43 protein-coding genes and 2 pseudogenes are annotated in these 48,636 nt (G+C 71.9%); 22 read left to right on the forward strand and 23 right to left on the reverse strand.

The annotated features are described in order from the left end of the window. Positions 1–406, reverse strand: a pseudogene (locus E1165_RS09725) (phospho-sugar mutase); the annotation flags it as partial. A 49-nt stretch (positions 407–455) separates the two neighbouring features. Then, a complete protein-coding gene (locus E1165_RS09730; protein ID WP_132389887.1) occupies positions 456–2,561 on the reverse strand; it encodes a serine/threonine-protein kinase in 2,106 nt (701 codons plus the stop codon). A 193-nt stretch (positions 2,562–2,754) separates the two neighbouring features. Between E1165_RS09730 and E1165_RS09735 the strand changes: the two genes are divergently transcribed. Together E1165_RS09735 and E1165_RS09740 are read left to right on the forward strand one after the other, a co-directional pair. Further along, positions 2,755–4,338 carry a methylmalonyl-CoA mutase gene (locus tag E1165_RS09735; protein ID WP_132389889.1) on the forward strand — a complete coding sequence of 528 codons (1,584 nt, stop codon included), beginning with the start codon at positions 2,755–2,757 and terminating at the stop codon, positions 4,336–4,338. Between the two features lie 528 nt (positions 4,339–4,866). Next, positions 4,867–6,129, forward strand: a complete 1,263-nt coding sequence (locus E1165_RS09740) for an amidohydrolase (protein WP_132389891.1) — start codon at positions 4,867–4,869, stop codon at positions 6,127–6,129. On the opposite strand, the gene E1165_RS09745 is transcribed toward E1165_RS09740, so the two are convergent. Beyond that, the gene (locus tag E1165_RS09745) at positions 6,083–7,069 is read right to left on the reverse strand and encodes a DUF4349 domain-containing protein (RefSeq protein WP_132389893.1); all 987 of its coding nucleotides are present in this window, start codon (positions 7,067–7,069) and stop codon (positions 6,083–6,085) included. The two genes, E1165_RS09740 and E1165_RS09745, sit on opposite strands and share 47 nt — an antisense overlap. 121 nt (positions 7,070–7,190) lie before the next feature. Between E1165_RS09745 and E1165_RS09750 the strand changes: the two genes are divergently transcribed. The 4 genes from E1165_RS09750 to E1165_RS09765 all read left to right on the forward strand — a co-directional run bounded on the left by E1165_RS09750 (position 7,191) and on the right by E1165_RS09765 (position 10,580). Further along, positions 7,191–7,823, forward strand: a complete 633-nt coding sequence (locus E1165_RS09750) for an MBL fold metallo-hydrolase (protein ID WP_132389895.1) — start codon at positions 7,191–7,193, stop codon at positions 7,821–7,823. A gap of 2 nt (positions 7,824–7,825) precedes the next feature. Continuing rightward, positions 7,826–8,749: a hypothetical protein gene (locus E1165_RS09755; protein WP_132389897.1), complete on the forward strand. Its 924-nt coding sequence runs from the start codon at positions 7,826–7,828 to the stop codon at positions 8,747–8,749. 31 nt (positions 8,750–8,780) lie between these two features. Continuing rightward, positions 8,781–9,527, forward strand: coding sequence for a hypothetical protein (locus E1165_RS09760; protein WP_132389899.1), 747 nt, complete (start codon positions 8,781–8,783; stop codon positions 9,525–9,527). Between the two features lie 90 nt (positions 9,528–9,617). Continuing rightward, entirely contained in the window at positions 9,618–10,580 is a 963-nt protein-coding gene (locus E1165_RS09765; protein ID WP_132389901.1) for a GNAT family N-acetyltransferase, read from the forward strand. Positions 10,581–10,652: 72 nt separating this feature from the next. On the opposite strand, the gene E1165_RS09770 is transcribed toward E1165_RS09765, so the two are convergent. Then, positions 10,653–11,108: a gamma-glutamylcyclotransferase gene (locus tag E1165_RS09770; RefSeq protein WP_132389903.1), complete on the reverse strand. Its 456-nt coding sequence runs from the start codon at positions 11,106–11,108 to the stop codon at positions 10,653–10,655. Between the two features lie 106 nt (positions 11,109–11,214). Between E1165_RS09770 and E1165_RS09775 the strand changes: the two genes are divergently transcribed. Next, on the forward strand, positions 11,215–12,618 hold the full coding sequence (locus tag E1165_RS09775) for an NAD(P)H-quinone dehydrogenase (RefSeq protein WP_132389905.1): 1,404 nt from the start codon (positions 11,215–11,217) through the stop codon (positions 12,616–12,618). Here the strand turns inward: E1165_RS09775 and E1165_RS09780 are convergent. After that, positions 12,552–13,265: a DUF998 domain-containing protein gene (locus tag E1165_RS09780; protein WP_132389907.1), complete on the reverse strand. Its 714-nt coding sequence runs from the start codon at positions 13,263–13,265 to the stop codon at positions 12,552–12,554. The genes E1165_RS09775 and E1165_RS09780 overlap by 67 nt on opposite strands. A 607-nt stretch (positions 13,266–13,872) precedes the next feature. Between E1165_RS09780 and thrS the strand changes: the two genes are divergently transcribed. Next, entirely contained in the window at positions 13,873–15,090 is a 1,218-nt protein-coding gene (thrS, locus tag E1165_RS09785; RefSeq protein WP_132389909.1) for a threonine--tRNA ligase, read from the forward strand. 98 nt (positions 15,091–15,188) lie between these two features. On the opposite strand, the gene E1165_RS09790 is transcribed toward thrS, so the two are convergent. The 3 genes from E1165_RS09790 to E1165_RS09800 all read right to left on the reverse strand — a co-directional run bounded on the left by E1165_RS09790 (position 15,189) and on the right by E1165_RS09800 (position 18,786). Beyond that, complete coding sequence (locus E1165_RS09790) at positions 15,189–15,584, reverse strand: VOC family protein (RefSeq protein ID WP_132389911.1); 396 nt, start codon at positions 15,582–15,584, stop codon at positions 15,189–15,191. Between the two features lie 74 nt (positions 15,585–15,658). Then, a complete protein-coding gene (locus E1165_RS30355) occupies positions 15,659–18,058 on the reverse strand; it encodes an ABC transporter permease (protein WP_256370651.1) in 2,400 nt (799 codons plus the stop codon). Continuing rightward, on the reverse strand, positions 18,052–18,786 hold the full coding sequence (locus tag E1165_RS09800) for an ABC transporter ATP-binding protein (RefSeq protein WP_132389913.1): 735 nt from the start codon (positions 18,784–18,786) through the stop codon (positions 18,052–18,054). Before E1165_RS09800 ends, E1165_RS30355 begins: the two co-directional genes overlap by 7 nt. 169 nt (positions 18,787–18,955) lie before the next feature. Here E1165_RS09800 and E1165_RS09805 point away from each other — a divergent pair, with 169 nt between their 5' ends. Beyond that, positions 18,956–20,122, forward strand: a complete 1,167-nt coding sequence (locus tag E1165_RS09805) for a sensor histidine kinase (protein ID WP_243704681.1) — start codon at positions 18,956–18,958, stop codon at positions 20,120–20,122. Continuing rightward, positions 20,119–20,832, forward strand: coding sequence for a response regulator transcription factor (locus tag E1165_RS09810; protein ID WP_132389917.1), 714 nt, complete (start codon positions 20,119–20,121; stop codon positions 20,830–20,832). The genes E1165_RS09805 and E1165_RS09810 overlap by 4 nt, the downstream gene beginning before the upstream one ends. On the opposite strand, the gene E1165_RS09815 is transcribed toward E1165_RS09810, so the two are convergent. The 5 genes from E1165_RS09815 to E1165_RS09835 all read right to left on the reverse strand — a co-directional run bounded on the left by E1165_RS09815 (position 20,741) and on the right by E1165_RS09835 (position 28,435). Further along, positions 20,741–22,795: an ABC transporter ATP-binding protein gene (locus E1165_RS09815; RefSeq protein WP_132389919.1), complete on the reverse strand. Its 2,055-nt coding sequence runs from the start codon at positions 22,793–22,795 to the stop codon at positions 20,741–20,743. The genes E1165_RS09810 and E1165_RS09815 overlap by 92 nt on opposite strands. Further along, positions 22,792–24,525, reverse strand: a complete 1,734-nt coding sequence (locus tag E1165_RS09820; RefSeq protein WP_132389921.1) for an ABC transporter ATP-binding protein — start codon at positions 24,523–24,525, stop codon at positions 22,792–22,794. The genes E1165_RS09815 and E1165_RS09820 overlap by 4 nt, the downstream gene beginning before the upstream one ends. Further along, on the reverse strand, positions 24,519–25,040 hold the full coding sequence (locus tag E1165_RS09825; RefSeq protein ID WP_132389965.1) for a MarR family winged helix-turn-helix transcriptional regulator: 522 nt from the start codon (positions 25,038–25,040) through the stop codon (positions 24,519–24,521). Before E1165_RS09825 ends, E1165_RS09820 begins: the two co-directional genes overlap by 7 nt. Before the next feature lie 111 nt (positions 25,041–25,151). Then, on the reverse strand, positions 25,152–26,591 hold the full coding sequence (locus E1165_RS09830) for a GuaB1 family IMP dehydrogenase-related protein (protein ID WP_132389923.1): 1,440 nt from the start codon (positions 26,589–26,591) through the stop codon (positions 25,152–25,154). A 92-nt stretch (positions 26,592–26,683) separates the two neighbouring features. After that, complete coding sequence (locus E1165_RS09835; RefSeq protein ID WP_132389925.1) at positions 26,684–28,435, reverse strand: biotin carboxylase N-terminal domain-containing protein; 1,752 nt, start codon at positions 28,433–28,435, stop codon at positions 26,684–26,686. 132 nt (positions 28,436–28,567) lie between these two features. Here E1165_RS09835 and E1165_RS09840 point away from each other — a divergent pair, with 132 nt between their 5' ends. From E1165_RS09840 to E1165_RS09850, 3 genes are all read left to right on the forward strand, one after another. Next, positions 28,568–29,191: a PadR family transcriptional regulator gene (locus E1165_RS09840; RefSeq protein ID WP_243704682.1), complete on the forward strand. Its 624-nt coding sequence runs from the start codon at positions 28,568–28,570 to the stop codon at positions 29,189–29,191. A gap of 127 nt (positions 29,192–29,318) precedes the next feature. Then, positions 29,319–30,278 (forward strand): ATP-binding cassette domain-containing protein, encoded by a 960-nt coding sequence (locus E1165_RS09845; protein ID WP_132389927.1) that lies wholly within the window; start codon positions 29,319–29,321, stop codon positions 30,276–30,278. Positions 30,279–30,296: 18 nt separating this feature from the next. Then, the gene (locus E1165_RS09850; RefSeq protein ID WP_132389929.1) at positions 30,297–31,052 is read left to right on the forward strand and encodes an ABC transporter permease; all 756 of its coding nucleotides are present in this window, start codon (positions 30,297–30,299) and stop codon (positions 31,050–31,052) included. A gap of 101 nt (positions 31,053–31,153) precedes the next feature. Here the strand turns inward: E1165_RS09850 and E1165_RS09855 are convergent, their stop codons facing one another. From E1165_RS09855 to E1165_RS09880, 6 genes are all read right to left on the reverse strand, one after another. After that, positions 31,154–31,807 (reverse strand): O-methyltransferase, encoded by a 654-nt coding sequence (locus E1165_RS09855; protein ID WP_132389931.1) that lies wholly within the window; start codon positions 31,805–31,807, stop codon positions 31,154–31,156. Positions 31,808–31,816: 9 nt separating this feature from the next. Continuing rightward, positions 31,817–32,473, reverse strand: coding sequence for a nucleoside triphosphate pyrophosphatase (locus E1165_RS09860; RefSeq protein WP_132389933.1), 657 nt, complete (start codon positions 32,471–32,473; stop codon positions 31,817–31,819). 10 nt (positions 32,474–32,483) lie between these two features. Then, positions 32,484–33,635 carry a S8 family serine peptidase gene (locus E1165_RS09865; RefSeq protein WP_371687320.1) on the reverse strand — a complete coding sequence of 384 codons (1,152 nt, stop codon included), beginning with the start codon at positions 33,633–33,635 and terminating at the stop codon, positions 32,484–32,486. Continuing rightward, the gene (locus tag E1165_RS09870) at positions 33,632–35,032 is read right to left on the reverse strand and encodes a hypothetical protein (protein ID WP_243704683.1); all 1,401 of its coding nucleotides are present in this window, start codon (positions 35,030–35,032) and stop codon (positions 33,632–33,634) included. The genes E1165_RS09865 and E1165_RS09870 overlap by 4 nt, the downstream gene beginning before the upstream one ends. After that, entirely contained in the window at positions 35,029–35,484 is a 456-nt protein-coding gene (locus E1165_RS09875; protein ID WP_132389935.1) for a hypothetical protein, read from the reverse strand. Before E1165_RS09875 ends, E1165_RS09870 begins: the two co-directional genes overlap by 4 nt. 111 nt (positions 35,485–35,595) lie before the next feature. Next, on the reverse strand, positions 35,596–35,808 hold the full coding sequence (locus E1165_RS09880) for an acyl-CoA carboxylase subunit epsilon (RefSeq protein ID WP_132389937.1): 213 nt from the start codon (positions 35,806–35,808) through the stop codon (positions 35,596–35,598). 91 nt (positions 35,809–35,899) lie between these two features. Here E1165_RS09880 and E1165_RS09885 point away from each other — a divergent pair, with 91 nt between their 5' ends. The 5 genes from E1165_RS09885 (at position 35,900) to E1165_RS09910 (ending at position 40,727) form a co-directional block, all read left to right on the forward strand. Next, positions 35,900–37,858 carry a serine/threonine-protein kinase gene (locus E1165_RS09885; RefSeq protein WP_132389939.1) on the forward strand — a complete coding sequence of 653 codons (1,959 nt, stop codon included), beginning with the start codon at positions 35,900–35,902 and terminating at the stop codon, positions 37,856–37,858. Positions 37,859–37,932: 74 nt separating this feature from the next. Beyond that, complete coding sequence (locus tag E1165_RS09890; protein ID WP_132389941.1) at positions 37,933–38,157, forward strand: hypothetical protein; 225 nt, start codon at positions 37,933–37,935, stop codon at positions 38,155–38,157. 357 nt (positions 38,158–38,514) lie between these two features. Beyond that, a complete protein-coding gene (locus E1165_RS09900; RefSeq protein WP_132389943.1) occupies positions 38,515–39,258 on the forward strand; it encodes a M50 family metallopeptidase in 744 nt (247 codons plus the stop codon). A gap of 105 nt (positions 39,259–39,363) precedes the next feature. Continuing rightward, positions 39,364–39,855 (forward strand): SigE family RNA polymerase sigma factor, encoded by a 492-nt coding sequence (locus E1165_RS09905; protein ID WP_132389945.1) that lies wholly within the window; start codon positions 39,364–39,366, stop codon positions 39,853–39,855. Beyond that, complete coding sequence (locus tag E1165_RS09910; protein WP_132389947.1) at positions 39,855–40,727, forward strand: hypothetical protein; 873 nt, start codon at positions 39,855–39,857, stop codon at positions 40,725–40,727. The genes E1165_RS09905 and E1165_RS09910 overlap by 1 nt, the downstream gene beginning before the upstream one ends. Positions 40,728–40,778: 51 nt before the next feature. On the opposite strand, the gene E1165_RS09915 is transcribed toward E1165_RS09910, so the two are convergent. After that, complete coding sequence (locus E1165_RS09915) at positions 40,779–42,362, reverse strand: acyl-CoA carboxylase subunit beta (RefSeq protein ID WP_132389949.1); 1,584 nt, start codon at positions 42,360–42,362, stop codon at positions 40,779–40,781. Positions 42,363–42,435: 73 nt separating this feature from the next. On the opposite strand from E1165_RS09915, the gene E1165_RS09920 reads away from it, so the two are divergent. After that, positions 42,436–43,311 (forward strand): biotin--[acetyl-CoA-carboxylase] ligase, encoded by an 876-nt coding sequence (locus tag E1165_RS09920; protein ID WP_132389951.1) that lies wholly within the window; start codon positions 42,436–42,438, stop codon positions 43,309–43,311. Between the two features lie 168 nt (positions 43,312–43,479). Continuing rightward, a complete protein-coding gene (locus tag E1165_RS09925) occupies positions 43,480–44,052 on the forward strand; it encodes a PH domain-containing protein (protein WP_132389953.1) in 573 nt (190 codons plus the stop codon). Positions 44,053–44,122: 70 nt separating this feature from the next. Here E1165_RS09925 and E1165_RS09930 read toward each other — a convergent pair whose 3' ends face one another. From E1165_RS09930 to E1165_RS30685, 3 genes and pseudogenes are all read right to left on the reverse strand, one after another. Beyond that, positions 44,123–44,836: a GtrA family protein gene (locus E1165_RS09930; RefSeq protein WP_132389955.1), complete on the reverse strand. Its 714-nt coding sequence runs from the start codon at positions 44,834–44,836 to the stop codon at positions 44,123–44,125. Between the two features lie 64 nt (positions 44,837–44,900). Further along, positions 44,901–45,491, reverse strand: a complete 591-nt coding sequence (locus tag E1165_RS09935) for a GtrA family protein (RefSeq protein ID WP_371687321.1) — start codon at positions 45,489–45,491, stop codon at positions 44,901–44,903. Between the two features lie 178 nt (positions 45,492–45,669). Further along, a pseudogene (locus E1165_RS30685) lies at positions 45,670–45,759 on the reverse strand (GtrA family protein); the annotation flags it as partial. A gap of 139 nt (positions 45,760–45,898) precedes the next feature. Here E1165_RS30685 and E1165_RS09945 point away from each other — a divergent pair. Further along, the gene (locus E1165_RS09945) at positions 45,899–47,743 is read left to right on the forward strand and encodes a phosphoenolpyruvate carboxykinase (GTP) (RefSeq protein WP_132389959.1); all 1,845 of its coding nucleotides are present in this window, start codon (positions 45,899–45,901) and stop codon (positions 47,741–47,743) included. A 37-nt stretch (positions 47,744–47,780) separates the two neighbouring features. After that, on the forward strand, positions 47,781–48,636 hold an 856-nt coding region (locus E1165_RS09950), incomplete at its 3' end, for a hypothetical protein (protein ID WP_132389961.1).

Genomic DNA, 48,636 nt, shown 5'->3' on the forward strand with positions numbered 1-48,636 from the left:
GCACCGGGGTGGGCAGGGGGCGGGGCAGCAGCAGCGCCGGCCGGCCCGCCCCGGTGGCCACCTGGGCGGTGCGCTCGGCGAACGCCCCGGAACCGTGCCGGGCGTCGTACCCGATCACCAGTGGACCCTCGCCGCCCTCGGCGGCGAGCCACGCCACCAGCCCGGCCGCGGCCCGGGTGACCACCGCGAGGTTCATGCCGTTGGGGCCGGCCCGCAGCGGACCGCGCAGGCCGGCGGTGCCGAAGGTCAGCGGGCCGGCGAACCGGTCGGCCAACTCCGGCGCGGTGCCCGGCAGCCCGTCGAGCACCGCCCGGAGCTCGTCCCGGCTGGCCGGGTCGGGGTCGTCGTCGAGCCAGCGCCGCGCCTGGTCGCGAAGGTCGTCGAGGTCAGTGGTTTCCGCCGCCATTGCCTCTTGATAGCACGGCGGCGGATCACCACGTCCCGGCGGCCTCGGCTCAGCCGGCCGCCGTGAGCTGGAACGACCGCACCATCTCGTCGAAGATCGGCTTGCTCTCGCCGAACTTCGCCTCCGTCGAGGTGAGGTAGAACGAGTAGACCTTGCCGTCGTGGACCACGCCGCGCCACACGCCGTGCCGCTTGCCGTCGCCCCTGCCGCAGGTGTACTCGAACTCCGCCGCCGGCTTGCCGGCCAGCTCCGGCGTGCTCGACGCCACCTGCGCGTAGGGCCTGGCGCACGATGTCTGCCGCTTCTTCAGCCCGTCCTCGGCGACCTCCGCCCACCGCACCGAGCTGCCGCCGAACCGCTCGGTCAGGATGCGGACCTTGCGCCCCTTGTCCTCGGGGTCGACGTAGTCGACGTACACCCCGCCGGTGGCCTTCTGCCAGCCCTTCGGGACCAGCACCCGGATGCCGGCCGCCGAGTGCTCCTGCATCTCGGGCAGGGGGTTGGCGGCCGGCGCGGCCGGCTGGTCCTGCTGCGGCGCGGCCGGCGGATCGTCCCCACCGGAGAGGCTCAGGACGCCGAGCAGCAGCACCACGGCCAGGCCACCGGCCGCCGCGAGCTGCGTCCTGCGGGACCAGCCCCTGACCGTGGTGGCGACGCGCCCACCGGCGGCCCTCACCCGGCCGAGAGCGCCGCCGTCGGCGGTGGGCGTAGCCGCCGGCGAGGTCCACGGCTGGCCGGTGCCGGGCACCGACCACTGGCCACCGCCGTACACCGGCTGGGTGGCGTCGGCCGAGCCGCTGCTCGCGTACACCCGCTGGGTGGTGTCGGCGCTCCCACCGCCGAGCCGCTGGGTGGCGTCCGGATGGCCGCCGCCGAGCCGCTGGGTGGCGTCGGCCGTGCCGGCGCCGATCCGCTGGGTGGCGTCGGGGCTGATCCGCTGGGTGGCCTCCGCAGCCCTGCCGTACGTGCCGCCCTTCGGGCGGGCCGGCGGGGACATCGCCCCGGTCGGCGTGTTCAGCGGGCCGGCCAGCGCGTCGGCGCTGGTGTCGTCGAGCCCGGCCGGCGGGGTGACCACGGCCGGCTTCGGCTTCTCGCCCCGGCGCAAAGCGGCCAGCCGGTCGGTCAGCGACTCGCCCGGCGCGAGCATCGCCCGTCCGCCGATCTGCCCGCTGGGCTTCGGCTCCGACTTCGGCTCGATCAGTGCGGGCGGCGTCGAGGGGCGCTGCACCGGCACCACCGCGTACGGGTCGGTGACCGAGTTCACCGCCGTCGCCGTGCTGGTCAGCGGCCCGGCCAGCAGCTCTCGGAGCATGGCTCGGGCGGTGTGCACGTCCAGCCGGCGGGCCGGGTCCTTCTCCAGCAGGCCCATCAGCACCCGGGTCAGCGGCCCGCTGCGCTGCGGTGTGGCCGGCGGGTCCTCGACCACGGCGTGCATGGTCTCGATCGGGTCGCCCTTGTCGAACGGCGGCCGGCCCTCGACCGCGGTGTAGAGCGTCACGCCGAGCGAGAACAGGTCGCTGGGCGGGCCGAAATCCTGCCCCATGGCCCGTTCGGGGGAGATGAAGTGCGGTGAGCCGAGCACCATGCCGGGGGTGGTGAGCTGGACGTCGGTGGGCATCCGGGCCACCCCGAAGTCGGTCAGCACGCAGCGGCCGTCGGTGCAGATCAGCACGTTGGCCGGCTTGACGTCGCGGTGCAGCACACCGTTGGCGTGCGCCACCTCCAGCGCGCCGAGCAGCGCGATGCCGATCTTGGCGACCGCCCGGGGGGCGACCGGCCCGTCCTCGATCACCATGTCGGCGAGGCTGCGCGCGTCCAGCAGCTCCATCACGATCCACGGGCGGCCACCCTCGGTGACCACGTCGTACACCTGGACCACGGCCGGGTGCTGGATGGCCGCGGCGGCCCGCGCCTCGCGCAGGGTCCGCTCGTACATCGCGTCGCGGTCGCTGGGGGCCAGCCCCGGCGGGAGGACGACCTCCTTGACCGCCACGTCACGTCGCAACAGCGTGTCGGTGGCACGCCACACCGTGCCCATGCCGCCGTTGCCCACCGCAGAGCGCAGCGAGTAGCGACCACCAATGGTGGTGCCGGGTGCCGCGCGTCCATCGGGGGGACTCACTGGTCCGCCGCTCCACGTCGGGATCTGAGTCACAGAAAAGCCACCGGGAAGTCGAGGGGGCTGGGACACAACCTCTCTATCTTGCTGGTTCCGACGCCCGATGCGAAACCCGACGCGGCGGTCGTTTGTCTACCGGACGGTACGTGCGCGGCACCTCACGACCTGTCCACCGAGGTGTGCGGTATCCCTCACCCGCCGCCCCGGCCCGCCGTCCTACCATCCGGTAATGAGCGAACGGCGGTCGAGCGAGTCCGGTTTCCCCATCAAGGGCGTCTACACGGCGGCCGACCTCCCGGCGGACCTGGAGACCCGGCTGGGCGCTCCGGGCGAGTACCCGTACACCCGCGGCGTCTACCCGACGATGTACACCTCCCGCCCGTGGACCATGCGGCAGTACGCCGGCTTCGGCACCGCCACCGAGTCCAACGCGCGCTACCACCAGCTGCTGCGGGCCGGCACGATGGGTCTCTCCGTCGCCTTCGACCTGCCCACCCAGATGGGCTACGACTCCGACGACCCGATCGCGCACGGCGAGGTCGGCAAGGTCGGCGTGGCCATCGACTCCATCGAGGACATGCGGCTGCTCTTCGACGGCATCCCGCTGGACAAGGTCTCCACCTCGATGACGATCAACGCGCCCGGCTCGGTGCTGCTCCTGCTCTACCAGCTCGTGGCCGAGGAGTCCGGGGTGCCCGGCTCGGCGCTCAACGGCACCATCCAGAACGACATCCTCAAGGAGTACATCGCCCGGGGGACGTACATCTTCCCGCCGAAGCCCTCGCTGCGGCTGGTCGCCGACACCTTCGGCTACTGCCGCGAGGAGGTGCCGAAGTGGAACACCATCTCCATCTCCGGCTACCACATGGCCGAGGCCGGCGCGTCGCCCGCCCAGGAGATCGCGTTCACCCTGGCCAACGGGGTGGAGTACGTCCGGGCCGCGCTCGCCGCCGGCCTGGCGGTGGACGACTTCGCGCCCCGGCTGTCGTTCTTCTTCGTCGCCCGGACCACCCTGCTCGAGGAGGTCGCCAAGTTCCGCGCCGCCCGGCGGATCTGGGCCCGGCTGATGCGCGACGACTTCGGCGCGCGGAACCCGAAGTCGCTGATGCTGCGGTTCCACACCCAGACCGCCGGCGTGCAGCTGACCGCCCAGCAGCCCGAGGTCAACCTGGTCCGGGTGGCGATCCAGGGGCTCGGCGCGGTGCTCGGCGGCACCCAGTCGCTGCACACCAACAGCTTCGACGAGGCGATCGCGCTGCCCACCGAGAAGGCGGCCCGGTTGGCGCTGCGTACCCAGCAGGTGCTCGCGTACGAGACGGACCTGACCGCCACCGTCGACCCGTTCGCCGGGTCGTACGTGGTGGAGGCGATGACCGCGGAGATCGAGGCCGCGACCACCGAGCTGATGGACCGGGTCTTCGACCACGGTTCGGCGGTGGACGCCATCGAGGCCGGCTTCCAGAAGCGGGAGATCGAGCAGTCCGCGTACCGGATCGCCCAGGAGATCGACTCGGGCGAGCGGGTGGTGGTCGGGCTCAACCGTTTCACCATCGACGACGACGAGCCGTACGAGCCGCTGCGGGTGGACCCGGCGATCGAGGCGACCCAGGCCGAGCGGCTGGCCAAGCTGCGCGCCGAGCGGGACACCGGCACCGTCGAGCGGGCCCTGGCCGAGCTGCGCGCCGCCGCCGAGGGGACCGCGAACGTGCTCTACCCGATGAGGGAGGCGCTGCGGGCGAAGGCGACCGTGGGAGAGGTCTGCGGGACCCTGCGGCGGGTCTGGGGGACGTACCGCCCGAGCGACCGCTTCTGACGTCGACCTACTGTCGGTGACGGTCCGGCGGCCGGTGTCGCGCGTCCGGCCGGTTCGGGCGCGGTCGCCGGCCGGGCGGCGGGTGGGCGCCCGGGCCGGGCGTGTGGCCGCCGGGTCGGGCGGGTAACCCGAACGGGTGAACCGGACGGACAGCGTGTCCGGTCGGGCACCGGAGGGACGTGTCACCGTCGGAAGTCGCCCGGCCGCTGTGGGTCGTCGGCTAATTGTCGGAGCGCCGGTCAATTCGGGCGACTAATGCGACAATTCGGTTACGGCCACGAATTCGGAGCCGATTTCGCGACCGCTAATAGTCGGTTACGCGTTGTAGGAGGTGGGGGGCAGATGACGGCGTTCGACCGCGATCTACCTGCTGTCCCGCAGATATTCGAGCCCTCCCACCAGGGCTTACGTGACGCTGTGCGGTCCGATCACTACCGTAACGAGGTTGCGCAGCGTCACCGTCGGAGGTCTAGGCTGTCTGCTGTCCTCCCCGATGATCCATCCATTCCTAGTGATCGAGAATTCGACGTGACGAGTGCGTTGACGCTGCCGAACGGCAGCCAGCTGGCGTCGTCCTGGCCGGAGGCGCCGTCCGGTTCCCAGCCCCTGCCCTTCGACCTGGATCATCTGCTCGCCCTGCGGGTACCCGGACTCATCGCCACCCGGCGCCACCTCCACTCCCACCCGGAGCTCTCCGGTGAGGAGTTCGAGACGGCGGCGCTGATCGCCCGGGAACTCACCCTGGCCGGGCTGCACCCGCGGCTGCTGCCGAAGGGCAACGGGGTCATCTGCGACATCGACGGCCGCCCGGACGGGCCGATCATCGCACTCCGCGCCGACATCGACGCGCTGCCGCTGACCGACGTCAAGGACGTGACGTACCGGTCCACGGTCGACGGGGTCTGCCACGCCTGCGGTCACGACGTGCACACCACGGTGATGCTCGGCGTCGGCATGCTGCTGGCCCAGCTCGCCGACGCCGGCCAGCTCGACGGCCGGGTGCGGCTGATCTTCCAGCCGGCGGAGGAGATCCTGCCGTGCGGCTCGCTGGAGGTCATCGAGGCCGGCGGCCTGGAGGACGTGGTCCAGATCTTCGCCGTCCACTGCGACCCGAACCTGCCGGTGGGCAAGGTCGGGCTGCGGGTCGGCCCGATCACCGCCGCCGCCGACAACGTCACCGTCCGACTCACCGGCCCCGGGGGCCACACCGCCCGCCCGCACCTGACCGTCGACCTCGTCGACGCGCTCGGCCGCCTGGTCACCGAGGTGCCGGCTCTGGTCAGCCGCCGGGTGCCGGCCAACAGCGGGCTGCTGCTGGTGTTCGGCCACGCCTCGGCCGGCACCCGCTACAACGTCATCCCGTCCGAGGCGTACGCGTCCGGCACGCTGCGCGTGATGGACCGCGACACCTGGGAGCAGGCCCCCAAGATCGTCGCTCAGGTCGTCCGGGACGTCATCGCGCCCACCGGCGCCACCGTCGACCTGGAATACCTGCGCGGCCGGCCGCCGGTCAGCAACGACTCCCGGGCCATCCAGATCCTCACCGCCGCCACGGCGGCGGCGCTCGGTCCCGAAGGGATCGCCGAGACGCCACAGAGCATGGGCGGCGAGGACTTCTCCTGGTACCTGGAGCACGTTCCCGGCGCGCTGGCCCGCCTCGGCGTCGGCCGGTCCGGGCCCAACGTGGACCTGCACCGGGCGTCGTTCGACGTCGACGAGCGGGCCATCCCCGCCGGGGTGCGGCTCATGGTGCAGACCGCGCTGAGGGCACTGGCGGCGGCGCGTCAGTAGCGGAGCCCGGCGGGCGCGGCCCGCCGGTCGGTGCCGACGGTGCGGTGTGCCGCCGACGCCACCGGCGGCGCACCACCAGGACCAGCGCCACGGGTACGCCGAGCGCCACCAGCCAGGGCAGCAGCGCCCCCAGCACGGTCAACAGAACCCCCACCGAGGCGACGAAGGCCTGCCAACCGGCGCGTAGCCCCACCAGGAAGCCGGTCCCGGTCGGCTCGCCGGCCGTGGAGGCGTCCCCACCGACGAACGTGACCGTGATGGTGGAGAGCGCGGTGAGGTCCGCCAGCCGCCGCTTCCGCGCCTCCAGCGAGGCGAGGTCGGCCTCCCGCCGGGCCACCTCGTTCTCCAGCGACACCAGATCGCCGATCGAGGTGGCCCGGGAAAGCAGCTTCCGGGCACTGTCCACCCGGGCCCGCTGGGTGGCGATCCGGGCGTCCAGGTCGACGGTCTCCTCGGTGACGTCCTGGGTCCGTACCTCCCGGTGCTGCTGCCGGCCGTAGCCGGCCAACTCGTCCACGAACGCGGTGAACCTCGCCGCCGGCACCCGCAACTCCAGTTCCGCCTCCGCGTCGGCGTCCACGCCGCGCCGCTGGTCCCCGCCGACGAAGCCGCCGGCCGCGGTCACCGCCGCCACCGCCCGGCGGGCCGCCGCGTCCACGCCCCTGCGGGCTGACCCGTCCACGCCGTCCACCTGCACCCGCAGGGCTCCGGTGTAGACGATCGCCCGCTGGTCGACCCGCAGGTCCGGTGCGCCGGCGCCGGCCGAGCCCGGCTCGGTGCCCCCACCCACCGCCGCCCGGCCGGCCGGGGCGTCGACGGCCGGAGCCCGCGCAGCCGACTCGTCCGTCCCGCCGGAGTCATCCGACGCACTGCACCCGGCCAGCAGCGACACCGCCAACCCCAGCGCCGCCACAGTGCCGGCCCGTCCTCTTCGCCCCATGTTCCCCGCTCCGTCCTGCCTGACCCCGGGTCCGGGGCGATAGCTGGGACGCGGCGCGACCACGCCGCGGTTCCGGCAGACTGCGACGAGGACATCACGATTCGATAATCGAGGAGTCACGATGCAGGTCACCAAGTACGCCCACTCCTGCCTCCGGATCGAGCACGACGGCGGGTTGCTGGTGGTCGATCCCGGGGTGTTCGGCGACGCCGCGGCGGCGCTGGACGGGGCGGACGCGGTGCTGGTCACCCACGAGCACCCGGACCACGTGGACGTCGAGGCGCTCACCCGCCGGCTGGAGAAGAACGCCGTCCCGGTGCACGGCCCGGCGTCGCTCGCCGCCGTGCTCGGCGACGCGGCCGAGGCGCTCACCCCGGTCACCGCCGGCGACACCTTCACCGCCGCCGGCGTCCCGGTACGCGCCGTCGGTGGCCGGCACGCCGTCATCCATCCCGACATCCCCGTTGTGGAGAACGTCGGCTACCTGCTCGACGGGCGGGTTTACCACCCCGGCGACGCGCTGTACGTCCCGTCCGGCGTACCCGTGGACATCCTCTTCGCCCCCATCCACGCGCCCTGGTCGAAGTTCGCCGAGGTGGTCGACTTCATCCGGGCCGTCGCCCCGCGCCGCGCGTACGCCCTGCACGACGGGCTGCTCAACGCCAACGGTCTCGGCGTGCTCGACCGGCAGTACGCCGCGCTGTCCCGGACCGACTACCACCGGGTCGAACCCGGCACCCGGATCGACGCCTGACCGTGGCCGCGCCCCCGTCCGACGTGGTGCAGCGGCTGTACCGCACGCCGCCGGAGAAGTTCGTCGCCGCCCGTGACGCCGCCGTCGCCGAGGCCCGCCGGGCCGGTGACACCGCCGACGCCCGCCGGATCGCCCGGCTGAGACGCCCCACCGTGGCCGCCTGGCTGGTCAACCTGCTCGCCCTGGAACGCCCCGACCTGGTCGCCGACCTGGCTCAGCTCGCCGAGGCGCTGCGTACGGCCCAACGCGACCTGAAGGGGCCGAAGCTGCGGGAACTCTCCGCCCAGCGGCGGGCCGTGGTCGCCGCCCTGGTCACCGAGGTACGCCGGATCGCGGCCCGGACCCCGGGCGCGCCCCCGGCGGCCCGGCTGCCGCTGGCCGAGGTGGAGTCCACCCTCAACGCCGCGCTCGCCGACACCGAGGTGGCCGAGCAGGTGCGCTCCGGCCAACTGCTCCGGGCGGCGCACTACGCCGGGTTCGGTGAGGTGCCCCGGCCCCAACTGCGCCTCGTCACCACGGAGGAACCGGCCCGCGTACCCGACCGGGTGGACGCGCGACGGGCCCGCGACGAGCGGGCGGCGGCGCGGGCCGCGCGGGCCGAGCGGACGAAACGGCGGCGTGCGCTGGAGCAGGAGCTGGCGTCGGCACGCACCGAACAGGGGCGCGCGGAGCGGGACCTGGACGGCGCGGCGGCGGCCGAGCGGGACAGCGCGGCCACCCTCGACCGGATCGAGGCCGAACTGGCCGAACTGGAACGCCGCCGGGCCGTCGCCGAGCAGGAGCTGAGCCGGTCGAAGCTGGCGCGGCGCGGCGCGGAACGGACGCTCACCGCGGCCCGCCGCCGCACCGGCGAGGTGGAGGCGGTCATCGAGGCGTTCGACGCCGAAGAGGGGGATGCCGCCGCCGACGACGGCGAGGCAGACTGAGCGCGATGAATGCGTTCAGCGGGCGGTGGCGATGACCCCGGAACAGGTGGCGGCCGCCAGCAAGCCGGCCGTGCTCGAACTGGGCGAGGCGTTCAGCCGCTGCCCCGGCACGCTGCGCCGGGCCCGGCTGCTCGGCATCTCCGGCTGGGCTTTCTACATCACCGGTCGGGCCGGCGCGCTCGGTGACGTCCGCGCCGAGACCGCCGCCGCCGCGATCGGATTCATCGCCCCGGAGGCCGTCGCCGACGGGTGGGACGCCGCGGCCCGGGTGGTCCGTCCGATCGAGGTGGCCGCCGCCAACCTCGCCGAGTGCTGCCGCTGGGGCACTGAGCACCTCGACGACCTGCCCGGCACGCCTCGGCTGGCCACGCTGCTGGACCGGGTCGTCGCGGGTGCGGACGCCACCGGCATGCCGCTGTTCGCCGCCTGGCGGGCGATGCCGGTGCCGGGAAACGCCGCCGGGGCGCGGGCGGCTGTGGCGTTGCTGCTGCTCCGCGAGCACTTCACCGGCGCGTACCTGCTGGCCGTGCGGGCCGCCGGGATGACCCCGTTGGAGGCGGTGCTGGCCGGCCCGGAGGGGGAGGCCGGGGCGACCGCCTGCGGGTGGTCCCCGCCGTACCCGCCGGTCGGGCCGTTGGTACGGCGGCGGCTCTGGGCCGAGGCGGTGACCGACCGGCTGGTCTCGGCGGCGTTCCGGGCGCTGCGAGCCGGGGAGGGCGCGGAGCTGGTGCGGCTGCTCACCACCACCAGGACCGGCCTGCGGGCCGTCGACGGGTGACCGAAGGCGATTGGCGTACCCGACCGGCAGGCCGGCGGCGTGGCGTAAATCAGCGGCGCCCGACCCCGCCCGCCTGTCAGGATCCCTGCCGTGACGCTCCCCGCCGGCTGGACCGCCCGCCGCCCCACCCTCGACGACGTCCCGGCCATCCTCGCGCTCGTGCACGCCGCGGACACCTTCGCCGTCGGCTACCCGGACTTCGACGCCGAGGACGTCCGGTCCTGCCTCACCGCCCCGTTCTTCGACCCCGCCCACGACTCCTGGCTGGTCAACGACCCGGACGGGCGGGTGGTCGGCTGGACGTTGATCGACAACCCGACGGGCGTCGGGCGGGAGTTCGTCGACGTGTACGTCGATCCCGAGCGGGCCGCCCCGGTCCGCGCTGCCCTGCTCGCCCGGGTGCTCGCCCGGGTCGCCGAACGGGCCGCCGAACGCGACCTGCCCGCGCTGACCGCCCGCGCGGCGGCGTTCCCTCCCGAGGCACGTTGGGCCGGGGAACTGGTCGAGGCCGGCTTCGCCCGGGTGAAGCGGTACGTGCGGATGACCCGTCCGCTGGCCGACCTGCCGGCGGAGCCGCCACCCCCGCCCGGGGTGACCGTCCGTCCGCTGCGTGCCGACGACGAGACCGACCTGCGGCTGTTCCACCGCGTCTACGACACCGCCTTCCGGGACACCCCCGACTACGAGCCGCTCGGCTTCGACCGCTGGCGGGAGGCGCTGCCCAGCTACGGCAAGGTCTGGGACGAGTGGTTCCTCGCCGAGGTCGACGGCGTGCCGGCCGGTGCCCTCCAATCCTCCGACCAGGACCTCGACCAGGACTCCGGCTGGGTACGCACGCTGTCGGTGCTGCCCGCGTACCGGCGGCGGGGGGTGGGCGCGGCGCTGCTGTGGCGGGCATTCACCGTCTACGCGGCCAAGGGCCGCCGCGCCGCCGGGCTCGGTGTCGACCTGACCAACCCGACCTCGCCGGCGACCCTCTACCGCTCGGTCGGGTTGCGCGAGGAGCGGTGGACCGACATGTACGAGCGGAGCGTTCCCGCCGCCGGTGTGTGATGCGTGACGCCCTCCGGGGCCGGCGGCGGACGCCGTGCACCCCGGTAGCAGACTGGGGGCGTGCGACAGTCGCTACGCCGACGCGGTGCCGGTGGGGCGGGACCGCAGCTCGCTGACGTAGTCGTCGGGCGCGCCCGCCTTCTCCGCCGCGTTCGCGATCTCCGACAGGTACCACGACGTCGGCAGGCCGCCCTCGTACCCGTCGAAGACGTAGATCCACGCGGTCACGTCCCCGTCCAGCGTCGAGACGCGGACGTGCAGCTTGCGGTACGTGCCGGCGGTCACGCCCTCGATCTCGTCGAGCTGCGCGGCGTCGTACGGGTGAATGTCGTACAGCGCCACGAAGACCCGGTCGCCCGGGGACTCCACGACGGTGCTGACGGAACCCTCCCAGCCGATGACGTCCTCGCCCGCGAAGGTCAGCCGCCAGCCCTCCAGCCAGCCGGTGCCCACCATCGGCGAGTGCGGACAGTAGGCGCGCATCCGGGCGGGGTCCAGGTTTGAGCCGTAGGCGGCGTAGTGACGCACGGCGATGACGATAGCCCGGCGGAGGGTTGGGGGAGAATACGACGGTGCGTGTCGGACACGTTCGGGAGAAGAAAGTCACTGTGACCACTGACGAAGGGCGAGCGTTGTGAGCCGGATCGTGATCATCGGCGGCGGGCCGGCCGGCTACGAGGCGGCCCTGGTCGCCGCGCAACTGGACGCGGACGTGACCGTGGTGGAGGCCGAGGGCGCCGGTGGCGCCTGCGTGCTCTCCGACTGCGTGCCGTCGAAGACCTTCATCGCCAGCTCGGAGGTGGTCACCGGTTACCGGGACACCGAGGAGTTCGGTGTGCACTCCGACGGGCTGGAGGCGGTGACGGTCGACGCGCGCGCGGTCCACGGGCGGGTGAAGCGGCTGGCCCTGGCCCAGTCCGCCGACATCCACGCCAAACTCGTGAAGGCCGGCGTCACCTTCGTCGCCGGGACCGCCCGGCTGGGCGAGGACACCCTCGGTCACACCCACCGGGTGATCGTCACTCCGGCCGACGGCGGTGGGGAGTACTCCGTCGCCGCCTCGACGGTGCTGGTCGCCACCGGCGCCACCCCGCGCCAGCTGCCCACCGCCCTCCCGGACGGCGAGCGCATCCTCACCTGGCGGCAGGTGTACGACCTGCCCGAGCTGCCCCGCCACCTGGTGGTGGTCGGCTCCGGCGTGACCGGCGCCGAGTTCGCCAGCGCCTACCTGGCGATGGGGGTGGAGGTCACCCTGGTTTCCAGCCGGGACCGGGTGATGCCGCACGAGGACGCGGACGCGGCGATGGCCATCGAGCAGGTCTTCCGCAGCCGGGGCATGAGCATCCTCAACAACTCGCGGGCGGACGCGGTCCGGCGGACCGACGACGGCGTCGAGGTCCAGCTCTCCGACGGCCGCGTCGTGTACGGCTCGCACGCGCTGATCGCCGTCGGTTCCATCCCGAACACCGCCGGCCTGGGGCTGGCGGAGTACGGCGTCGAGTTGGCCCGGGGCGGTTACGTGACCGTCGACCGGGTGTCACGTACCAACGTGCCCGGCATCTACGCCGCCGGTGACTGCACCGGGGTGCTGCCGCTGGCGAGCGTCGCCGCGATGCAGGGGCGGATCGCGATGTGGCACGCGCTCGGCGAGGCGGTGCGCCCGCTGCGGCTGCGTACCGTCGCGGCGAACGTGTTCACCGACCCGGAGCTGGCCACGGTCGGCGTGTCCCAGGACGAGGTGGACGCCGGCAAGACCCCGGCCCGCCAGGTCATGCTGCCGCTGTCGGGCAACGCCCGGGCGAAGATGGACGACCTGGCCGACGGCTTCGTGAAGCTGTTCTGCCGGCCGGCCAGCGGTCAGGTGGTCGGCGGGGTCGTCGTCGCGCCGAAGGCGAGTGAGCTGATCCTGCCCATCACGATGGCGGTGGAGAACAACCTCACCGTCAACGAGCTGGCCCAGACCATCACGATCTACCCGAGCCTCTCGGGTTCGATCACCGAGGCGGCCCGCCAGCTCATGCTCCACGAACTGGAGTGATCCGCCTGGCCCGCCGGCCGGTGCCGGCGGGCCACGCTCGCCGCGACCACCGCGAGCAGCGTGACCTCCGCGAGGATGAGCAGCCGTTCGACGAGGCCGATCAGCAACCGGTCTCCGGAGTACGCGGACCAGGCCATCGTTCCGGCCAGCAGCAGGCTGGTCGCGGCCAGGGCGCGCAGCGAGTTCCCGGCCCGTCCGGGCAGGTGGCCGGCGAGCAGCCAGCCGGCGACCGGAACGGCGAGGAAGGCGACGACCGAGGCGTACCGGTGCAGGTAGGCGGCGGTGTCCATGGAGGTGCCCGGCTCGTTGGTGGGGACGACGGCGGCGATGACCAGCCCGGCCGCCCAGATCAGCAGGAGCGCCGTGGCCGCCCGGTGCGCCCGTGCGGGGCGGCGGCCGGCGGCCCCCGACCCGCCGGGCTGTGCTCCGGCGCGCCACAGGGCCGGGACCAACACCGCCGTAGCGGCGGCGAGCACCGCCATGGCGGCGTCGACGACGCCGCCCCGGTCGGAGACGGCGAAGTCGCTCACGGTCAACGACCACGGGTTCAGGTTGTCGTTGACCTCAAGGTGACCGATCACGGCGAGCAGCGTCGCCAGAGCGATCCCGCCGAGGGCCAGCAGGCCGTGGGCCCGGTTTCCACGCATGACCACAGTCTGTGGCCGCGGACACCCGAGACGGATCCGGGACGAGTCCGGAGATCATCCCTGATCTGCCCCTATCCGGCGACGCCGGTATCAGGTGAGCACGGACTGCGGAGGGCGCCCGATGGACCGCCGCGTCGGGCGGCAGGTGACGGACCTGCCCGTGTGCCGGGCGGAGCGGGAGGGCGGGCGGACGGGCGGTCGTCGGCGTACCGTTGTCGGCGCGCGGCCCACGCGTCGGGCCCCCCGTTCCCGACGACCGGGCCGCCTCGGGCCGCCGGCAGGTCCCGTGCCGGCGGCCCACCCCGTCTTGTGGCCTCATCCGTATCCGTGGCACGCGCTTCGTGCCGTGGCGCGGCCCCGCGCGGGTGTGCGAGCCCCGGTTGCCGCAATCGGCGTCGCGGACGGGTGGCGCGGAAACCGGTCGCGTCGGGGGATGTTCCGGTCGTACGGTGGGGGCATGCGCAGCGCGGTGGTGACCACGACGCCGGGAGATCCCGGCGTGCCGCACTGACGTTTTCCGTCGACGAGGCCCCGGGCGATCCGCCCGGGGCCTCGCGGCGTTCCAGGTCGGGTCGCTCTCGAGGCCTACCCGATCAAGGAGCGCGACATGATCGACCACCGCAGGCTCGGCCGGGAGCTGGACCTGTTCGTCTCCGACCCGCTCGCCGGTGCCGGCCTGCCGATCTGGCTGCCGGCCGGCGCCGCCGCCCGGCACGCCGTCGAGGAGTACGTCCGAGACCTGGAGCGCCGGGCCGGCTACCAGCACGTCTACTCACCGCCACTGGGCAAACGGGAGCTGTTCGAACTCTCCGGGCACCTCGGCTACTTCGCCGACGACATGTTCCCGCCGATGCGGCTCTCCGCCGACGACGAGTTCGTGCTGCGCCCGGCGCTCTGCCCGCACCACGCCCTGGTGTGGCGCTCCCGTGGCCGCTCCTACCGCGAACTGCCGCTGCGCGTCGCCGAACTGGGCGGCATGTACCGGGCGGAACGCTCCGGGGTGCTCGGTGGGCTGTCCCGGGTGCGCGCCATCTCGCTGAACGACGCGCACAACTTCTGCGCCCTGGAGCAGGTGGGCGAGGAGGTACGGGAGATCCTGCGGTTGATCCGCGAGGCGCACGCCGCGCTGGGCGTCCGCCCGGCCGGTTTCCGGCTGTCGCTGCGCGGCCCGGGGGAGAAGTACGTCGGGGACGACGTCGAGTGGGCGCGGGCCGAGGCACTGCTACGCGGCGCGCTCGACGGGGTGGACCTCACTGAGGCCCCGGGGGAGGCCGCCTTCTACGGCCCGAAGATCGACATCCAGATCGTCGACGCCGCCGGGCGGGAGTCCACCCTCTCCACCGTGCAGCTCGACTTCGACAAACCGGAGCGGTTCGACCTGTCGTACACCGACTCCGACGGGGCCCGACGGCGGCCGGTGATGGTGCACCGCAGCCTGGTCGGCAGCATGGAACGGCTGTTCGCGTACCTGATCGAGGTGCACCAGGGTGCTTTCCCGCCCTGGTACGCCCCGGTGCAGCTGGTGGTGCTGCCGGTCGACGGGGCCCAGGCCGAGGCGGCGGGGCGGGTGGCCCGGCGGGCGCTCGACGCCGGACTGCGGGTCGAGGTCGACCACGCCGGTTCGCTGGGCGCCCGGGTCCGGGACGCGGCCCGCCGGAAGGTGCCGTACGTCGGGGTGGTCGGTGCCCGGGAGGCGGCCGACGGGGCGGTCGCGTTGCGGCTGCGGGACGGCCGTGGACTGGATCCGATGCCGGTACCGGACGCGCTCGGGCTGGTCGGCGCGGTGGTCGCCGCCCGGGCGGGGGACCTGCTCCCGGCGGGCTGAGGCCTCGGGCCCGCCCTCGCCCGGAAGCCGGCCATCATCGGGACGGCCGCCGGGGCGGCCCCCAGCATCGCAGATCTACCTTGACCAGCCTCGACGGGTCAGGACCCGGTGACCGGCGAGGCGATTCCCACAAGGACGCCGTAGGGGTCTCTGACATAGGAGACCACCTGACCCCAGGGGGTGTCGTGCGGCTCGGCCAGGGCAGTGGCACCCGCCGCGACCGCGCGGGCGAAGCCGCCGGCGACGTCATCGGTAATGAAGGTGAACTCGAGCCCCGCCGGTGGCATGGCGGGGTCGAGGGCGGTGTAGGGAACTGGCACTGCCTTCGCCCCCAGCCGGTGGCTGGTGAAGGCAAGCGACGTGCTGCCGGTATCGAGCTGGGCGAAATCGCCTGACTCGTGAACGAACGCGCGGGTGAGCCCGAAAGCCCGCTCGTAGAAGTCAACAGCTTGGACCACGTCCGAGACGTACACGATGGCGTAACCGAACCTCATTGCGGCTCCCAGAACATCAGTACGGAATGCGCCCAAGGCTATTACGGAGCCGGCGTTGGCGGGGTGTCGTCCGGCTACTCGCGCGACCGTAACCGGGTCCGGCGGGTTGGCAGGACGCTGGCGACCACCGCCAACACCAGGCATGTGGCAACCACTGCGCCCATCGTCGGCCACGGTACGACCAGATCGACCGGGGCGTTCACCTGCTCGCTGAGCCCTTCACGGATGCTCAGGAGCGCGATGACGGCGACCGCGCCGCCGAGGAGCGCGCCGATCGCGACGACCAGGGCCGCCTCGGCCGCCACCGCCCACGCCACCTGTCTACCGGTGGCACCGGACAGCCGGAGCACGCGGTGGTCGCCCTGCCGGTTCACGGCGGACATGAGCAGGGTGTTGGCGACCGCGATCGCGCCGTAGCCGGCGGACACGCCGATCAGCAGCACGGTGAAGACCCAGACGAGGCGGTCCTCCTCGCTGTCCACTTCGGCGGCGTACGTGGCGACGTCGACGACGCGGGCACCGGACCCGGGCGGCAACGGCACCGGCGCGTCGACGAGGATCGCCGAGGTCAGCGCCGAAGGGTCGTGGGCGCGTACCACCGCACGGGGCAGCAGGAGTTCGCCCGGCGCCGATTCGTTCGACACCATCGCCACCACACGCAGGAGCGTGAGCCGGCCGTCGGCGAAGGTGACCGGCACGGTCTGCCCGAGGCGCCAGCCGAGTCGCTCCGCGACCGACTGCGTGACGACGACCGTGTCACCGCCGGCCAGGCCGGTCAGCGCCCCGGCGACAACAGCGAACCGGTTGCGCGAAGCGGCGAAGGCCGCCGGGTCGACACCCAGCGCTGTCAGCGGCTCCGCACCGTCGGCGTACACGGTGGTGGGCAGGAGAGCGGCTCCCGGCACCGCGGCGACGACCGCGTCGGTCAGACCGGGCGTGTTGTCCGGGGCGACGACCGAACCGGCGTTGATCGCCGCAAAGCGCCGCGCGGCATACGCCTCCGTCGAGGTCTGGACCATGCCGGAGACCATCACCGCGAAACCGACGGTGAGCAGCACAGGCGCGGCACAACCGGCAGTTCGGCGTGCGGCGGTCAGGACGCTCTCCCGCACGAGCATTCCGGTCGCCCCCCGCCCACGCGCGAACGGCCAGGCCAGCAGCCACACCAACGGCGCGATGAACGCGGGGGCCAGCAGGGCCGCCGCCACCACCAGCGCCATGGCACTGTAGAGCGCCAACGCCGCGCCGTCCTGGACATCGTCGGTGGTCGCGGTCCCGACGGCTCCCGCCAGCCCACCGGCGGCGGCCAGCGCGCCGGAGATCCAGCGGGCCCGGGTCATCGGGCGTGGCTCCACCGCCGCCGCCCGCAGTGCCTCCAGCGGTCGTACCCGCGCCGCCCGCCGCGCCGCAGACGCCGCCCCGAGCAGCGCCACCACCGGCCCGACCGCGAACGACGCGGCGACCGGCCAGACGAGGAACCGGACCTGGTACGTCGCCGGCTCGATCCCGGCATCCACCAGCAGATCCCCCACCAGGGGAGCGAGCGCCGCGCCGAGCACAACCCCGACCAGCGCCGCCGCCCCGCCGACAACGACGGCTTCCCGGTAGAGCATCCGTCGGACCTGCCGTGGGGTGGCGCCGATGGCACGGAGCAGTCCCAGCTCGCGTCGCCGTTGGGTGACGTTGAACGCGAACGTCGAGGCGACCACGAAGACCGAGACGAATCCGGCCAGCGTCGCCACGGCGGTGAGGATCTGCGTCCCGATCCATCGGGTCCGGGCGTCCTCGCGCGGCTCGAAGGCCGACCGGGCATCGCCGGTGAGTACCCGCCCCTCGGTTCCGACGACGGCGCGGGCCGCCTCCGTCACCCGGGCGACGTCCGCATCGGGACGCAGGACCAGTCCGATCGCCCGCACACCGGGTGCCATGGTGGCGGCGACGGCGTCGGTGACATAGATCCCTGTCCCGTCCACCACGCCGGAGACCGTGTACGCGGCCGGCCCGGTCGCGGTCAACAACGTCACCGCCGAGCCGGGCGACAGGCCGGTCGCCCGGTCCACCACCACCTCGCTGTCCCGCCGCGGTGGCGTGCCGGCAGCCAGTCGATCCGTACCGAGCTGACTGCTCGCCCAGCCATGGCCGTGGACCATCGCGGGGGCAGGTCGACCATCGGTGACCACCTGGATGTAGAAGGTGCGGTCGGGCACCGCCGTCGTCACTCCCGCGATGGCCGCCAGCCGGTCGGCGAGGTCGGCGGCCGTCCGCGACGACCACGGCCGCGGCTCCGGAAACGGATCCGCTGGTGAACTCACGACTGGGCTCTGGACCATGACCGCCGCCGCGGTCAGCCGATCCGGTACCTGGGGCAGGCCGGAGGCGAGCAGCAGAGTGCTGAGTGAGACGAGCGTTACCCCGACGGCGACGGCCACGAACGCGCCCAGCAGCCCGTTCCAGCGTCCCCGCGGACTCAACACGACGCCTCCAGCTTGGCCATACGGGCGGCGATGGACTGCGCGTCGGCGCCAGTGAGTTCGTCCACCAGCCGCCCGTCGGCGAGGAGCAGCGTCCGATCGGCGATCGCCGCCGCGACCGGATCATGGGTCACCATGACGATCGTCTGCCCGTGCTGGTCGACGAGGTCACGGAGCAGGCCGAGCACATGCCGGGAGGTGGCGCTGTCCAGCGCGCCGGTCGGTTCGTCGGCGAAGAGCACCGCCGGCTTGGTGATCAGGGCGCGGGCGATGGCGACCCGCTGCTGCTCTCCGCCGGACAGCTCGCTGGGGCGGTGCCCGAGCCGGTCGCCGAGTCCGACGGCGTCCAGCGCGGCGGCCACCTCGCAGGCGGTCGGGCGTCGACCGGCCAGCCGCAGCGGCAGCGCGACGTTCTGCTCCGCGGTGAGGGATGAGACCAGGTTGAATGCCTGAAACACGAAGCCGACCCGGTCACGGCGCAGCACGGTCAGGGCGGTCTCGTCGAGAGCGTCGATGAGGGTGCCGTCGACGGTGACCGTGCCCTCGACCGGCCGCTCCAGCCCTGCCGCGCAGTGCAACAGAGTTGACTTACCGGAACCGGATGGCCCCATCACGGCGGTGAAGGTGCCGCGCGCGAAGGCGACCGTCACACCGTCCAGGGCGGTCACCCTCCGAGGCTCGCGGCCGTACACCGCCCGTACGCCGTCCAGCGCCACTGTGGTTGTCGTCATGCCTGGTCACGATGCCGTCGTCCGGACCCGCGCACATCGACCCCCAGCCGGCATTCGGTGCTCGAACCAGGGGCGTACCGGGGGGTTGCTCGGTGCGGCGGCATCATGCCGGAGGATGATCGGCCACGGGTGGACGCCGCCGACGCGACGGGCGGATACCGTCGGCGGCGTGACCTCGATCGTGCCTCGCCGGCTGCTGTCCCGCCGGCTACGTACCGCCGACCTGATCGCCGTCGACGTACTACTGGCACTGTCGCTGTTCGCGCTCTGCGCGTACGCGGCGGCCGAGGTTCCGTTGACCGTCGGCGTACGAGAACCGGTCTGGATCTCCGTGTCCGCGGCCGCGTTGGTCGGCGGGCCGGTCGCGGTGCGACGGATCTGGCCCCTGACCGTGCTCGGCGTGGTCTTCGTCTCGTCCGCCGTCGTGCTGCTCTCCGGCGTCATCCCCGACTACGCGGCGGTGCCACCGTTTCTGGCGCTCGCCTGCGCGCTCTACACGGTCGGGGCCGCGCGTCCCCGCCGCCGGTCCGTGCCGGCCCTGATCGCCTGCCTCGCGGGGACGTTGGTGCTGCTGGTGGGAATCCCGGTCACCGAGGCCGGCAGTGCCGCGAGCGCCGCGACCGTCGCCTTCGTGGTCATGCTGACGGGCATGGCGTGGCTGCTCGGACGGGCCGCTCGGGAACGCCGGACCTACGCCGCGCAGACCGCGGAACAGTTGACCCACCGGGCGGTCAGCGACGAGCGGCTGCGCATCGCCCGCGAGATGCACGACATCGTGTCCCACAGCATGAGCCTCATCGCGGTGAAGGCCGCGGTCGGCAACCACGTCGCGGAGACCAGCCCGGCCGAGGCCCGCGAGGCGCTGCGCGTCATCGAGACGACCAGCCGTGGGGCGCTGGCGGAGTTGCGCCGGACGTTGGGGGTGCTGCGAGACGACCCGTCGTACGCGCCCACGCCCGGCCTGCGTGACCTCGCCACGCTGGCCGACCAGGCGGCGGCCGGCGGCGTCGACGTGGAGATGACCGTGACAGGCGACGACGACCTGCCGGCGGGTGTCGGCCTGTCGGTCTTCCGGATCGTGCAGGAAGCCCTGACCAACGTGGTGAGACACGCGGCACCCGCCCGATGCCGCGTCACCGTGACGGTGGAGTCGGGAGAGGTTCGCATCGAGGTGACCGACGACGGACGGCGTGGCAGCCGTGCGCGCTCCGGCGGCCACGGGCTGATCGGGATGCGCGAGCGGGTCGGCATGTACCGTGGCGAGCTCAGTGCCGGTCCGTGCCCGGAGGGCGGCTTCCGGGTGGCCGGCAGGCTCCCGTACGCGACGGTGCGATGATCCGCGTCCTGATCGCCGACGACCAGGCGTTGCTGCGGGGCAGCTTCCGCGTGCTGGTCGACTCGGTTCCCGGGCTGACGGCCGTCGCGGAGGCGGGCACCGGCGCGGAGGCGGTCACCCTGGCTCGCCAGCACCTGCCGGACGTGGTGCTCATGGACGTACGCATGCCGGAGATGGACGGCATCGAGGCGACCCGGCAGATCTGTGCTGACCACCGGACCGCGTCGACCCGCGTGCTGATCCTGACCACCTTCGACCTGGACGAGTACGTTTACGGGGCGTTGCGCGCGGGCGCCAGCGGTTTTCTGCTCAAGGACACGCCGCCGGCCGATCTGCTGACGGCGATCTCGGTGGTTGCCGGGGGTGACGGGCTGCTCGCGCCGACGGTGACCCGCCGGCTCATCGCGGAGTTCGCCCGCCGTCCGGCGCCTGACCGCCCGTTGGCCCGTCAGTTGGCCGGGGTCACCGACCGGGAGCGTGAGGTGCTCACGTTGGTCGCCTACGGTCTGTCCAACACCGAGATCGCCGAGCGGCTGGTCCTGAGCATGGCCACGGTGAAGACCCACGTGGGTCGCCTGCTCACCAAGTTGCACGCACGCGACCGGGCGCAACTGGTCATCATCGCGTACGAGACCGGGCTGATCTCCCCGAGCCGTCACCGGTCCTGGACGCCGTCACCGTCTCCTCCCCGTCCACCGGAGCGCCGGTGAACTGCGACCGGTACAGCCGGTGGTAGGCGCCCTGCGCGGCGAGCAGCTCCTCGTGGGTGCCCTGCTCGACGATCCGGCCGTTCTCCATCATCAGGATCAGGTCGGCGTCGCGGATCGTGGATAGCCGGTGCGCGATGACGAAGCTGGTCCGTTCCGAGCGCAGCGCCGCCATCGCCCGCTGGAGCAGCACCTCGGTACGGGTGTCCACCGAGCTGGTCGCCTCGTCGAGGATGAGCAGCGACGGCTCGGCCAGGAACGCCCGGGCGATGGTGATGAGCTGCTTCTCGCCGGCGCTGACGTTGCTGCCCTCCTCGTCGATCACGGTGTCGTACCCGTCGGGCAGGCTGCGGACGAACCGGTCCACGAAGGTGGCGCGGGCGGCGGCGAGGATCTCCTCCTCCGTCGCGTCGGGCCGCCCGTAGGCGATGTTGTCCCGGATCGTGCCGCCGAACAGCCAGGCGTCCTGCAGCACCATGCCGACCCGGCCACGCAGGTCGTCCCGGCGCAGCGTGGTGACGTCCACCCCGTCGAGGGTGATCCGACCGGCGTCCAGCTCGTAGAAGCGCAGGATCAGGTTGACCAGGGTGGTCTTGCCGGCCCCGGTGGGACCGACGATCGCCACGGTGTGGCCGGGCTCGGCGACCAACGACAGGTCCTCGATCAGCGGCTTGTCCGGGTCGTACCGGAAGGAGACGTGCGCGAACTCGACCCGGCCGCGCGGGTCGGTGACCCGGGCAGGCGGCTCCGGGTCGGGACTCTGCTCCTCGGCGTCGAGCACCGCGAACACCCGCTCCGCCGACGCGACACCGGACTGGAGCAGGTTGGCCATCGACGCGACCTGGGTGAGCGGCTGGGTGAACTGCCGGGAGTACTGGATGAACGCCTGCACGTCGCCGAGGCTCATCGAGCCGGACGCCACCCGCAGCCCGCCGACCACGGCGATCGCCACGTAGCTGAGGTTCCCGATGAAGAACATCGCCGGCATGATGATCCCGGAGATGAACTGCGCGCCGAAGCTGGCCCGGAACAGCTCCTCGTTCTTGGCGTGGAAGGCCGCCTCCACCTCATGTTGCCGCCCGAAGACCTTCACCAGCTCGTGGCCGGTGAACGCCTCCTCGACCTGGCCGTTCAGCTCGCCGGTGTGGGTCCACTGGGCGATGAACCTGCGCTGCGACCGCTTGGCGATCTGTGCGGTCACCACCACCGACAACGGCACCGCCACCAGGGCGACCAGGGCCAGCAGCGGCGAGATCCAGAACATCATCACCAGGACGCCGACCACGGTGAGCAGCGAGGTGAGCAGCTGGCTCAGGGTCTGCGAGAGGGTCTGCGAGATGTTGTCGATGTCGTTGGTGACCCGGCTGAGCAGTTCGCCGCGGGGCTGCCGGTCGAAGTAGGGCAGCGGCAGCCGGTGCAGCTTCTCCTCCACCTCGGCGCGCAGCCGCAGCACGGTGGCCTGAACGACCCCGTTGAGCAGCCAGCCCTGCCACCACATCAGCAGGCTCGCGCCCAGGTAGAGCACGACGGCGAGGGCCAGCGTGCGGCCCAACGCGGTGAAGTCGATGCCCACGCCGGGCACCACGTCCATCCGGGCCAGCATGTCGGCGAAGTTCTCGTTGCCCGCGGCCCGGGCTCCCGCCACCGCCTGCTCGACCGTGCTTCCGGGAGGCAGTTGCCGCCCGATCACCCCGGCGAAGATGATGTCGGTGGCGTGGCCGAGGATCTTCGGGCCGGTCACGGTGGCGGCGACGCTGGCCACCGCCAGGCCGACGATCGCCGCCAGGTGCAGCCGGTGCGGTCGTAGCCGGCCCAGCAGCCGGCGGGTGGACGGCCCGAAGTTCAGCGATCTCTCCGCCGGCATGCCGGCGCCCATCCACGGCGGGCCGCCGCTGCCCCGGCCCGGCGGCAGCCGCTTCGGCGTCTGCGCCGCCGTGGCCGTCTTCTGCTCGGGTACGGTGCTCATGCCGTCACCTCCGCCGTCTGCTGGGACGCCACGATCTCGGCGTACGTCGGGCAGGTGTCCAGCAGTTCCTCGTGTCGTCCCATTCCGACGACGCCCCCGTCCTCTAGCACGATGATCTGGTCGGCGTCGACGATCGTGGAGACCCGTTGGGCCACGATCACCACCGCCGCGTCCGCGGTGACCGGCCGCAGCGCCGCCCGCAACCGGGCGTCGGTGCCGAGGTCGAGCGCCGAGAACGAGTCGTCGAACAGGTAGATCTCCGGCCTGCGGACCAGTGCGCGGGCGATGGCGAGCCGCTGCCGCTGCCCACCGGAGACGTTCGTGCCGCCCTGCGCGATCGGGGCGGCCAGGCCGCCGGGCATCTGCGCGACGAACTCGCGGGCCTGGGCGGTCTCCAGCGCCGCCCACAGTTCCGGGTCGGTGGCGTCCGGGTTGCCGTACCGCAGGTTGCTGGCGACCGTGCCGGTGAACAGGTACGGCCGCTGCGGCACCAGCCCGATCCGCCGCCACAGCTCGTCGGGGGCCAGCTCACGGACGTCCACCCCGTCCACCAGCACCGCGCCGGCTGTCGGGTCGACCAGGCGCGGGATCAGGCTGAGCAGGGTGGTCTTGCCGGCGCCGGTGGCGCCGACGATCGCGGTGGTCCGACCGGGCGTGGCGCGGAACGAGATGCCGCGCAGCACCGGCGCGCTGGCCCCCGGGTACTGGAAGGAGACGTCCCGCAGTTCCAGCTCGCCCCGGCGCTCGACCCGGGTCACCGGCCTGGCCGGGGGCACCACCGAGGAGTCGGTGTCCAGCACCTCGACGATCCGCTCGGCGCAGACCGCCGCGCGCGGCACCATCATCAGCATGAAGGTCGCCATCATGACGGCCATCAGGATCTGCATCAGGTACTGCAGGAACGCGGTCAGCGCGCCGACCTGGATCTGGCCGGCGTCCACCCGGGCCGCGCCGAACCAGAGGACCGCGACGCTGGAGACGTTGAGGATCAGCATCACGATCGGGAAGATCAGTGCCTGGAGGCGGCCGACCCGCAGGGCGGTCGCCGTCAGGTCGGTGTTGGCCACCGCGAAGCGGTCCGTCTCGTACGGCTCGCGGACGAACGCGCGGACCACCCGGATGCCGGTGATCTGCTCGCGCAGCACCCGGTTGACCGTGTCGATCCGGGTCTGCATCAGCCGGAAGCCCGGCACCATCCGCCGGATGACCAGCCCCAGCGCGATCGCCAGCACCGGTACGCTGACCAGCAGCAGCCAGGAGAGCCCCACGTCCTCCCGCAGCGCCATCACCACGCCGCCGACGCTCATGATCGGCGCGGCGACCAGCATGGTGCAGCTCATCAGCACGAGCATCTGCACCTGCTGCACGTCGTTGGTGTTGCGGGTGATCAGCGAGGGTGCGCCGAAGCGGGCCACCTCGCGGGCGGAGAACCGGTTGACCTGCCCGAAGATCTCGGCCCGTACGTCCCGCCCGAAGGCCGTCGCGGTGTGTGCGCCGAAGTAGACGGCCGCCACCGAGCAGACGATCTGCACCAGGCTGACCAGCAGCATCCAGCCGCCGGTCCGCAGGATGTAGTCGGTGTCGCCCCGGGCCACGCCCAGGTCGATGATGTCGGCGTTGAGGCTCGGCAGGTAGAGCGAGGCCATCGTGCCGACGAACTGGAACAGCACCACCGCCAGCAGCGGCCGGTGGTACGGCTTCAGGAAGTCGCGCAGCAGGCGGGTCAGCACCGGCCGCCCCCCGGCGTCGTCCCGTCCGGATCCTGCACTCGTGGGTTCAACCTGCTGTCCTCCCCGTCGGACATGGCCATGATCAACTCGGTCAGGAACTCCCGGATCACCGCCTTCTTCGCCGGATCGGCGTCGACGGCGGTGAGCGGGTTGTCGCTGTGGATCAGGTCGGTGAGCCGCCGCAGGTGTTCGCGCCCCTTGTCGGTCAGGGCGAGCTGCACCGAGCGGCGGTCCGTGGTGTCCCGGCGGCGGACGACGAAACCGTCGCGTTCCAGCGTGTCGACGATTCCGGTGAGGGTGGCCGGCCGGACGAAGCAGTGCTCGGCGACCTCCCGGTGGGTGGCGTCCTCCGTGCGGGCCAGGATGAACAGCACCCGCATCCCGGCCGGGGTGAGGCCGTGGTGTTCGGCCAGGTAGCGCCCCCAGTGCTGGTCCAGGAGGTGGCCCGCGACCGAGACGAGTCGTGCCGTCGGCGCCTGGCGCAACGCGTCCGGCCGGTGGGCCGGTGGTTCCATCTGCACGGTTGTAGGTTAGCCCCAAACGATAAGGGGCCAAACTAATTTACGGTGGCGCGTCACCCGGGTCCGGGGCCGGCTGCCGGAATCGGACGGCCTGGTCGGGACCGGTCACCAACTGGTGGGCAGGGGCATCCCCTCGGTGTAGCCGGCGGTGCTCTGGACGCCGACCAGGGCACGCTCGTGGAACTCGTCGAGGTTGCGGGCGCCCGCGTAGGTGAACGCGCTGCGCACCCCGGAGATGATCTCGTCGATCAGGTCCTCCACCCCGGGACGGGTCGGGTCCAGGTACATCCGGGCGGAGGAGATGCCCTCCTCGAAGATCGCCTTACGGGCCCGGTCGAACGCGCTGTCGTCGGCGGTACGCGCGCTGACCGCGCGGGCCGAGGCCATGCCGAAGCTCTCCTTGTAGCGCCGCCCGTCCGGCTCGGTGTACAGGTCGCCCGGGGATTCGTAGGTGCCGGCGAACCAGGAACCGATCATCACGTTCGACGCCCCGGCCGCCAGCGCCAGCGCCACGTCGCGCGGGTGCCGTACCCCGCCGTCGGCCCAGACGTGCCGGCCCAGGGCCCGGGCCGCCGCCGCGCAGTCCAGCACGGCGGAGAACTGCGGCCGGCCGACACCGGTCATCATCCGGGTGGTGCACATCGCACCCGGCCCGACACCCACCTTGACGATGTCGGCCCCCGCCTCCACCAGGTCGCGTACCCCCTCCGCGGTGACCACGTTGCCCGCGGCCACCGGGACGGCCGGGTCGAGCTTGCGGACCGCCCGCAGCGCGGAGATCATCCGCTCCTGGTGGCCGTGCGCGGTGTCCACCACCAGCGTGTCCACCCCGGCCGCCAGCAGCGCCTCGGCCTTGCCGGTGACGTCGCCGTTGATGCCCACGGCGGCGGCGATCCGCAGCCGGCCCCGGTCGTCGACGGCCGGCTTGTAGAGGGTGGCGCGCAGCGCGCCCTGCCGGGTCAGCACCCCGACCAGGCGGCCGTCGTCGTCCACCACGGGGGCCAGCCGGCGCCGGCCAGCCGAGAGCCGGTCGAAACCGGTACGCGGATCGGCGTCCGCCGGCACGGTGTGCAGCTCGGTCGACATCACGTGCCGGAGCTGGGCGAAGCGGTCCACCCCGACGGTGTCCGCCTCGGTGACCACCCCGACCGGCCGGCCCGCCTCGTCCACCACGATCACCGCGCCGTGGGACCGCTTCGGCAGCAGGTGGATCGCGTCGCCGACGGTGTCGGTGGGACCGAGCGTGATCGGGGTGTCGTGGACCAGGTGCCGCCGCTTCACCCAGGCGACCACGTTGGCCACCACCTCGATCGGGATGTCCTGCGGGATCACCGCGATCGCACCGCGCCGGGCTACCGTCTCGGCCATCCGCCGGCCGGAGACGGCGGTCATGTTCGACACCACCAGGGGAATCGTGGTGCCGGTACCGTCGCTGGTGGCCAGGTCGACGTCGAGCCGCGAGCCCACCTCGGAGCGGGCCGGCGCCATGAAGACGTCGTTGTAGGTCAGGTCGTGCGCGGGAACCGCGCCGTGAAGGAACCGCACCAGGCCATCATTCCCGCTCGCGGCCGGTCCTGCCGCCGCTGGTGGTCGAAACCACCCGGCCCCGGCCCCGCGTCCGGCCCGGGGAAGGCGGTTCAGGCGATGGCGCAGATGGCCGCGCCGGCCGTGATCACCGCGCCGACCTCGGCGGCGAGGCCGCTGACCGTACCGGCCTTGTGCGCGTACAGCGGTTGCTCCATCTTCATCGCCTCCAGTACCACCACCAGGTCGCCCTCGGCGACGGTGTCCCCGTCGGCCACAGCGATCTTGACGATGGTGCCCTGCATCGGGGACGCCAGCGCGTCGCCGCTGACCGTGGCACCGGCCTTGGCGCCACCGCCCCGGCGGGCCGGCCTGCGGGCGGCGGGCGCGGCCGAGGCCGTACCCGCGCCGAGACCGGCCGGGAGGCTCACCTCCAGCCGCTTGCCGCCCACCTCGACCACGACGGTCTCGCGCTCGACCGGAGTCGCGCCGACGGCGGCGGGCGCGGTGAAGACCGGCACCGTGTTGTCGAACTCGGTCTCGATCCACCGGGTGTGCACGGTGAACGGCTCGGCGGTGAACGCGGAGTCCCGGACGACCAGGCGGTGGAACGGCAGCGCGGTGGCCATGCCCTCGACGACCATCTCGTCCAGCGCGCGGCGGGCCCGCTCGATCGCCTCGATCCGCGTCTCGCCGGTGATGACCACCTTGGCCAGCAGCGAGTCGAAGTTGCCGCCGATGACGTCGCCGGCCGAGACGCCGGTGTCGACCCGGACGCCCGGCCCGGTCGGCAGCCGCAGCGCGGTGATGGTGCCCGGGGCGGGCAGGAAGTTGCGGCCGGGGTCCTCGCCGTTGATCCGGAACTCGATGGCGTGCCCGCGCGGCGTCGGGTCCTCGGTGAAGCGCAGTTTCTCCCCGTCGGCGATGCGGAACTGCTCACGGACCAGGTCGATGCCGGCGGTCTCCTCGGTGACCGGGTGCTCCACCTGGAGTCGGGTGTTCACCTCCAGGAAGGAGATGGTGCCGTCGGCGCCCACCAGGTACTCGACGGTGCCGGCGCCGTGGTAGCCGGCCTCCCGGCAGATGGCCTTGGCGCTGTCGTGGATCTGCGCGCGTTGGGCGTCGGTGAGGAACGGCGCGGGGGCCTCCTCGACCAGCTTCTGGTGGCGGCGCTGCAAGGAGCAGTCCCGGGTGCCGACCACGATCACGTTGCCGTGCTGGTCGGCCAGGACCTGTGCCTCGACGTGCCGGGGCTTGTCCAGGTACCGCTCGACGAAGCACTCGCCCCGGCCGAACGCGGCGACCGCCTCGCGGGTGGCCGAGTCGAACAGGTGTGGGATCTCCTCCATGGTGCGGGCCACCTTGAGGCCGCGCCCGCCGCCGCCGAAGGCGGCCTTGATGGCGACCGGCAGGCCGTGGTCGACGGCGAAGGCGATCACCTCGTCGGCGTTGCCGACCGGGTCCGGGGTGCCGGGGACCAGGGGCGCGCCGGCACGCTGCGCGATGTGCCGGGCGGTCACCTTGTCGCCGAGGTCGCGGATGGCCTGCGGGGTGGGCCCGATCCAGGTCAGCCCGGCGTCGATCACCGCCTGGGCGAAGTCGGCGTTCTCCGAGAGGAACCCGTAACCGGGGTGGACGGCGTCCGCGCCGGACCTGCCGGCGATGTCGATGAGCTTGTCGATCCGCAGGTAGCTGTCGGCGGCGGTGTCGCCGCCCAGGGCGTACGCCTCGTCGGCGAGGGTGGTGTGCAGGGCGTCCCGGTCGGAGTCCGCGTAGACGGCGACGCTGCCCAGGCCGGCGTCGCGGCAGGCGCGGATCACGCGGACGGCGATCTCGCCGCGGTTGGCGATGAGTACCTTGCGCACCTTGGGGGCTCCTCCCGGGAGGTCGTTGACCGGGAGTGTATCGGCCGTGCCAGAAGCCCTAACGATCGATCAGTGTGGGATGCCGCACTGTCTGCCCGCCCTGTAGTCAAACTTGTTTATTAAGCTTGTCTGATGTCTGCGACTCGGATGATGATTCTCGGTCTGGTCCGCTGGATGCAGCCCGTGCACGGCTACGACGTGCGCCGGGAACTGCTCAGCTGGAACGCCGACAAGTGGGCCAACGTCCAGCCCGGGTCGATCTACCACGCGCTGCGCAAGCTCGCCGAGGAGGGGCTGCTGCGGGAGGTGGCCACCGAGCAGGTCGGGGCCCGGCCGGCCCGCACCACGTACGAGGTCACGCCGAAGGGTGAGGACGAGTTCGAGACGCTGCTGCGCGGTTTCTGGTGGCGGCTGCACGAGGTGCCCGACCCGTTCGCGGCGGCCTTCTCCTTTCTGCCGGCGATGCCGCCCGAGGAGGCGTCGGCCGCGTTGCGCAACCGGGCCACCCAACTGCGGGCGGGGGTCGAGTGGATGCGGGCCTCGTTGCAGTCGGATTGGATGCGGGAGGCCAGGCCGGTGCACGTGGCCTGGATGTTCGAACTCTGGTCGGACCGGGCAGAGGTGGAGATCGCCTGGTGCGAGCGGGTCGCCGAGCGGCTCGACTCCGGGGTGTCGTACCTGCCCGCGGGGCTGGAGCGCGCGCCGGGATGGTCGGGTTGGCGGGAACGGCTGCCGCCACGGGACGAGGGCGCGTAATATTCAATGTTGACCAGAAGAGTTATATCGCGTTAGCCTGCTGCCGCACAGCACGGGGGAACGCGCCGTCCGGCGTCGTGCCCGGGGGAGGGTCGGTGCGCCCGGCCCTGGACGACCAGGAGCAGAAATGATCGAGACCAGAGGGCTGCGGAAATCGTTCCGCTCCCGACAGGGTCGGGAGACGAAGACCGTCGACGCCGTACGCGGGGTGGACCTGAAGGTCACCGAAGGGGAGATCTTCGGGTTCCTCGGGCCCAACGGCGCCGGCAAGACCACCACCCTGCGGATGCTCGCCACGCTGATCGAGCCGGACGGCGGCGAGGCCACCATCGCCGGGGCCGACCTGCGTGAGGATCCGGCCGAGGTACGTCGGCGAATCGGCTACGTCGCCCAGGGCGGCAGCACCTGGGAAGAATCCACCGCCCGCGAGGAACTGGTCCTCCAGGCCCGGATGTACGGCATCCGCAAGGCCGACGCGCACCGCCGTGCCGAACGGGCCCTGGCCGCCTTCCAGCTCACCGAGTACGCCGACCGCAAGTGCAAGACCTACTCCGGCGGTCAGCGGCGACGTGTGGAGATCGCTCTCGGCATCATCCACGAACCGAAGATCGTCTTCCTGGACGAGCCGACCACCGGCCTCGACCCGCAGAGCCGCGCGCACATGTGGGACGAGATCCGCCGGCTGCGTATCGAGGGGATGACCGTCTTCATCACCACCCACTACCTCGACGAGGCCGACGCGCTCTGCGACCGGATCGCGATCATGGACCATGGCGAGGTGGTCGCCGAGGGCACCCCGGCCGGGCTGAAGCGCGAGATCTCCGGCGACGTCGTGCTGGTCGGCCTCGACCTGGCAGCCACCCCGCAGGCCGCCCAACTGCTCGACAGCGAGGAGTACGTCACGAAGCTGGAGACCGTCGACGAGGGCGGCCTGCGCCTCCACGTCGACGACGGGGCCGTCGCCATCCCGCGGATCCTGCGCCGCGTCGACGCCGCCGGGCTGCCGCTGGCCTCCATCGAGCTGCACCGGCCCAGCCTCGACGACGTCTTCCTCACCAAGACCGGCCGCTCGCTGCGCGAGTCCTGACCAACCGGAGACCTCACGATGAAACTCGCCCGCGACACCTGGCTCATCTTCCAGCGCCAGTTCCAACTGCTGCTGCGCAACCCGGTCTGGGTCCTCGTCGGTGTCTTCCAGCCGGTGATGTACCTGCTGCTCTTCGCCCCACTGCTCAAGCCCGCACTGAACGCCCCCACCCAGGCGGAGGCGTACAAGATCTTCGTCCCCGGCCTGCTGGTGCTGTTGGCCATCTTCGGCGGACTCTTCCAGGGCTTCGGCCTGATCGCCGAACTGCGCGCCGGGGTCATCGAACGGTCCCGGGTCACCCCGGTCAGCCGGCTCGCCCTGCTGCTCGGCCGGTCCCTGCGCGACGTCGTCTCGCTGATCGCGCAGGCCGTCATCATCACCCTGCTGGCGTTCCTGTTCGACCTGCGGGTCTTCATCGGCGACCTGCTGCTGGCGTACCTGATGCTGGCCCTGATCGCGCTGATGACCTCGGCCGTCTCCTACGGCGTCGCCCTCAAGGTCAAGAGCGAGGACGCACTCGCCCCGCTGATGAACACCGTCGCCCAGCCGGTGCTGCTGCTCTCCGGCATCCTGCTGCCGCTCACCTTCGCCCCGGGCTGGCTCCAGGGCGTCGCCGAGTGGAACCCGTTCTCCTGGGCGGTCGACGGCACCCGGGCGCTGTTCGCCGGTGACCTCGGCAACGACAAGGTCTGGCAGGGGCTGGCCATCATCGCGGTGCTCGCCGCCGCCGGCGTCTTCTGGGCCGCGCGACAGTTCGCCCGCACCGTCCGCTGACGAGGCGCCTCCACCCTCCGGCCCGGCGATGACCGACTCCGGTTGCGCCATACGGCGGTTGCGCCATGGCGGTCAGCCCGCCATGGCGCAACCGGAGTGGATCAGAGAACCCGGGCCAGCGTGACGCCGTCGGCGATCGGCAGCATCACCGTCTCGACGCGGACGTCGGCCAACACCTGGTCGTTGAAGGCGGCGATCGCCCGGTCGCCGGCGTCACGCGGGGCCAGCACCCGACCGTCCCGCAGCGTGTTGTCCACCGCGATCACTCCGCCCGGCCTCATCCGGGGTACCAGCTCGTCCCAGTAGATCGGGTAGCCGGTCTTGTCGGCGTCGATGAAGGCGAAGTCCAGGTGCCGCTCCAGGGGCAACTCCCGCAGTGTTTCTCCGGCGGGGCCGATGCGCAGTTCGATCCGGTCCGCGACGCCCGCCCGCTTCCAGTACCGCCGGGCGATGCCGGTGTACTCCTCCGAGATGTCGAAGCAGGTCAACCGACCGTCCTCGGGCAGGCCGCGGGCGATCGCCAGCGAGGACAGGCCGGTGAAGGTGCCCACCTCCACCGCCCGCCGTACGCCGAGGACCCGGGTGAGAAAGGTGAGGAACGCGGCCTGCTCCGGCGCCACCTGCATCACCGCGTCGTCGGGTAGGGCGGCCAGGGTCTCCTCGGCCAGATCGCGGACGATCCCGTCCGGCGCGGAACCGTGCGCGACGAGGTAGGCGTGTAGCTCCGGGGTCAGCGGTAGCGGCTTGGTGGTCATGACCGGACGTTAGCCGAGGCGCTCGATGTCCTGGCCGCCCGGCGCGGCCTTGGACCAGAGTTCGGTGATGCCGATCTCCAGTTCCCTGAGCAGGCGGCGCAGCAGCGGCAGCGAAAGACCCACCACGGTCCCCGCATCACCCTCGATCCCGGTCAGGAACGCCCCGCCCAGTCCGTCGATGGTGAACGCGCCCGCCACCGCCAGTGGCTCCCCCGTCGCCACGTACGCGGTGATCTCGTCGTCGGTGACGTCCGCGAAGTGCACGACCGTCGACGCGACCGCCTCCGCCCGGGAGTCCCGCGTGAGGTCGATCAGGCAGTGACCGGTGTGCAGCACCCCGCTGCGCCCCCGCATCCGTCGCCACCGGTCCGTCGCGTCGGCCGCGTCCGTCGGCTTGCCCAGGATCTCCCCGTCGAACTCCAACACGGAATCACAGCCCAGCACCAGCGTGCGCTCCTCAGGGAGCGGACGTAGCCGGCCGAGCACCGCCTGTGCCTTCAACCGGGCCAGCTCCAGGCACAACTCTTCGGCCCGGTCGCTGACCACCTGGGACTCGTCGACGCCGCTGACCAGCACCTCCGGTTCGATACCGGCGGCCTGTAGGAGCTTGCGGCGGGCAGGACTCTGGGACGCGAGAACGAGACGCAACGTCAGGGAGTTCGGCACGAAGCCGACGCTACCGGCTGATCCGGGGCGGCGGGTCATCGGCACGTCGACGCCGACGCCAAACCCAGTAGCCGCCACCTGCTGCGACGAGCACGCCGAGCGTGACGAGCCCACGAGCGGTCGAGCCGTCGTCGCCTGCCTCAGGGGCCCCCACAGCCGGGGAGTCTGTGGACGGTGGAGTGACCGCCGACGACTCGAAGCCCAGCGGAGGGACGTCTGCGGTGAGCGCCGCCACGATGTCGATGACGCCATAGCCGTACTCGTCGTCCCGCCCGGGTGGGCCCTTGTCGACAGCTGTCGCGGTGAGCCGATGCGCGACCTCAGCGGCGGGCAGGTGAGGGTACCGGGAGCGGATCAGCGCTGCAGCCCCGGCAACAATGGCAGTGGCATCCGAAGTGCCCGTTGCCCTCGAATATTTGGCATCGTAGCTCGTACTGAAGATGTCAACAGCCGGAGCTGCTATGTCTACCTCGGGGCCAGTCGTCGATATCGTAGCTCGATGACCGAACCTATCTAGTCCGCTCACTGCGATCACTCCTGTTTCGCTTGCTGGATAACCAACCGAGCGATCCCTTGGCAGATTTCCTGCTCCAGAAACAACCACAATATCGGAGGCGATTGCCCTGCGCACGGATCGAACTAGCTCAGGGGTGCTACCGCCGGCCGAAGACACACTAATAATCCCTACTTCCCGGGAGACTGCGTAGTCGATGGCCGCAGCTAGGTTCTCTGGGCTTCCCTCCCCGTGTGGGGGCGAGCTGTAAATCGGGAGAACCTTCGCCTTGGGGGCGATTCCGAGAGCGCCGCGACTGTTTGGTTGGCCATGAGCTGCAACTATCCCCGCCATTGATGTGCCATGGCTGTTGATGTCTCGTCGACCGTCGCCATTTCCGCCAGGGATGATATCTGTACCTGCAAGAAGATTGTTTTCTAGGTCGGGGTGCGGAGCTACCCCGGTGTCTGGGATTGCTACCACTACGCCAAGGCCCTGGGATATCTTATGTGCTTCAGTGATGTTGAGAAACTTAAGGTGCCATTGGTCGTTGCGAATCCTGTCTGCGCCGCTCGGATGATACGATCCCAATGATGGGTTAATGCTTAGGGTGCTCGATGTCAGGGCAACGCCAAGAAGACTGGCGATTTGCCGTAAGGTCCCTCTCACCGATCCAAGCCAATAGCCGGGCCTGGATCAGTGAGGCCATCGTCCTCCGGTGGCATGACTACCGGCTTCACCCCTTCGTCTGTCTTCCAAGGGCCGTCTGGATCCCAACGACGGTCCTTCTCGTTGCCATTGCGGCTTTGTGGGCGGGTGTGTGGCGTTGCTCCAAGGCTATTAACGCCGGAGGTGCCCGGGCTGCCGCCCAGAGGGGAGATTCCATGGGTGCCGTTCAGTGGGCTTAAACGTCCGCCCCCTGGTCGAGAGCCGGCACCGCCAGTGGGAGAGGTGCCGGCGGCGCCGCCTCCAATCATGCCGCCGATCGGGTTTACCCGTCGCGGCTGCGCCATTCCGCTGGGCGGACCCAGTCCCATTCCGGGTGTTCCGCCTATCAGGCCACCAGGTGGCATCGCTTTAGACGAGATGTTGTGCTGGGATCGGCTCGGCTGGCCACTAGTCGGATGAGTGGCGGCCCCGTTGCTTCCTGGTGATGCTCTGAATGAGCCCTTACCGTTGGTTGCGCCAGGTGTACCTGGCAGGAGAGGGGGGCCGGCGCTTGGCGTTGGCCCACTGGCCGTGGGAGTGGTGGTGCCGGTCAGCGTGTTACTTGTGGGGGATGGGGCAAGCCCTGGTCCGACTCCGCCGAGTACCGGCCCGGCAGTTGGGGCGGTTGGTGCTGGCATGGTTGTCGTTGCCGAGGGCACCCGGGTTTTGACAGATGCTCGGGTGGAGGTGGCCATCGGAATAGGAACAATAGGTGGAATTACGGGAACGTCGGAGGATCCGAGAGCGTAGACATCCGGATCGCCCTCATGGATTGGCTTTCGGGATTGCACCACCGGAGGTTTCTGGAGCATGACCTGGGCCTGCTGGAGTTCGCCGCTCAACCCCGCCATGATCCCTCGGGCTTGGCCGTTGAGCTGCTCCAACTCCCCGTCGGTCACCGGCGGCGTTGTCGTCCGGTTGCCGGCCAGCGCCTTCGGGTCGGCGATCATCGCCTCGTACGACCGTTTCTGCGCCAGCTTCGACGCGTACTGCTCGTAGAGCTTCTTCAGCCCCGGACGGGCGCTGTCGATGGCGCGGGTGGCTGCGGCGAGCGCGTCGTGGTTGGCGGCGGCGGTGTCGTGGGTACGTCGTACCTTCTCGATGAGCTGGTCCAGTTCGGCCAGGTACGCGCGGGCGGCGGGGCTGGTCTCGGGCGGCCACGCCTCGGCCAGGCCACGGCGGTACTCGTGCAGCCGCCGCAGGTGGGCCATCGCGAGGTCGCAGATCTTGCGCCAGCCGGTCACCTGTTTCCAGTGCCCCTGGGTGTCGTGGTCCTGAAGGCACGCCCACATGCTGAGCACGTCCATGAGGTGCCAGTCGGTGAGGCCGGACGTCCGGCCGCCGCCCCGTTCGATCACGGCAGCACCACCGGCCCACCGTTCCCCGGGCTGTTCGGATCGACCAGCCGGAGGCGGGGATCCGGCCCGGCGGCGTACGGGCGGGCGAGTGCCGCCTGCACGTCGCCGACCCTGGCGGCGGCGAAGGCGTCCGTGCCCTCGTACCGGCTGGCGATGTCGCCGGCGGCCGAGGCGAGGTGGCCGGTGGCCCCGCCGAGGCCCCACACCAACTCGGCGGTGGCCTGCTGGGTCTCGTGGTGCGCCCGCAGGAACTGCACCAGCTCGATGAACGCGTCGCACGGGTCCGGAATCGCAGCGGTCATGTCGTCGGCGATGTAGGACAAGTGTGGCGCGTAGTTGCGTTCGACCTCGGCCTGGAGCCGGTCGGCGAACTCGCGCATCTGGCGGATGTCGGCCTCGATGCCACCGTAGCCGCGCAGCCAGGAAGCTGGGCGGTCCTCCTCAGGGATCATCGATCCTCCCTACCCGTCACGGCCCCGTTCCCCAGAGTGAGGTTAATCGCTGTCCGCGATCTCGGCAGCCCCCACGGGGAGTCACCAATCGGACCGTTTACCCGAGAGAAGTCAGCGGGGCAGGCCGGAGGCGCGCCACGCGCCGGGACCGGCGACGGTGTTCGCGGCGGCCGCGCGGGCGCTGCGGGCCCAGGCGGAGCTGGTCGGCGGGGCGGGCACGGCGGCCGGCCGGGACCGGGCGACGACCACGCCCACCAGCGCGGCCAGTTCCTCGGCGGTCGGGATTCCCCGGACGACCCGGAACAGTGGCTCTTCGGCAGACATGCGGTCAGCGTACGCGTCGTGAAGTTGACCTGCGCCGCACAGTGGCGTGCCGGCGGTGTGCGTGTTGTCGACGCCGGGTACCGTCTCAGCGATGTCTGACGCGCCTTCCCAACTCGTCGCTGACCGTTACCGGCTCATCTCGCCGCTCGGTCAAGGTGGCATGGGTCGGGTGTGGAAGGCGCGGGACGAGGTGCTGCACCGGGATGTGGCGATCAAGGAACTCGTCCCGCCGCCCAGCCTGACCAGCGACGAGCGCCGCGAGATGCGGGAGCGGTCGCTGCGGGAGGCCCGGGCCATCGCCCGGCTCAACCACATCAACGTGGTCCGCATCTTCGACGTGCTGCGCACCGACGGCGACCCGTGGATCGTGATGGAGTACGTCGCGTCCAAGTCCCTACAGGACACTCTCGCCGAGGACGGCCCGGTGCCGCCGGCCCGCGCGGTGGCGATCGGCCTGGGTGTGCTGGGCGCGCTGAAGGCGGCGCACAAGGCCGGCGTGATGCACCGGGACGTCAAGCCGGGCAATGTGCTGCTCGGCGACGACGGCCGGGTGGTGCTGACCGATTTCGGTCTGGCGACCATCCCCGGCGACCCGAACGTGACCCGCACCGGCATGGTGCTCGGCTCGCCTGCGTACATCGCGCCGGAACGGGCCCGCGACGGCACCGCCGGGCCGGAGGCCGACCTGTGGTCGCTGGGCGCGACGCTGTACGCGGCGGTCGAGGGGAAGTCGCCGTACGCCCGGCCGTCGGCGATCGCCACGCTGGCGGCGCTGGCCACCGAGCCGCTGCCGCCGCCGAAGAACGCCGGCCCGCTCAAGCCGGTGCTACAGGGCCTGCTCCGCAAGGACCCGAAGGACCGGATCACCGCCGAGGTGGCCGAGCGCCTGCTGCGCCGGGCCGCCGGCAAGCGCGCCAAGACCATCTCGTTGCTCGACGGCGTACGCCGGCCCGGGCCGAACGGTCCACGTGAGCCGCGCCCGCCCCTGGTGCCGGCGCCGCGACCCGGGGGGAAGTCCGAGCCGACGCCGACGCCGCCCGCCCCGCGTACCGCGAAGACCGCCGCCGCGGCCGTCGGCAAGGCCGCCACGGACTCGGGTGAGACCGGCCCGGACTCGGGCAGGACCGGGACGGCCGCCCCGGACGACGCGACCGCCAAGGTGCCGGCGTCCTCGGACGCCGCGCCGACCGCGAAGATCGACGACCCGAAGCCCGCCGCGAAGGTCGACCCACCGAAGCCGGCCGCCGAGCCGACCGGCGAGGCCGGGGCCCCACCCCCTGCCGATCCCACGGCCGTGCTGGCGGCTCCGGTGAGCCCCGCGCCGCCCGCCGGGCGCGATCCCGGTCCGATGTACGACGGGACGAAGCGCGGGCAGCGCAAGCGCAACCTGCTGATCGGCGCGGCGGTGCTGGTGCTGCTGCTCGGCCTCGCGGGGCTGGTGCCCGTGTTGACCAGCCGCGACGACCCCGACAACGAGCAGGCCGGCCCGACCGGCGCCGCCACCTCGTCGGCCGCGCCCGCGCCCACCTCGGCTGCCGCCCCGCCGCCGGCGACCAGCGCCGCGCCCAGCCCGACCCCGTCGGCTTCCCCGTCCACCGACCCGGACGCGCTGCCGGCCGGTTGGACCCTGCACCGCGGGCCGACCTTCACCATCCCGGTCCCGCCCGGCTGGCAGGTCGCTCGGACGGGTTCGGACCTGGTCGTCTTCTTCCAGCGCAACGGCGTCGGCGAGATGATCGTGCAGTGGACGAGCGACCCGCAGCCGGACGCGGAGGCGGACTGGCGATCCCAGGAACCGAACCGGAAGAGGCTCGTCCGGAACTACCAGTTCGTCAGCATCAAGTCCTGCGAGTGGTACCGAACCTGTGCCGACTGGGAGTGGCGGGAAACCCGGGACAACACCCGCATCCACGTCCGCAACCGAGGGTTCGTCACCGCCAGCAACCGTGGGTACGCCATCCGGTGGGAGGTCGCGGAGAAGGACTGGCAGGCCCAGCTCGCCACCTTCGACCAGATCGTCAAGGGGTTCCAACCCGACCGGAAGAACTGACCACCGCGAATCCCACTCGCATGACTCTCCGCCGGGCGGGGTACCTGTTCTCCGACGACGGAGGGAGGTGCGACATGGGACGCCGACGTGGGAATCACCGTCCCCGGATCGCGCTGTGGACGCTGGTGCTGCTCGCCGACATCATCCTGCTAATGGTCAGCGCCGGATTGTCGGGACCGGCCGCGCTGGTCGCCGTCGTGGCGGTCACCGCCACCGGGGTCGCCGCCTGGCGGCTCGCCCGGCATCCTGCCCTGAGCCGTGCGGACGCCGTGCCGGTGGTCACCCGGCGGCAGGCCTGAACGGGCATCGCGGACGCTGGTCCGGGGGCTGATCGGTTCGGTGAGCGCACCGGTCGGCGGCGGCGTCGTCGGGCGACACGATCTCACAGACCAGCGCGACCTCGCCGGCCTCGACCGCGGTGCCCTCGTCGTCGGTGTCGGCCACCACCACTCGGGAATCGCGATCCGGTTCGGCCCGGGACGGACGTTCACCGCCCCGAACACCAGCAGGCCGTCGGCCGCGGGCGATGCGGTTGGCCAGCAGGCGAGACACCAGCTGATGGCGTTTGCTTGGAGCACGTTCGCCACCTGCTCAGCTTCACACGAACGAGGTCATGCCGGCCGGCGGCACAGCTCAGCGCGGTAGGCTCCCCGCCCATGGTGTCGATCGACGGGCTGGGCGACCTCTGGGACAGGCTCCTCAGCGCCCAACCTGATCCCCCGCCGCTGCTCGTACTGATCACCGCCCTGGTGGCCCTGGCGGTCGTGTCCGCCCGGCTGCCCTGGCGGGTCGCCCGCAACGCGGTGACCATCGCCCACGAGGGCGGGCACGCCCTGGCGGCGCTGCTCACCGGCCGCCGGCTGCACGGCATCCGGCTGCACTCGGACACCTCCGGCCTCACCCTCTCGGCCGGACGTCCCACCGGCCCCGGCATGATCGCCACCCTGCTCGCCGGGTACGTCGCGCCGTCGCTGGTCGGACTCGTCGGTGCGTGGCTGCTCGGCGGCAACCGGATCACCCTGCTGCTCTGGATCACGGTGGTGCTGCTGCTGGCCATGCTCGTGATGATCCGCAACGTGTACGGGGTGCTCTCCCTGCTGGTCACCGGCGGTGTCGTGCTCGCCGTCTCCTGGTACGCCTCCCCGCAGACCCAGGCCGCGTTCGCCTGGACCTCGGTCTGGTTCCTGCTGCTCGCCGGCGTACGGCCGGTCGTCGAGCTGCGACGGGTGCGCAGCCGGGGCCGGATGCCCGAGTCCGACGCCGACCAGTTGGCCCGCCTCACCCCGTTCCCGGCGCTGTTCTGGGTCGCCGTCTTCGGCCTGGTGAACCTCGGGGCGCTGGCGATCGGGGCGGCGTTGCTGGCCGGCCCGATCCTCACCGAGGCCGGCCTCGTCCCCTGAGCCGGCGCCCCGCCCCGAGAGGCCGGCGACGCGCACGAGATTCCCGGCAACCGGACGGGGCCCGCCAGGCGTGTCCACTGCGATCGCCACGGGGGAGGTAGCAGGGTGCCGGACGTCGACGGGTTCGACGAGTTCTACCGGGGCAGCCGACAACGGTTGCTCGGCTTCGTCTACGTGCTCACCGGCAACCTGGCCGAGGCCCAGGACGCCGTGCAGGAGGCGTACGTGCGGGCCTGGCAGCGCTGGTCGACGGTGCGCGGGTACGACGACCCGGAGGCGTGGGTGCGGGTGGTGGCGAGCCGGATCGCGGTCAGCCGTTGGCGGAGCCTGCGCAGCCGGACGAAGGCGTACCTGCGGCACGGGGCGTCGGAGAGCGTGCCGGGCCCCAGCACCGACACCGTCGCGGTGGTCGCCGCGCTGCGCCGGCTCCCCGAGGAGCAGCGTACGGCGCTCGCCCTGTACTACCTGCTGGGCATGCCCGTGGCCGAGGTGGCCCGGGAGACCGAGGCGCCGGTCGGCACGGTCAAGGCCCGGCTCTCCCGAGGGCGGGCCGCGCTGGCCGGGCTGCTCGCCGTCACCGACCTGGGGGAGGCCTGATGTCCGAGGACCTGGACCTCGTGGAGCGGATGCGCCGGGAGTTGGCGGCCGTCCAGTGGGCCGAACCGGCGCAGCTGCGGGCCCGGGCCCGGCGGCGGTCCCGACGTGCCGTGCTGATGTCGGCGACGGCCGTGCTCGTGGTGGCGTCGGCCGCCGGCCTCGCGGTGTCCGGGCCGCCGTCGCCACGGCAGCCGACCGTGACCCCGGCGGTGGCGGCGTCGCTCGCGGTGTCGCCGGCCCCGCCCCGGGCGGAGATCCCGCTGGATGTCCTTCTGCGACCGGGCGACCTGCGCAGGCGGACCGCACCGCCGCTGACCGAGTCCGGCCTCGCGGAACCGGTCGTCCTCGACGGCGCCCTCGGCAGGTGCCTGCGCGAACGAGACAACTGGACGGGCTGGACGGTCTCCCGGTACTCCCGGTCGCAGAGCGTGCAGTTGGCGTCCAGCCGGACCGGGGCGAGGAACGGCCTGTACCTGACGCAGAACCTCTACCGGCTCCGCCCCGAGACGGCCTCCCGTTTCCTGGTTGACGTCGACCGGTGGGTGCGGGTGTGTGCCCAGTGGACCACGCCCGTGGAGCCCGCCCCGACGGGGTGGACGGCCGCCGTGGTGCGGCACCGGTGGGAGGTGACGGCGCGGGCGTTCACCGGTGACGAGGCGGTGCTGTTGCGGCAGACCGTGTACCCGCCGGTTGAGGACGGGAGCGCGACCGCGTCGCGGAGCGCTCCGGTCCGGTCGACCCAGGCCATCGTCCGGGTCGGTGACCTGGTCACCGTCGTGTCGTTGTGGACCGACGGCGACGAGCAGGAGCTGCGTCGGCTTGCCGGAGTCGCCGCCGCGCGGATGTGCGACGCGGCCAACCCGGGCTGCTGACGGCGATGTCCCCGCGACCGCGGCGGACGCGGGGACGTCGTCCGCCCGCCGCTACAGGGGGATGTTGCCGTGCTTCTTCGGCGGCAGGGTCTCCCGCTTGGTCCGCAGCACCCGCAGCGCCCGGACGATCTGGGTACGGGTCTCGTGCGGCGGGATGACGCTGTCGACGTACCCGCGCTCGGCGGCGATGTACGGGTTGGCCAGGGTGTCCTCGTACTCGGCGACCTTCTCGGCCCGGACGGCGGCCGGGTCCTCGGCGGCGGCCAGCTCCTGCCGGTAGAGGATGTTCACCGCGCCCTGCGCGCCCATCACCGCGATCTGCGCGGTCGGCCAGGCGAAGTTCAGGTCCGCCCCGAGGTGCTTGGAGCCCATCACGTCGTACGCCCCGCCGTACGCCTTGCGGGTGATGACGGTGACCTTCGGGACGGTGGCCTCGGCGTACGCGTAGATGAGCTTCGCGCCACGGCGGATGATGCCGTCCCACTCCTGCCCGGTGCCGGGCAGGAAACCGGGAACGTCCACGAAGGTCAGCACCGGGATGTTGAAGGCGTCGCAGGTGCGGACGAAGCGGGCCGCCTTCTCGCTGGCGGCGATGTCCAGGGTGCCGGCGAAGTGCATCGGCTGGTTGGCGACCACACCCACCGGGCGGCCCTCGACCCGGCCGTAGCCGACGATCAGGTTCTGTGCGTAGAGGGGCTGGACCTCCAGGAACTCACCGTCGTCGAGGACGTGCTCGATCACCCGGTGCATGTCGTACGGCTGGTTGGCCGAGTCGGGGATGAGCGTGTCCAGCTCCCGGTCGGAGTCGGAGATGTCGAGGTCGGCGGGGGCGTCGTACACGACCGGCTCGTCGAGGTTGTTCGACGGCAGGTACGACAGCAGCGCCTTGACGTACTCGATCGCGTCGTCCTCGTCGGCGGCGAGGTAGTGCGCGTTGCCGCTGCGCGAGTTGTGGGTACGGGCCCCGCCCAGCTCCTCCATCGCGACGTCCTCGCCGGTGACGGTCTTGATGACGTCCGGGCCGGTGATGAACATGTGCGAGGTCTGGTCGACCATCACGGTGAAGTCGGTGACCGCCGGGGAGTAGACCGCGCCGCCCGCGCAGGGACCCATGATCAGCGAGATCTGCGGGATGACGCCGCTGGCCCGTACGTTGCGGAAGAAGATCTCGCCGTACAGGCCGAGGGAGGCGACGCCCTCCTGGATCCGCGCTCCGCCGGAGTCGTTGATGCCGATGACCGGGCAGCCGATCTTCATGGCCAGGTCCATCACCTTGACGATCTTCTCGCCGAAGACCTCGCCGAGGGAGCCGCCGAAGACGGTGAAGTCCTGGGCGAAGACGCAGACCTGCCGGCCCTCGATGGTGCCGTAGCCGGTGATCACACCGTCGCCGTACGGGCGGGTCCGCTCCATGCCGAAGTTGGTGGACCGGTGCCGGGCCAGCTCGTCCAGTTCCACGAAGGACCCGGTGTCGAGCAGCAGCTCGATCCGTTCCCGGGCGGTCTTCTTGCCCCTGGCGTGCTGCTTCTCGACCGCGCGCGCCGAACCGGCGTGCACCGCCTCGTCGACCCGTCGCTCCAGGTCCGCCAGCTTGCCCGCCGTGCTGTGGATGTTGATCCCGGTCTCGGTAGTCACCCAGGGAATATAACGATGGTTCAGCCCGCCGCCGCTGTGCAGTTCGCCTCAGTGCCGCCCGTAGGCTGGCGGGATGCCGGGTTCCCCGTACACCGATCTGGACCGACCGCCACTGTCGGCGGCGCGGCTGGCCCGCGCGCTGACCGCGCCGCACGGGCCGTGGCGCAGGCTCGACCTGCGGGTCGAGACGGGTTCCACCAACGCGGACGCGGCGGTCGCCGCGCGGGCGGGCGAGCCGGAGGGCCTGGTGGTGGTCGCCGAGCGGCAGACCGCCGGGCGGGGTCGGCGGGGCCGGGTGTGGCAGTCGCCAGCCCGGGCCGGCATCGCGACCAGCGTCCTGCTGCGGCCCGGGGAGGCGGTGGCGGAGCGCGGCTGGCCACCGGCGTCCGCGACAGGGTACGGCTGGCTGCCGTTGCTGGCCGGGGTTGCCCTGGTGGAGGCGGTGACCCGGCTGGCCGAGCTGGAGGCCGGGCTGAAGTGGCCGAACGACCTGCTGGTCGGTGAGGCGAAGTGTGGCGGCATCCTGGCCGAGGCGGTGCCGGGGGCGGCGCCGGGGCAGCCGCCCGCGATCGTGCTCGGCATCGGCCTGAACGTCACGGTGCGCGCCGACGAGCTGCCGCAGAACCCGACCGGGCTGCCCGCGACCTCGCTGAGCCTGGCCGGTGCCGCCGCCACCGACCGGGATCCGTTGCTGCGGGCCCTGCTCCGCTCGCTGGCCGACTGGTACGACCGCTGGCGGACCGCGGGCGGCGACGCGGTGCACAGTGGCCTGCGCGACGCCTACCTGGCGTCCTGCGCCACGCTCGACCGGCAGGTGCGGGCGTTGCTCCCCGACGGCACGGAGTTGGCCGGCCGCGCCACCGGCGTGGACGTCGACGGGCAACTCCTGGTCGACACGCCGGCAGGCCGCCGCCCGCTGTCCGCCGCCGACATCCTGCACCTTCGCTGACCATCCCCTCGTCCTGCTGATCTCGCGAGTCGGTGGAGCGTTTCGTCCGGATCGGCACCGCCAACGTCATGGTCGGCCGCACTGGTGGCGGGATTGTGTCGCGCGGCTGATACGGGAAGGCACGCAAGTGGTTAGGGTCAGGCGTCCGGTTCCGCCGAGGAGGTTGTCGTGGCGTTCCCCGAGGATGTGCTCACCCAGGACGAGCACGTCGTCCTGCACCTGCACCCGCACTGGAAAGCGCTGGTGCGCCCCGTCCTGGTGCTGCTGTTGGGCGTCGCGGCGCTCGTGGCGGCCTGGGTCCTGCTGCCCGAGGGCGACGGCGGGACGATCACGCGTTACCTGCTGACCGGGCTGGTGCTGGCGCTGGTGCTGTGGTGGGCGCTCTGGCCGTTCCTGGTCTGGCGCACCACGCACTACCTCTTCACCGACGAGCGGGTGCTGCTCCAGCACGGCGTGCTCGCCCGGGAGCGACGCGATCTCCCGTTGGCCCGGATCAACGACCACTCGATGAGCCAGCGCTTCCTCGAACGGCTGCTGGGCTGCGGCACCCTCACCATCGAGTCGGCGGGTGAGCGCGGCCAGTCGGTGCTGCTCGACGTGCCGCAGGTCGGCAAGGTCCAGACCAGGCTCTACGAGCTGGTCGAGACCCACCACGACCGGCACTCGCTGGGCGACGGCGAGCTGCGCGAGATCCTCACCGACATGCGGGACGGCAAGCCCCTGGCCGACCCCGCCCCCTGACCGCGCCCTCGGGGACATCCGGGGGCGCCGCCTTGTGCAGGGCAGCCGGCCCCGTCTCGACGCCGGGTGGTCAGCGGCGGGGTCGGCGTGTGCCGGCGTGCAGCTCGGCAGCCAGTTCGGCGTCCAGGTCGGCGCTCACGGCGCCGCCGAGGCCGGCGTCCAGCGCCGCCGGTCGGACCTTCGGTTGCGGGAAGATCGGTTCGGCGGCGGTCGCCGGCTTCCGCCGGTCGTGTGGCTGGGCTTCCTCCAGCTCGGTGACCGACTCGGCCAGTTCGGCGACCGGGTCCATCTCGGCCATCGTGTCCCACTCGTCGCGGGGCAGGTTGTGCCAGGTCTCCGCGGCGTGCGCCGGGACCGGCTGGAAGACGAAGGTCCGGTACGACCAGAAACGGAACAGCGTGGCCAGCAGCACGCCGCAGGTCTTCGCCACGTTGAGCGCGAGCAAACCGTGTACACCGAGGCCGTACTTGGCGACGGCGAGGACGCCCAGCTCGATCAGCAGGCCCGCGCCGTTGAAGAGGAAAAACAGGACGTACTCCCGCTGAACCGCTGCTTTCGGGCGATCCCGGTACGTCCAGTGTCGATTCATCAGATACGACGTGATCGTGGCCACGATGGTCGCGATGACCGTCGCCTTCAGTTGACCGTCGACAAAAACGGTGAGTGCGAGGGCGTTGAACACCGCGTAATTGATGACGGTGTTGACGCCTCCGACGATGCCGAATTTGAGCGCCTCGTGGATGAACTTCTGCCAGCGCTCGGGCAGCAGACGGACAAGACGCATACGGAACACCTTAGGGCAGTGGTCGGGAGCCGGCGGATCCCGGCCGGACGGGATGGGCGGTAGGTCACGCCCTCGGCGGCGGGTCGTCCACCGCCTCCGGAACCGGGGGGATTCCCGCTTCCACGAAGACGAACCGTCGATACGACCAGAACCGGAACAGCGTCCCGAGGCCGGTGCCGACGACGAAGCTGGCGATGTTGTCCGCCAGCGCGGTCTGGAACACCCCGGGCCAGATGCTGCCCAGGCCGTACCGGCTGATCGCCAGGCAGGCCACCGCGATGCCGAGGCCGACCGCGTTGAAGAAGAAGAAGAGCGCGTACTCCCGGGCCGGGTGGGAGCGCAGCCGGTGGCGCCACGTCCAGAACCGGTTGCCGAGGAAGGCCAGGGTCGCCGCCACCACCGTCGAGATCGTCTTCGCGGCGACCGGCGGGACGCCCCGACCGGTCGCCAGGTAGTTGAAGAGGGCGAAGTCGATGAGGAACGCGATGCCGCCCACGGTGGCGAACTTGCTCAGCTCGCGGACGAGGTGACCGAAACGGTCCAGCAGTGCGCTGACCAGACCCGAGGGGGTCTGCGGAGGCCCTGGTTGGCCTCCGGTCGTCGTCACGGCCACCCGCCGAGCGTACCGGTTGGGAGCTGTGCGGACGCGGAGCAACCGCGAGCCGTCCGGGGCGGACACACGCCACGCGGTCCCGGAGCGACCGGGGTGGCGGACGGTGGGTGTGGTGTCACTCCTCGCGCTGCTTCCGTGCTCCCTCGGGGCGCGATGGGCGACGCCGTCACGGGAGTCCGGTTCCTCCGTTCGTTCTCGTCGTACCTGAGAGGTGACAACAGTTAACCGCAGGATTTGCGTGAAACTGCGCGGCGAAGCGGGTATTAGCTCGCGATGCCGCAACCGGGCCGTACCTTGTGCAGTTCTTCACAACCAGTCCCACTGACTGAAAGCTCTGCCCGGTTTACGCTGAGCGCAATCCCAGGTTTCCACGAAGGCGACGCGGCCCGCGTCCGCCGAGACTCGTGCATCCCATAGATCGGTCAGCGTCGACCACGAGGAGATGTGTCATGGTTGCTCCGGCTGTTGTGCGGGGTATCGATCAGGCCCCGACGACCCACCCCAAGCTGCTCGCCTGGGTCAGAGAGATCGCGGAACTGACCACCCCCGACCGGGTGGTGTGGGTGGACGGGTCCGACGAGGAATGGCGGCGCCTCACCGACGAGCTTGTCGACAGGGGGACGCTGATCCGGCTGAACCCCGAGAAGAAGCCCAACTCGTTCTACGCGCGGACGGACCCGACGGACGTCGCCCGCGTCGAGGAGCGCACCTTCATCTGCTCGGTGGACGAGGCGGACGCCGGCCCCACCAACAACTGGATGGCGCCCGCCGAGATGAAGCGGACGATGACGGAGTTGTACCGCGGATGCATGCGCGGGCGCACCATGTACGTCATTCCGTTCTGCATGGGTCCGGTCGAGGCCGAGAAACCGATGTTCGGCGTCGAGATCACCGACAGCCCGTACGTGGTCGCCTCGATGCGCATCATGACCCGGATGGGGGCGAAGGTCCTCGAGGCGATGGGCGACGACGCCGACTTCGTGCACGCGCTGCACTCCATCGGCGCCCCGCTCGCCCCCGGCCAGCAGGACGTGGCCTGGCCCTGCAACGAGACGAAGTACATCTCGCACTTCCCGGAGACCCGGGAGATCTGGTCCTTCGGCTCCGGCTACGGCGGCAACTCGCTGCTCGGCAAGAAGTGCTACTCCCTGCGGATCGCCAGCGTGATGGGCCGGGACGAGGGCTGGCTCGCCGAGCACATGCTGATCCTCAAGATCACTTCGCCGGAGGGCCGGATCTACCACATCGCCGGCGCGTTCCCGTCGGCCTGCGGCAAGACCAACCTCGCCATGCTGGAGCCGACCATCCCGGGCTGGAAGGTCGAGACCATCGGCGACGACATCGCCTGGATGCGGTTCGGCCCGGACGGGCGCCTCTACGCGATCAACCCGGAGTACGGCCTCTTCGGCGTCGCGCCGGGCACCGACTGGAAGACCAACGCCAACGCGATGCGGACGCTGGAGCGCGGTAACTCGGTCTTCACCAACGTGGCCCTCACCGACGACGGCGACGTCTGGTGGGAGGGCATGGGTGAACCGCCGGCGCACCTGACCGACTGGAAGGGCAACGACTGGACGCCGGAGAGCGAAGGGCTCTCCTCGCACGCGAACAGCCGGTTCTGCACCCCGATCACCCAGTGCCCGATCCTGGCCGAGGACTACTTCGACCCGAACGGGGTGCCGATCGACGCGATCCTGTTCGGTGGCCGCCGCCGGGACACCATCCCGCTGGTCACCGAGGCCCGCGACTGGGTGCACGGCGTCTACCTGGGCGCCACGCTCTCCTCGGAGACCACCGCCGCCGCCTCCGGCGCGGTCGGCGTGGTCCGGCGGGACCCGATGGCGATGCTGCCGTTCATCGGCTACCACGCCGGCGACTACTTCCGGCACTGGATCGAGATGGGCAAGGGCGTCGACGGCGACGAGTCGAAGCTGCCCAAGATCTACTACGTCAACTGGTTCCGCAAGGACGCTGAGGGCGACTTCCTCTGGCCCGGCTTCGGCGAGAACTCCCGGGTGCTCAAGTGGATCATCGAGCGGATCGAGGGCCGGGCCGAGGCCGTCGAGACCCCGATCGGCATGGTCCCGGCGCAGGACGCGCTCGACGTCGAGGGCCTGGACATGACCCCCGAGGACGTCCGGATCGCCCTCAAGGTCGACCCGGACGAGTGGCGCGAGGAACTCCCGCTGGTCACCGAGTGGTTCGAGAAGTTCGGCGACAAGCTGCCGGGCGTTCTCTGGGCCGAGCTGGACGCGCTGCGCGCCCGGCTGGACGCGGAGCAGCCCCGGAGGTAGGTGTGACGGTTGCCCGTACCGGGCACCATCGGATCCCATGAGGACGGCCGCCGTGACCCCGCAGGTCCGGCGGCCGTCCGCCGTCCGGGCGCTGACCACGCTGCTCGCCGCCACGGCCGCGGCCACCGTCGTGGTCGAGCTGCTCAACTGGTGGTACGCCCCGGAGCAGGAGTTCGGGCTGGCCGTACGCACCGGTTGGGCGATGCTGCGCTCGCTCGGCTTCCTGGTGCTGATCGGACACGTCAACCGTGGTCGTGCCGTGGCGAAACCGTTCGGGCTGATCCTCGCCGTGACCACCGTCTTCGCGGTCGGCCGGCTGGTGGTGCCCCGGGAGGGGGTGCCGCCGCTGCCCGGCCTGCTCGGCTTCGCCCTGCTCGCCGCGCTCTGCGCGGCCGTGGTCTGGCTGCTTCACCGCTCGGACGCGGTCGCCGGGCACCTGGTCCGGCACCGCAGGGGGCTGGTCCTCACCGGCGGGACGATCTCCTGGCGGGAGGTCGCGCCGAAACGGCCCGCGGCCAGCGGTTGGCTGCTCAGCAGTCGGGTCGCCGCCTTCACGTACAGCCCGCTGATGCTGGTGCCGGCACTGGTCGCCGGCGCTGCCGTCCTGGACAACCGGCTGGCCGCCGTCCCGGCGGTGCTGTTCTGGTTCCTCGCCGGCATCGCGGTCAGCTACCTGGTGCTCTTCTGCACCGCCTTCCTGATGCGCGGCCGGCGCTGGGCCCGCACGTTGCTGGTGGCGATCACCCTGGGCGTGCTCGCCGTCGACCTGCCGCTGTGCTGGTGGCTGCTCGGCGTCGACGGGCTGGTCCGCGACGGCGCCCCGCTCGCCGCCGCCGCCGTCCTGGCGCTGTACGGCCTGCGCCGCGCCACCCGCGCCGAACCCGCCCCAACCC

Source organism: Micromonospora sp. KC723, assembly GCF_004348595.1.
In the GTDB taxonomy this organism is placed as follows: Bacteria; Actinomycetota; Actinomycetes; order Mycobacteriales; family Micromonosporaceae; genus Micromonospora.

Bases quoted from the DNA above. Each gene is read 5' to 3' on its own strand.
- E1165_RS09885 (WP_132389939.1), top strand. From the start codon at position 35,900: ATGTCTGACGCGCCTTCCCAACTCGTCGCTGACCGTTACCGGCTCATC.
- E1165_RS09800 (WP_132389913.1), bottom strand. From the start codon at position 18,786: ATGACGACAACCACAGTGGCGCTGGACGGCGTACGGGCGGTGTACGGC.
- E1165_RS09910 (WP_132389947.1), top strand. From the start codon at position 39,855: ATGTCCGAGGACCTGGACCTCGTGGAGCGGATGCGCCGGGAGTTGGCG.
- E1165_RS09790 (WP_132389911.1), bottom strand. From the start codon at position 15,584: ATGAGGTTCGGTTACGCCATCGTGTACGTCTCGGACGTGGTCCAAGCT.
- E1165_RS09815 (WP_132389919.1), bottom strand. From the start codon at position 22,795: ATGAGCACCGTACCCGAGCAGAAGACGGCCACGGCGGCGCAGACGCCG.
- E1165_RS09930 (WP_132389955.1), bottom strand. From the start codon at position 44,836: ATGCGTCTTGTCCGTCTGCTGCCCGAGCGCTGGCAGAAGTTCATCCAC.
- E1165_RS09745 (WP_132389893.1), bottom strand. From the start codon at position 7,069: ATGGGGCGAAGAGGACGGGCCGGCACTGTGGCGGCGCTGGGGTTGGCG.
- E1165_RS09875 (WP_132389935.1), bottom strand. From the start codon at position 35,484: ATGATCCCTGAGGAGGACCGCCCAGCTTCCTGGCTGCGCGGCTACGGT.
- E1165_RS09890 (WP_132389941.1), top strand. From the start codon at position 37,933: ATGGGACGCCGACGTGGGAATCACCGTCCCCGGATCGCGCTGTGGACG.
- E1165_RS09845 (WP_132389927.1), top strand. From the start codon at position 29,319: ATGATCGAGACCAGAGGGCTGCGGAAATCGTTCCGCTCCCGACAGGGT.
- E1165_RS09840 (WP_243704682.1), top strand. From the start codon at position 28,568: ATGTCTGCGACTCGGATGATGATTCTCGGTCTGGTCCGCTGGATGCAG.
- E1165_RS09810 (WP_132389917.1), top strand. From the start codon at position 20,119: ATGATCCGCGTCCTGATCGCCGACGACCAGGCGTTGCTGCGGGGCAGC.
- E1165_RS09920 (WP_132389951.1), top strand. From the start codon at position 42,436: ATGCCGGGTTCCCCGTACACCGATCTGGACCGACCGCCACTGTCGGCG.
- E1165_RS09850 (WP_132389929.1), top strand. From the start codon at position 30,297: ATGAAACTCGCCCGCGACACCTGGCTCATCTTCCAGCGCCAGTTCCAA.
- E1165_RS09750 (WP_132389895.1), top strand. From the start codon at position 7,191: ATGCAGGTCACCAAGTACGCCCACTCCTGCCTCCGGATCGAGCACGAC.
- E1165_RS09880 (WP_132389937.1), bottom strand. From the start codon at position 35,808: ATGTCTGCCGAAGAGCCACTGTTCCGGGTCGTCCGGGGAATCCCGACC.
- E1165_RS09735 (WP_132389889.1), top strand. From the start codon at position 2,755: ATGAGCGAACGGCGGTCGAGCGAGTCCGGTTTCCCCATCAAGGGCGTC.
- E1165_RS09855 (WP_132389931.1), bottom strand. From the start codon at position 31,807: ATGACCACCAAGCCGCTACCGCTGACCCCGGAGCTACACGCCTACCTC.
- E1165_RS09780 (WP_132389907.1), bottom strand. From the start codon at position 13,265: ATGCGTGGAAACCGGGCCCACGGCCTGCTGGCCCTCGGCGGGATCGCT.
- E1165_RS09945 (WP_132389959.1), top strand. From the start codon at position 45,899: ATGGTTGCTCCGGCTGTTGTGCGGGGTATCGATCAGGCCCCGACGACC.
- E1165_RS09825 (WP_132389965.1), bottom strand. From the start codon at position 25,040: ATGGAACCACCGGCCCACCGGCCGGACGCGTTGCGCCAGGCGCCGACG.
- E1165_RS09900 (WP_132389943.1), top strand. From the start codon at position 38,515: ATGGTGTCGATCGACGGGCTGGGCGACCTCTGGGACAGGCTCCTCAGC.
- thrS (WP_132389909.1), top strand. From the start codon at position 13,873: ATGATCGACCACCGCAGGCTCGGCCGGGAGCTGGACCTGTTCGTCTCC.
- E1165_RS09760 (WP_132389899.1), top strand. From the start codon at position 8,781: ATGACCCCGGAACAGGTGGCGGCCGCCAGCAAGCCGGCCGTGCTCGAA.